The organism is Nocardia vinacea NBRC 16497, from assembly GCF_000308835.1.
GTDB classification, from domain to species: Bacteria; Actinomycetota; Actinomycetes; order Mycobacteriales; family Mycobacteriaceae; genus Nocardia; species Nocardia vinacea.
On record NZ_BAGN01000109.1, the window covers coordinates 1 to 57671 of the forward strand.

General features: G+C 62.3%; 55 protein-coding genes and 3 pseudogenes (1 of these 58 running past the window's edge). 30 read left to right on the plus strand and 28 right to left on the minus strand.

Annotated features, from left to right (window positions below; all coding sequences use genetic code 11):
• From ON44_RS14520 to ON44_RS14540, 6 genes and pseudogenes are all read right to left on the minus strand, one after another.
• Positions 1-780 (minus strand): alpha/beta hydrolase (locus ON44_RS14520; protein ID WP_051182011.1); only part of this gene is annotated, 780 nt, incomplete at its 3' end.
• 401 nt (positions 781-1181) lie between these two features.
• Positions 1182-1472, minus strand: a complete 291-nt coding sequence (locus ON44_RS53985; protein ID WP_063721566.1) for an SDR family oxidoreductase — start codon at positions 1470-1472, stop codon at positions 1182-1184.
• A gap of 7 nt (positions 1473-1479) precedes the next feature.
• Positions 1480-1796, minus strand: a pseudogene (locus ON44_RS53990) (SDR family NAD(P)-dependent oxidoreductase).
• Positions 1797-2495: 699 nt separating this feature from the next.
• Positions 2496-2717 (minus strand): Rossmann-fold NAD(P)-binding domain-containing protein, encoded by a 222-nt coding sequence (locus tag ON44_RS14530; protein WP_051182012.1) that lies wholly within the window; start codon positions 2715-2717, stop codon positions 2496-2498.
• 27 nt (positions 2718-2744) lie between these two features.
• A complete protein-coding gene (locus ON44_RS14535) occupies positions 2745-3245 on the minus strand; it encodes a MarR family winged helix-turn-helix transcriptional regulator (protein ID WP_040690233.1) in 501 nt (166 codons plus the stop codon).
• 211 nt (positions 3246-3456) lie between these two features.
• Positions 3457-4275 carry an SDR family NAD(P)-dependent oxidoreductase gene (locus ON44_RS14540; protein WP_040690234.1) on the minus strand — a complete coding sequence of 273 codons (819 nt, stop codon included), beginning with the start codon at positions 4273-4275 and terminating at the stop codon, positions 3457-3459.
• Between the two features lie 286 nt (positions 4276-4561).
• Between ON44_RS14540 and ON44_RS53995 the strand changes: the two are divergent.
• The 4 genes and pseudogenes from ON44_RS53995 to ON44_RS51945 form a co-directional block, all read left to right on the plus strand.
• Positions 4562-4723, plus strand: a pseudogene (locus ON44_RS53995) (TetR/AcrR family transcriptional regulator); the annotation flags it as partial.
• Positions 4724-4838: 115 nt separating this feature from the next.
• Complete coding sequence (locus ON44_RS52525) at positions 4839-5129, plus strand: hypothetical protein (RefSeq protein ID WP_051182013.1); 291 nt, start codon at positions 4839-4841, stop codon at positions 5127-5129.
• 39 nt (positions 5130-5168) lie between these two features.
• Positions 5169-5402: an MMPL family transporter gene (locus ON44_RS50195; RefSeq protein ID WP_157187150.1), complete on the plus strand. Its 234-nt coding sequence runs from the start codon at positions 5169-5171 to the stop codon at positions 5400-5402.
• 88 nt (positions 5403-5490) lie between these two features.
• Complete coding sequence (locus ON44_RS51945; protein ID WP_281005158.1) at positions 5491-6045, plus strand: MMPL family transporter; 555 nt, start codon at positions 5491-5493, stop codon at positions 6043-6045.
• Between the two features lie 13 nt (positions 6046-6058).
• Here the strand turns inward: ON44_RS51945 and ON44_RS14555 are convergent, their stop codons facing one another.
• From ON44_RS14555 to ON44_RS14590, 8 genes are all read right to left on the minus strand, one after another.
• Positions 6059-6643, minus strand: a complete 585-nt coding sequence (locus tag ON44_RS14555; RefSeq protein WP_040690238.1) for a TetR/AcrR family transcriptional regulator — start codon at positions 6641-6643, stop codon at positions 6059-6061.
• A 320-nt stretch (positions 6644-6963) separates the two neighbouring features.
• Positions 6964-7548 carry a (2Fe-2S)-binding protein gene (locus tag ON44_RS14560; RefSeq protein ID WP_083897870.1) on the minus strand — a complete coding sequence of 195 codons (585 nt, stop codon included), beginning with the start codon at positions 7546-7548 and terminating at the stop codon, positions 6964-6966.
• The gene (locus ON44_RS14565) at positions 7548-8387 is read right to left on the minus strand and encodes an FAD binding domain-containing protein (protein ID WP_040690240.1); all 840 of its coding nucleotides are present in this window, start codon (positions 8385-8387) and stop codon (positions 7548-7550) included. The genes ON44_RS14560 and ON44_RS14565 overlap by 1 nt, the downstream gene beginning before the upstream one ends.
• Before the next feature lie 10 nt (positions 8388-8397).
• Positions 8398-9126, minus strand: coding sequence for an enoyl-CoA hydratase (locus ON44_RS14570; protein ID WP_040690244.1), 729 nt, complete (start codon positions 9124-9126; stop codon positions 8398-8400).
• On the minus strand, positions 9123-11468 hold the full coding sequence (locus ON44_RS14575; protein WP_040690246.1) for a xanthine dehydrogenase family protein molybdopterin-binding subunit: 2346 nt from the start codon (positions 11466-11468) through the stop codon (positions 9123-9125). Before ON44_RS14575 ends, ON44_RS14570 begins: the two co-directional genes overlap by 4 nt.
• Positions 11465-12232: an SDR family NAD(P)-dependent oxidoreductase gene (locus ON44_RS14580; RefSeq protein WP_040690249.1), complete on the minus strand. Its 768-nt coding sequence runs from the start codon at positions 12230-12232 to the stop codon at positions 11465-11467. The genes ON44_RS14575 and ON44_RS14580 overlap by 4 nt, the downstream gene beginning before the upstream one ends.
• Before the next feature lie 2 nt (positions 12233-12234).
• Positions 12235-13041 carry an MBL fold metallo-hydrolase gene (locus tag ON44_RS14585; protein WP_040690250.1) on the minus strand — a complete coding sequence of 269 codons (807 nt, stop codon included), beginning with the start codon at positions 13039-13041 and terminating at the stop codon, positions 12235-12237.
• On the minus strand, positions 13038-13766 hold the full coding sequence (locus tag ON44_RS14590; protein WP_051182015.1) for an SRPBCC family protein: 729 nt from the start codon (positions 13764-13766) through the stop codon (positions 13038-13040). The genes ON44_RS14585 and ON44_RS14590 overlap by 4 nt, the downstream gene beginning before the upstream one ends.
• 164 nt (positions 13767-13930) lie before the next feature.
• On the opposite strand from ON44_RS14590, the gene ON44_RS14595 reads away from it, so the two are divergent.
• Positions 13931-14389 carry an acyl-CoA thioesterase gene (locus tag ON44_RS14595; RefSeq protein ID WP_085998538.1) on the plus strand — a complete coding sequence of 153 codons (459 nt, stop codon included), beginning with the start codon at positions 13931-13933 and terminating at the stop codon, positions 14387-14389.
• Between the two features lie 45 nt (positions 14390-14434).
• On the opposite strand, the gene ON44_RS14600 is transcribed toward ON44_RS14595, so the two are convergent.
• Together ON44_RS14600 and ON44_RS54000 are read right to left on the minus strand one after the other, a co-directional pair.
• The gene (locus ON44_RS14600; RefSeq protein ID WP_040690252.1) at positions 14435-15982 is read right to left on the minus strand and encodes a solute symporter family protein; all 1548 of its coding nucleotides are present in this window, start codon (positions 15980-15982) and stop codon (positions 14435-14437) included.
• Positions 15979-16350: a DUF485 domain-containing protein gene (locus ON44_RS54000; protein WP_051182016.1), complete on the minus strand. Its 372-nt coding sequence runs from the start codon at positions 16348-16350 to the stop codon at positions 15979-15981. Before ON44_RS54000 ends, ON44_RS14600 begins: the two co-directional genes overlap by 4 nt.
• A gap of 200 nt (positions 16351-16550) precedes the next feature.
• Between ON44_RS54000 and ON44_RS14610 the strand changes: the two genes are divergently transcribed.
• From ON44_RS14610 to ON44_RS49435, 9 genes and pseudogenes are all read left to right on the plus strand, one after another.
• Positions 16551-18128 (plus strand): class I adenylate-forming enzyme family protein, encoded by a 1578-nt coding sequence (locus ON44_RS14610; RefSeq protein WP_040690254.1) that lies wholly within the window; start codon positions 16551-16553, stop codon positions 18126-18128.
• Positions 18129-18170: 42 nt separating this feature from the next.
• Positions 18171-19283 carry an alcohol dehydrogenase catalytic domain-containing protein gene (locus ON44_RS14615; protein WP_040690255.1) on the plus strand — a complete coding sequence of 371 codons (1113 nt, stop codon included), beginning with the start codon at positions 18171-18173 and terminating at the stop codon, positions 19281-19283.
• Positions 19240-20769: an NAD-dependent succinate-semialdehyde dehydrogenase gene (locus ON44_RS14620; RefSeq protein ID WP_245567152.1), complete on the plus strand. Its 1530-nt coding sequence runs from the start codon at positions 19240-19242 to the stop codon at positions 20767-20769. The genes ON44_RS14615 and ON44_RS14620 overlap by 44 nt, the downstream gene beginning before the upstream one ends.
• 25 nt (positions 20770-20794) lie before the next feature.
• Positions 20795-21946 carry an XdhC family protein gene (locus ON44_RS14625; protein WP_051182017.1) on the plus strand — a complete coding sequence of 384 codons (1152 nt, stop codon included), beginning with the start codon at positions 20795-20797 and terminating at the stop codon, positions 21944-21946.
• A 680-nt stretch (positions 21947-22626) separates the two neighbouring features.
• Positions 22627-22770, plus strand: a complete 144-nt coding sequence (locus tag ON44_RS54005; protein WP_157187152.1) for a hypothetical protein — start codon at positions 22627-22629, stop codon at positions 22768-22770.
• Positions 22767-23054 carry an ABC transporter substrate-binding protein gene (locus ON44_RS54010; protein ID WP_040690257.1) on the plus strand — a complete coding sequence of 96 codons (288 nt, stop codon included), beginning with the start codon at positions 22767-22769 and terminating at the stop codon, positions 23052-23054. Before ON44_RS54005 ends, ON44_RS54010 begins: the two co-directional genes overlap by 4 nt.
• Positions 23014-23913: an ABC transporter substrate-binding protein gene (locus ON44_RS14635; RefSeq protein WP_373283162.1), complete on the plus strand. Its 900-nt coding sequence runs from the start codon at positions 23014-23016 to the stop codon at positions 23911-23913. Before ON44_RS54010 ends, ON44_RS14635 begins: the two co-directional genes overlap by 41 nt.
• Positions 23914-24148: 235 nt before the next feature.
• Positions 24149-25693 (plus strand): tannase/feruloyl esterase family alpha/beta hydrolase, encoded by a 1545-nt coding sequence (locus ON44_RS14640; protein WP_051182018.1) that lies wholly within the window; start codon positions 24149-24151, stop codon positions 25691-25693.
• A 534-nt stretch (positions 25694-26227) separates the two neighbouring features.
• Positions 26228-26437: pseudogene (locus tag ON44_RS49435) on the plus strand (thiolase family protein); the annotation flags it as partial.
• On the opposite strand, the gene ON44_RS51660 reads toward ON44_RS49435, so the two are convergent.
• Positions 26424-26741: a flavin reductase family protein gene (locus ON44_RS51660; RefSeq protein ID WP_174415065.1), complete on the minus strand. Its 318-nt coding sequence runs from the start codon at positions 26739-26741 to the stop codon at positions 26424-26426. The pseudogene ON44_RS49435 and the gene ON44_RS51660 overlap by 14 nt on opposite strands.
• 42 nt (positions 26742-26783) lie before the next feature.
• Here ON44_RS51660 and ON44_RS14650 point away from each other — a divergent pair, with 42 nt between their 5' ends.
• Together ON44_RS14650 and ON44_RS14660 are read left to right on the plus strand one after the other, a co-directional pair.
• Entirely contained in the window at positions 26784-27599 is an 816-nt protein-coding gene (locus tag ON44_RS14650; RefSeq protein WP_245567153.1) for a substrate-binding domain-containing protein, read from the plus strand.
• A 230-nt stretch (positions 27600-27829) separates the two neighbouring features.
• Positions 27830-28941 (plus strand): IS3 family transposase gene (locus ON44_RS14660; RefSeq protein WP_085998539.1). Its coding sequence is split into 2 segments (ribosomal slippage): positions 27830-28097 and positions 28097-28941, totalling 1113 coding nucleotides; the frame shifts between segments, so codons are not numbered across the junction.
• Positions 28942-29352: 411 nt separating this feature from the next.
• Here the strand turns inward: ON44_RS14660 and ON44_RS14665 are convergent.
• Together ON44_RS14665 and ON44_RS14670 are read right to left on the minus strand one after the other, a co-directional pair.
• Positions 29353-30132, minus strand: coding sequence for an ABC transporter ATP-binding protein (locus tag ON44_RS14665; RefSeq protein WP_051182021.1), 780 nt, complete (start codon positions 30130-30132; stop codon positions 29353-29355).
• The gene (locus ON44_RS14670; RefSeq protein WP_040690323.1) at positions 30129-32867 is read right to left on the minus strand and encodes a branched-chain amino acid ABC transporter permease/ATP-binding protein; all 2739 of its coding nucleotides are present in this window, start codon (positions 32865-32867) and stop codon (positions 30129-30131) included. Before ON44_RS14670 ends, ON44_RS14665 begins: the two co-directional genes overlap by 4 nt.
• 769 nt (positions 32868-33636) lie before the next feature.
• Here ON44_RS14670 and ON44_RS14675 point away from each other — a divergent pair.
• A complete protein-coding gene (locus ON44_RS14675; protein ID WP_040690264.1) occupies positions 33637-34860 on the plus strand; it encodes an ABC transporter substrate-binding protein in 1224 nt (407 codons plus the stop codon).
• A gap of 610 nt (positions 34861-35470) precedes the next feature.
• Positions 35471-37069: a tannase/feruloyl esterase family alpha/beta hydrolase gene (locus ON44_RS14685; RefSeq protein WP_157187153.1), complete on the plus strand. Its 1599-nt coding sequence runs from the start codon at positions 35471-35473 to the stop codon at positions 37067-37069.
• A gap of 178 nt (positions 37070-37247) precedes the next feature.
• On the opposite strand, the gene ON44_RS14690 is transcribed toward ON44_RS14685, so the two are convergent.
• Positions 37248-38657, minus strand: a complete 1410-nt coding sequence (locus ON44_RS14690) for an NAD(P)/FAD-dependent oxidoreductase (RefSeq protein ID WP_245567154.1) — start codon at positions 38655-38657, stop codon at positions 37248-37250.
• 167 nt (positions 38658-38824) lie between these two features.
• Here ON44_RS14690 and ON44_RS14695 point away from each other — a divergent pair, with 167 nt between their 5' ends.
• The 4 genes from ON44_RS14695 (at position 38825) to ON44_RS48255 (ending at position 42226) form a co-directional block, all read left to right on the plus strand.
• The gene (locus ON44_RS14695; protein WP_040690267.1) at positions 38825-39460 is read left to right on the plus strand and encodes a TetR/AcrR family transcriptional regulator; all 636 of its coding nucleotides are present in this window, start codon (positions 38825-38827) and stop codon (positions 39458-39460) included.
• A gap of 899 nt (positions 39461-40359) precedes the next feature.
• Complete coding sequence (locus ON44_RS14700; protein WP_245567155.1) at positions 40360-41100, plus strand: alpha/beta hydrolase; 741 nt, start codon at positions 40360-40362, stop codon at positions 41098-41100.
• Between the two features lie 89 nt (positions 41101-41189).
• Positions 41190-41906 (plus strand): SDR family NAD(P)-dependent oxidoreductase, encoded by a 717-nt coding sequence (locus tag ON44_RS14705; RefSeq protein WP_040690270.1) that lies wholly within the window; start codon positions 41190-41192, stop codon positions 41904-41906.
• Between the two features lie 110 nt (positions 41907-42016).
• Positions 42017-42226, plus strand: coding sequence for a hypothetical protein (locus ON44_RS48255; RefSeq protein ID WP_040690271.1), 210 nt, complete (start codon positions 42017-42019; stop codon positions 42224-42226).
• Here ON44_RS48255 and ON44_RS14715 read toward each other — a convergent pair.
• Positions 42174-42851, minus strand: a complete 678-nt coding sequence (locus ON44_RS14715) for a TetR/AcrR family transcriptional regulator (protein ID WP_051182024.1) — start codon at positions 42849-42851, stop codon at positions 42174-42176. The two genes, ON44_RS48255 and ON44_RS14715, sit on opposite strands and share 53 nt — an antisense overlap.
• Positions 42852-43008: 157 nt before the next feature.
• On the opposite strand from ON44_RS14715, the gene ON44_RS14720 reads away from it, so the two are divergent.
• The 3 genes from ON44_RS14720 to ON44_RS14730 all read left to right on the plus strand — a co-directional run bounded on the left by ON44_RS14720 (position 43009) and on the right by ON44_RS14730 (position 46585).
• Positions 43009-44778, plus strand: coding sequence for an MFS transporter (locus ON44_RS14720; protein WP_157187155.1), 1770 nt, complete (start codon positions 43009-43011; stop codon positions 44776-44778).
• A gap of 308 nt (positions 44779-45086) precedes the next feature.
• Positions 45087-45368 (plus strand): hypothetical protein, encoded by a 282-nt coding sequence (locus tag ON44_RS14725; RefSeq protein WP_040690273.1) that lies wholly within the window; start codon positions 45087-45089, stop codon positions 45366-45368.
• Between the two features lie 119 nt (positions 45369-45487).
• A complete protein-coding gene (locus ON44_RS14730) occupies positions 45488-46585 on the plus strand; it encodes a PucR family transcriptional regulator (protein WP_083897885.1) in 1098 nt (365 codons plus the stop codon).
• Positions 46586-46611: 26 nt separating this feature from the next.
• Here ON44_RS14730 and tatC read toward each other — a convergent pair whose 3' ends face one another.
• Positions 46612-47538 (minus strand): twin-arginine translocase subunit TatC, encoded by a 927-nt coding sequence (gene tatC, locus ON44_RS14735; RefSeq protein WP_040690276.1) that lies wholly within the window; start codon positions 47536-47538, stop codon positions 46612-46614.
• A gap of 169 nt (positions 47539-47707) precedes the next feature.
• Entirely contained in the window at positions 47708-48010 is a 303-nt protein-coding gene (locus ON44_RS49445; protein WP_085998540.1) for an SSI family serine proteinase inhibitor, read from the minus strand.
• Between ON44_RS49445 and ON44_RS49450 the strand changes: the two genes are divergently transcribed.
• A complete protein-coding gene (locus ON44_RS49450) occupies positions 48009-48431 on the plus strand; it encodes a hypothetical protein (protein ID WP_085998541.1) in 423 nt (140 codons plus the stop codon). The genes ON44_RS49445 and ON44_RS49450 overlap by 2 nt on opposite strands.
• 26 nt (positions 48432-48457) lie before the next feature.
• Here the strand turns inward: ON44_RS49450 and tatA are convergent, their stop codons facing one another.
• Together tatA and ON44_RS14755 are read right to left on the minus strand one after the other, a co-directional pair.
• The gene (gene tatA / locus ON44_RS53415; RefSeq protein WP_083897879.1) at positions 48458-48730 is read right to left on the minus strand and encodes a Sec-independent protein translocase subunit TatA; all 273 of its coding nucleotides are present in this window, start codon (positions 48728-48730) and stop codon (positions 48458-48460) included.
• 74 nt (positions 48731-48804) lie between these two features.
• Positions 48805-50571, minus strand: a complete 1767-nt coding sequence (locus tag ON44_RS14755; RefSeq protein ID WP_040690281.1) for a hydroxysqualene dehydroxylase — start codon at positions 50569-50571, stop codon at positions 48805-48807.
• Positions 50572-51161: 590 nt separating this feature from the next.
• Here ON44_RS14755 and ON44_RS46790 point away from each other — a divergent pair.
• From ON44_RS46790 to ON44_RS14775, 4 genes are all read left to right on the plus strand, one after another.
• Entirely contained in the window at positions 51162-52181 is a 1020-nt protein-coding gene (locus ON44_RS46790) for a PucR family transcriptional regulator (protein ID WP_157187156.1), read from the plus strand.
• Between the two features lie 531 nt (positions 52182-52712).
• Complete coding sequence (locus tag ON44_RS14765; RefSeq protein WP_040690282.1) at positions 52713-52955, plus strand: hypothetical protein; 243 nt, start codon at positions 52713-52715, stop codon at positions 52953-52955.
• A 27-nt stretch (positions 52956-52982) separates the two neighbouring features.
• Entirely contained in the window at positions 52983-53399 is a 417-nt protein-coding gene (tatB, locus tag ON44_RS54015; RefSeq protein ID WP_040690286.1) for a Sec-independent protein translocase protein TatB, read from the plus strand.
• 136 nt (positions 53400-53535) lie between these two features.
• Positions 53536-54204 carry a TetR/AcrR family transcriptional regulator gene (locus tag ON44_RS14775; RefSeq protein ID WP_051182030.1) on the plus strand — a complete coding sequence of 223 codons (669 nt, stop codon included), beginning with the start codon at positions 53536-53538 and terminating at the stop codon, positions 54202-54204.
• Positions 54205-54206: 2 nt separating this feature from the next.
• Here ON44_RS14775 and ON44_RS14780 read toward each other — a convergent pair whose 3' ends face one another.
• The 3 genes from ON44_RS14780 to ON44_RS14790 all read right to left on the minus strand — a co-directional run.
• Positions 54207-56321: an AMP-binding protein gene (locus tag ON44_RS14780; protein ID WP_083897881.1), complete on the minus strand. Its 2115-nt coding sequence runs from the start codon at positions 56319-56321 to the stop codon at positions 54207-54209.
• Between the two features lie 105 nt (positions 56322-56426).
• Complete coding sequence (locus ON44_RS14785) at positions 56427-57413, minus strand: NAD(P)H-dependent flavin oxidoreductase (RefSeq protein WP_040690287.1); 987 nt, start codon at positions 57411-57413, stop codon at positions 56427-56429.
• Between the two features lie 34 nt (positions 57414-57447).
• Positions 57448-57671, minus strand: partial view of an acyl-CoA dehydrogenase gene (locus tag ON44_RS14790; RefSeq protein WP_040690289.1) — the final stretch only. 1609 nt of this gene lie beyond the right edge of the window; only the last 224 of its 1833 coding nucleotides appear in the window; the start codon falls outside the window, past its right edge; it ends in the stop codon at positions 57448-57450.

Below are 57671 nucleotides of genomic sequence, written 5' to 3' on the forward strand. Positions count from 1 at the left end.
CACGTCCGGACCGCCCTGTCGCTCGCCGAGTAGCGCCTGCCAACCGGTCTGGTTGTGGCGTCGGTCCCAGATACCGACCCCTTCCATCTGCAATGCCGAGGCGGTGTCATTCCGGTCGTCGAGCATCGGGGCAATGAGGAGCTGCCCCTGTAGCGCGGGGCCACCGCGATCCCGCGCCAACAAAGCGACTCCCGCAGCCAGACCACCCCCGGCGCTCACGCCGCCGATCACGATGCGGTCGGGGTCGATGCCGAGTTCGTCGGCGTGGTCCACGGTCCACGTCAGTCCGGCATAGGAATCCTCGACAGGCGCCGGATCGGGATATTCGGGGGCGAGCCGGTATTCGACCGATACCACCGCTATTCCCAGCGGTGCAGCCAGGTCGAGCACGGGAAGGAAGCCGGCGCGGGCATTGCCCGAGACCATGCCGCCGCCGTGGATGTTGTAGATCGCTGGGAAGGGTGCTTCACCTGCGGTCGGTAAACAGACCAGCAGCGTGATGTCCGGGTGACCGGCCGGTCCCGGCACCTGACGCTCGAAAAATGTGTAGGCGCCACCGTGACGAAGTTCCTCGTCGGTCGCGGTAGCGAGCTTCTCGGTCATCTCCCGGAAAGCCGGGATTTTCTCGGGTGTGAGTATCTCCGGCAAGATCGCTTTCAGTGCCGCGAGGCCAGCCTCGCACTCCGGGTCGATCGGTGGCCGCGGCCCCACAACGGGCGCCTGCGGTGCACGTGGCAATTCACGATCGGTAGCGATCCCGATTTCATCGGACATGGTCATGACAAACCTCGAATATGTTTTGCGGCCCGCTTCGGTGTGGCCGACATCGCAATCTTGCCGACTAGCGGAATCAAATTGCGCCCGACATCCGGCGGCGATTAACCGCCATCCGTCGGGTCGCTTGGAGCATCCTCGAAAAGGTGGTCACGGTACAGTCGCGCCATTATCGATCACCATTACCGTTCCGATGATCTGTTTGCTTCCTCGGATGCGGTGAACAGAACGATCTTGGGTATGTCAACCGGCTTCCCGGCCCCCACTGATTGGGCACGAGCCATAGCCTGATCATCCGGTGTCTCGGTCGCTCCATACCCAGAATATTCATACTGCCGAAACGTTTCGCCGATTCGGCAATCAATCCTGAAGCGAGCCCGGTAAATAGCACGACTCTGCCCTGCGTTCTATTTCTTCCTCACTTGGTCTATCCGCTCCGGCTCGACGATGTCGAGCGGTACTATAGGCGAATCGGCCTCATTGTGGAAATTTTCCGATACATGGCGGCAGGCGGCCTGAGTCACCCTGACCGTCGTACCGTTGTCGATCGCGGTTGTTGTGCCTGTGATCTGCCGGGCTTCGTCCGATGCGAGAAACTGGACGAGGTTGGCTACGTCGACCGGCTGGCCGATCCCGGCGGCCCGATTTGCCTCCAAAGCAGGCCCTGCTGGCATATTCGCCAATTCGCGCCGAACCATCGGCGTGTTATGCACGCCGGGCGACCGCGTTGACTCGAATCCCATAACCACGGTCCCGGCAATGCACCGCGACCGAACGAGTCAGGCCCACGATTCCCGCCTTGGCCGCAGAATATGCGGGCAGACCGGCCTCCCCCGAAGGCCCGCGATCGATGCGATGTTGATGATCGATCCATCCTTTGAGTCGGCGATCAGCGGCATGCCATATTTGCAGCCCAGAAAGGTGCCATCCAATAGCACTCGCTGATGCAGCCGAAATCCTCGATGGTGCACTCCTCGATAGATCCGCTGCGGAAGGCCGGCATTGTTCACGGGTGTATGCAAGCCGCCGAATAGCTTTCCGTTTCAGCTATGACGGCTCGGCACCCGGGCTCGTTACTGACATCGTGCTCCAGAAAAACAGCGCCTGAAATCGATTCGGCCGTCGCTCGCCCGAGGTCAGCGTTGATATCTGTCATAACGACCGCCGCACTCTCCTACGCGAACCGCTCGGCCATTGCCGCGCCCAGGCCAGAGGCCGCCCCCTTAATCAATGCAATCTTGCTTCCAGCCGCGCTGGATTATTCCTTTCCGAGTTTCCGCATCACCGATTCTGAGCAGACTGCGATCATCGGAATACGCAACTGATCGCGATCGGATGACTAATCCCATAGCCGACCTATCGGCTAGGTGGAACCCGACGCTACGGATTGGCAATGGGCTTATCCAGCCGACGAACGGCGGGCAGATGCCGCGATTCGGCGGCCCTCGCCTATTTGGCGGATCTGCGCAACCTTTCCGCTTCAGCCATACCGTCATCGCCCCCGCCGAACCTGAGCGGATATGGCAGGTCCCTACCGGCAATCACGCTCTGGCCTCCTGGGCTCGGGGCATCACCGACGTCCGCACGATAAAGAAAAGCCAGGGCACCCAAAATAGCTGCCGCATTGAACATCTAGTCGGCGTCACCCGCCGCTCGCGGGCCCACGAGCTGTTACGGTCTCGGCGATAGACGGCGTGAACATGCTCGGTCCGACCGGTTGCTCACGAGTTGATGACGAGCTCGACCTGGTCGCGTTTGGTGTGCAGGTCCCAGTACAGCGTCGCGATATCGTCCGGGTCGCGGTGCGGATAACCTTCGGGCGCTCGGGCGGCGGGCAGCAAATTGATGGCCACGTTCGCGACATGGACCCCTTGGTCCGCGAGAACGCGGTGCAGGTTGATAGCCCAGTTGCGCAAGCCGGCCTGGGCGATGACGGCCAGCATGGGGTACGGGTTGATCGCTCCGCCCCGTCAGCGTGTTTTCCAGTCGGTCGGGCACTGTGCATCCATGGCACCCAGGATGCGCTGGGCCACGGCACCCAGCTGGCGCTGCTGTGCCCGGGTCAATGGGTCGAACACGCGTCTGCGGACCTCGTCGACATGCCCGGGCGCCGCGAGGGTGACCTTTTCCCAGCCCGCCTCCGTGAGACTCGCCAGGGTGAAGCGACCGTCGGACGGATCCGCCTCGCGGCGCACCCAATCCCGCTTCTCCAATTTGCTCACCACGTTGGACAGCCGGGACAGGGTGCTGCCGGTGAACTGAGCTACGTCGCTCATCCGCAGGGTGCGGTCCGGCGCTATGGACAAGGCCGACAGTACGAGGTAGTCGAAGTAGCCGATGCCCGCTTCTCGCTGCATCTGCGCTTCCAACGCCGCCGGCAGTAAGGTGAGCACATACGCGAACGCGTACCAGGTCTGCTGCTCGTCAGCATCGAGCCAACGGGGTTCCCGCGTGTCCTCCGATTCACCCATATGTGTCATAGTAACTTCAAGAATAAAGTAATGCAAATAATCCATAACTTTAAACATGAAGTTATCTCATATGCATTCACTAAAATCTTGAACCTGCCTTCAAAAGTGCGAGGAATCTATGAACGTCTTCTTGTGGATCATCGCGCGCGTGCTCGCCCACCCGAGGCTGTGCGCCCGACACGAAAATGCTGGGCGCACAGCCACATTCACCTCAAACCCCGGTGAGCTTCCGGGAAATATCGATGATCTGACGGGTAACCGCCTCGTCCACGACAATGGGCGTGCGGCGCTCGAAATCTCCGGGCTTGTCCCAGTACACCGCGGCGGGCTCATAGTCGACTCGGCTTGCTTGCACTGCGTTATGAGCCGATTCCTCGACAGAGTTGAACAACAGCGGACCGACAACCTTCGCCGATGCACGCATGTACCACGGCGACATCCGCAGGATGTCGGTCTTCGCTGCGCCCGCGTTCACTACGCCCGCGCGTATGCCCGGTTCAGTGCGAGCGAGATGAGCAGCATAGTGATGGTTCGACACATGAATAGACTTGCGCGCCCGACTGAAACTGAACGGCTCGAATGTGGGGAACATCTCGAGGTCGACGCTCGTCGACGGAGAGACCCGCGCGGTCATCATGACAACATGCGGATGCTCGGCATGGCGTAGCGCTGGCAGCAGCAGCTGCGTGAGGTGGTAGCGACTCAAGTAGTTGACCGTGAAGAACGGATGCAGCCCGTCCGCCGTCCGCATCTCCTGGGAGGTGAGTACCCCGGTCGTGTGCAGGACCACGTCGAAGCGATCGCTATCGGCGAGGACGCGCGCTGCGGCTTCCCGGACACCGTCGTGAGTCGACAGGTCGACCGAGTAGAACGAGGCACGCTCGGCGGCGGAGCCGAACGACGCGATCGCCTCCTCACCCTTGCGTTGGTCACGCCCGAGCAAAACGACGTGGTAGCCGAGCGCGAGGAACATCCGCGCCGCATGCAGCCCGATTCCGCTGTTGCCACCGCTGATGAGAATGGATTGCACGACAGTCCCTTTCGTTGACGAATGAGCCGCCCGACGGGATGACCACAACTGAGGTCAGAGGCGGATGGAAGCCGAAGTGATCCAACGAGGACAGCATCCAGTCACTTCAAGCTTGCACTCAACACTAGCACGACACTTCAATATAAAAGTGATAGATTCTCCAAATAACTTCAATCTTGAATCACGATACTCGACCGTATCGGCTTTGCCACGGCCGAGAGTGATGTCCACCACTCTTGCTGTCCGACCGGTCAGTTCTGACCGATCGGACAGCATCATGGCTGCCATGGCCCGTTCACGCGTCGATTTGCGCAGCCAGCTTCTGCAGAGCGCCCTTCTACTCTTCGCCACTCACGGTTTCGGCGGGACAACACTGCAGGACATCGCCACCGAGGTGGGCTGTTCGAAGGCCTCGCTGCTCTGTCACTTCGGCAGCAAGGAAGCCATCTTCACCGAGCTGCTCACGCCGACATCGACGGCCGCAACAGGAACTCATCGCGCACCTGACCGACGCCCCCGACGGCTCGGTTGCCGACGCCGCTGTAGCGGGCTTCGTCGACCTGGTGCTGCGGTTCCGGCGCGAGATGGTGCTACGCCTGATGGAAGCCGCGGAGATCGCTGGCAACCCCGCGCTCAGGTCTTTGCCCCACGAGGGCGAGCGACTGCTAGATGCTGTAGCCGGACGGTCGAGCCTGCCCCGCGACCGCCTGCGCGCCTGGATGTTGCTCGGCGCAGTGGTGGTGGGCGCCACGACCGTACCGGACATGCCACATTCCCAGTTACGCGGCGAACTGTTCGGCGGCGGGCGACTGCTCGATAGCGGTTGTGCCGCAAACGAACCCGACGAACCGTGAGCGAGCTCGTTCGGCTGTAGATTGCAGCGAAAAGGAGCTTTGGAATGTACGCTCTCTGATATCGGCTCGGCCGCTTCAGTTGTCGCGGTCGATGTCTTGGTCGCGCTTACCCTGCTACCAGCCATTCTCGGTTTTGCCGGACGCCGCATTTTACCCCCATCCGCGCGAAGGTCGCGGCCGTCGACGGTTCGGAGGTCCGCCTCACCGGCTCCACTGCGGTCGGCGTCGATATCTCGGCGAAACTCTCCGCCGCGCTACCGATCTACCTGCTGATTGCGGTCGGATTCACGATCCTGCCGCTCATACTGGTGTCCGGTCCGTCCTCGGGCCCATCAAAGCCGCAGTCGGCTTCCTACTCACCCTGGGCGCGAGCTTCGGAATCACCGTATTCGTATTCCAGCAGGGCCATCTGGCCAACCTGATTGGGATCCACATGCCAGCTCCGTTGGTCAGTTTCCTGCCGATCATGCTGATCGGTATTCTGTTCGGCCTCGCCATGGATTACGCGGTGTTCCTGGTCTCCCGCGTGCGAGAGGACTTTGACCACGACAAGAACCCACAGCAGGCCATCATCAGTGGTCTCGGGCACAACGCCCGCGTCATCACTGCCGCGGCATTGATCATGATGTCGGTCTTCGCCGGATTCATGCTCGCGCCGGATCCGGTCATCAAATCGGTCGGCTTCGCTTTGGCTGTCGGGGTATTCATCGACGCGTTCATCGTCCGCATGAGCCTGGCACCCGCTGTAATGTCGCTGCCCGGCCGCGCCGCGTGGTGGCTACCCCCCCGTTGGACAAGATCCTGTCCGACCTCGACCTCTACCTCGATGTCCAAGGCGCGAAGCGTTCGCGCATGGTCGGTGAGCGCAGTTGATCAGGGGTTGTCGACCCGCACAGTCTCGGTGCGATTCGCCTGAAGTCGCCCGCGCATCAGGCTTTCGCAGATCCGAGGACCGGTGCGCCCACGATACTGAGTGCATAATCGCCATATTGCCGGGCGACCTCCGGCGCGGAGACATCGCCATCGTCGCGAAACCAGCGAGCGACCGACACACACATTTCCCGGATCGCAAAGGACGCCACTTTCGGGGATTCGACAGTGAACAGCCCGGCCTGCTTGCCGTCGACGATCAGTTGCCTGAACGAGTGCTCGTGTTCGCGCCGGATTTGTTGGGCCGCAGAGAGGTTCGGTTCCTCGAGGTGCACAGTGTCCTGGTTCACCACCAGAGCCTCGCGCCGGTGTGTCGCATGGCGCAAGGCGTACACGAGGGTGGCTCGGTGCAACCTCTCGACTGGATCGTCTACCTCGGCCATCACTCCGTCGAAATCCTCCACTACCCGGTCGAGGGTTTCCATCACAATGTCGAGCAGCAGCGATTGCTTCGATTCGATATGTGCGTACAGGCTCGGGGTTCGCAACCCCAAGGATTCGGCCACATCCTTCAAAGATGTGCCGTGATAGCCACGTTCAGCAAACAACGTCAGCGCCGCTTGACGCACATCAGCCTTCGTCACCGCCGGGATTGCCGCCGAGCGTCTGTCGACGTGACCTGTCATCACGGGCCCTTTCGTATATTGGTCGCCATGGCAAATTAACTATAGTTAGTTCAGTTCGAAAGCGTCCAACCACCGTACGCAGATCTAGATCGATGGGCACAATCCTGGCAAAATGCGCATGCAGCCGCGTACCGGGGAGACCTACTCGAGCCAGAGCTGTGGAGCCTCAGCACTGCCGCATAGTGGTACTTCTTCGATGCACTGCATTCCACCATTCGTTCCGCGCGACATCCGACATCGCGCCATACGATCTGCGGGCGACCGCACTGACGGAGGCATCAACTGGGGAATGACGGCTCCGGGCCTGCGGCAACTTCTGCCTGTGTTCCCGATATACGCCCCATCGAAGAGTCATGCTGTTCGACGGCCGCGCGTTCATCCGCAGGCGATCGGCTCATGCGGTTCATTTCCGCAGCCGCTTCCTCAACCGCATCGACTATGCCGATGTAGCCGGTACAGCGACAAATGTTGCCTGACATTTCCTCTCGGATCCGCTCTCGACTGGGTTCGACCTCACGATGCAGGAGGTCGAGCGCCGACATGAGCATTCCCGGGGTGCAGAATCCGCATTGCAGGCCGTGCCGGTCGCAAAACGCCCGCTGCAACGGGTGCCACGAACCATCGTCGGCGGCCATTCCTTCGACCGTCGTTACAGACGATCCATCGGCTTGCACGGCGAACATCAGGCATGCCCGCACAGGTCCTCCATCGACCAAAATGGTGCAAGCGCCGCAGACGCCGTGCTCACAGCCGAGATGAGTGCCGGTCAGCCCGAGGTCTTCGCGGAGAGCATCTGCGAGAGTCTTGCGGGGCTCGACGTCGATAGCAGCTCGTTCTCCATTGACGGTGAATTCAATACGCATCAGTGGGCTCCTGCCTTGTTTCCGATTGCCTGGGTCAGCGCTCGGCGAGTGAACTCCTCGGTCATCGCGATTCGGTAGTCCGCTGATGCGTGGAGATCCGAGGCTGCCGTGATCTCGTTCGCGGCGGCGCGTGCTGCTTCGGTGATCTTCTCGTCTGTCATCGGTCCGTCCGCCAGAATCGATTCGGCCCCGAGAGGCCGGATAGGTACCGCACTGACGCCGCCTATGGCAACTCGCACAGCTCCGTTCACCTCCACTACAGCGACCGTGACGAGACCGAAGTCACCGTGCCGGCGGGCGAATTCCGCGAATCCGTACCGTTCCGGAATCGGAAAATCGATGGCAGTGAGGATCTCGCTCTCACTCAGAGACGTCTCGAGGGGACCGACGAAGAGGTCGCCGACATCCACAGTGCGAAATCCACTGGGTCCGTGGACATGCACGACTGCGCCCAAAGCGGTTGCCACGACCGGCAGTTCAGCGGAGGGGTCGGCGTGAGCGATGCTGCCGCCCGCAGTGCCCCGCGTTCGGATGGCACTGTGGCCGATCCACTGCGCCGCCTCCGACAGCAGCGGAAGGTGCGTCTGATCGATCAGCTCGGAGTGCCGAACCAGTGCCCCCACACGGACGGTGTCGCCGTTTGCCTTCTCGATGGTGTCGAGTCCGGGCACTCGGTTGATGTCGACCAGAATTGACGGTCGTCCGAGGCGCATCGCCAAGACGGGGACGAGACTCTGTCCGCCTGCCAGAACCTTGCCGTCGCCGTCCGCTGATTCCAGGATCTCGATTGCCTCGGCAACAGAGGACGGGCGGCTGTAGTCGAATGGTGCAGCCTTCATAGGTGCATTCTCACTTTCCTACGAACTTCGGCAGCCGGTTCTCGGCGCGGGCGACCCGACTCTCGGCGAAGTCGTCGCTCGTCCAGCAGTCATCGAACTCGTCGTCAAGCCGGTCGTCCCAGGTGTCGAATTCGGTCAGCGTTTGCAATGCGCGTTTGGAGTAGCGCAACGAGAGCGGCGCGTAGGAAGCGATCTCGTGTGCGAGCGCCCTCGCGTCCTCGGTGGTGCCGACTCTGTCCGCGAGCCCACGGGTGAGCGCCATCGTTGCGTCGAGCGTGTCGCACGCGAGCAGCAGCGCGCGAGCGGTCGCTCCCCCAGCCAACGCGGCAAGCCGACGGATCGTCCAAGGATCGACGGCGAGCCCGTTGCGGGCAGTCGGTATCGCGAATCGCGCGGTGGGAGCGGCGATGCGCAGATCGCATGCGATTGCCAGCTGCGTGCCGGCCCCGATCGCGGGACCGTTGACCGCCGCGATCACCGGGACGGGCGCTTCGCTGATGACGTGCAGCGCGGTGTAGAGGGCGGCGCGGAAGCCATCGCTATAGACGCCGCCGAGGTCCGCACCAGCACTGAAGGTGCTGCCCGCACCGCTGATGACGAGTGCCCGACGACCCGACGACACGCATTCTTCGACCGCCGTCGTGAGCTGGGTCAGGTGGGCGACGTCGAGGGCGTTGCGCTTTTCGTGACGGTCGAGGGTGACCTCGGCAATGTCGCCGTGTTCGGTGACGGTGATCATCGCATGGCCTCCCACAGGGAAGCCGGTGTGATCGGGAGATGAAGTATTTCCACGCCGACCGCGTTGTGGACTGCACCAGCGAGTACCGCGTTGGGTCCTAGCGTGCCGCCCTCTCCGACTCCGCGGACACCGAGCGGGTTGTCGGCCGGGACGGAGATGTGCTCGATGATCATCTCTGGGACCTCGTGGCTGGTCGGCATCAAATAGTCCATCAATGTTCCGGTCGACAGGTTGCCAGCGTCGTCGTAGACGAGATGTTCGTACATGGCGCCACCGATGCCCTGCGCGATGGAACCGACTATCTGCCCCTCCACGACCATCGGGTTGATCACCCGCCCAGCGTCCTCGGTACACACCCATTTGAGGATCTTCAGGTCTCCGGTGTCGCGATCTATCTCGATGGTGGCCGCCTGCGCGCCCGCTGCGAAGGCCCCTCGGATCGGATCGAAGAATCGCGTGGCCTGCAGGCCTGGTTCTATTCCTTGCGGGAGCTTGTTCGACTCCAGATAGGCGATCCGGGCCAGCTCTGCGAGCGTTGCTACGGGTTTGGTGTCATCAGGTCCCCAGATCTCGCCGTCCCTGCACTCGAGGTCCGACTCGTCGATCTCGTGCAGGGCGGCGGCGAGTTTGAGGACCTTGGCTTTGACTGCTTCGCCGGTTCTGTGCGCGGCGCCTCCGCCGATGACAGCCTGCCGAGAGCTGAAAGCCCCGAACCCCCAGAGGGATTCGTTCGTGTCGCCGATGCGCACGTTGACATCGTCGTAGCGAACGCCCACTGCGTCGGCAACGACCTGCGCGATGGTGGTCTCCGAGCCCTGTCCTTGCGTAGTGACTCCGCTGAGCACGGTCACCTTGCCGTCGGGATCGATGCGCACGGTGCACGCCTCGTGGCCGGTGCGGAACGGCATCCGCGGGCCGGCGGCGGCGGCACGTCCTAGCCCCGTGAGTTCGTTGTAGCAAGCGAAACCGATGCCGATCGGGTTCTCACCTGTCTGTCGCCGCCGATGTTGCTCGGTGAGAAAGGCGTCATAATCTATCGCCTCGACGCATTTGTCCAGACATGCGCCGTACCAGCCGGAGTCGTCGACCAGCCGACTGGGCATCCGGTATGGGATCTCCTCAGGAGTAATCAGGTTCTTGCGTCTGATCTCGAGGTCGGTCATTCCCAGCTCGCCGGCGGCCGCGGTCAGCAACGATTCCATCGCGAAGACCGTTGCCGGTCGAGCCACTCCGCGGTAAGGGCCCGCGCAGGAGGTATTGGTGGTGACACCGCGGGTCACGCAGCGGTAGTTGTCGAGTCGATACGGTCCGGACAGCAGGCCGCCTGCCATGAGAGGCTCGATGCCCGCGGTCCACGGATATACCGAGTAGGCGCCGACGTTGCAGGTGACATCCGCGTCAACGGCGAGCAGGGTTCCGTCCTTCGCGAAACCCGCTCTGACGAGATACCGATGATCGCGAGCGTGTGCGGCTGCTGCCAGGTGCTCGGCTCGGTCCTCGATCCACTTGACCGGATAGCCCCTCATTTCTCGTGCCATCACACACAACGCGACATCTTCCGGGTACAGGACAGCCTTGGTTCCGAACCCGCCACCGACGTCGGGTGCAATGACGCGCACATTGGACTCGGCCAGGCCGAGTAGCTCTGCGAGCATGTTGCGGACCAGGTGCGGAATCTGGGTGCCCGACCACAGAGTGAGCTTGTCCTCGACCGGATCCCACAGCGCCACCCCGGCACGGCATTCCATCGGATTCCCGGCATGTCGATTGGTGGTGAGTTCGCGTTCGACGACGACATGCGATAGTTCGAAAGCGGCATCGACGTCCCCCGAATCGAATTTCCGCTCCAGCAGGATGTTGTCAGGTGCTTCCTCGTGGACCGGCACTTCGGGTGGCGCCCAGGCGAGGACGGTTGCGGGTAGCTGCTCGTAGTCGATCTCGATCCGTTCGATCGCATCCTCTGCGGCATAACGGTTTTCGGCAACAACTGCTGCCACTGCTTCACCGGCGAAGCGGGCCTTCTGCCACGCAAGGATCGGTTGAGCGGTCTCTACATACGACGGAAGCGCTGACTGCGCGCGCAGAGCGACCGATTTGAACGCGGGCATTCCGCCTGCGAATACACCATAAACTCCCGGCATAGCCTCAGCCGCGGCGACGTCGACGTCGGTAATAGTGGCATGCCCGTATGGACTACGGAGGAAGGCGACGTGCCGCATCCGCGGCAGATCGAGATCGGAGACGTATCGACCATGGCCGGTGATCAATCGTCCGTCTTCCTTGCGGTGGACGGACCTACCGACCGCACCGGTTCCGCGTTGTGCGGCACGCTCGTTCGTCATGGCATCGAGTACCCGCCGTTGACTGACACGATCTGGCCGGTTGTCCACGACGACTTCGGCGACGACAGCAACAAGATAGTAGGCGTGACGTCATCGGGAATGCCGAATCGGCGCAGCGGATATGCCGAGAGGATGCGCTTCATCTTCGCATCGTCGGCGTTACCGGTATGGGCGTCGAGGCTGCCGGTCTGCACCAATGCGATAGATACGGCGTTCGCGCGGATCTTATGGCGGGCAAGTTCTTTCGCCAGGGACTTCGTCAGTCCCACCGTCGTGGCTCGGGTGGTCGCGGTGACGAGTAGACGGGATTCACCCACGCGGCCGGAGTCGCCCATCAGGTTGACGATCGAGCCTTCGACGTTGCATTCGACCATTTGACGGGCCACGGCCTGCGTGACACGAAGAGTCCCGGCGACGGTGATGGCGATCTGAGGAGCCCAATCCTCCTCGGTCGTCTCCAGGAAGGGCTTGCTCTGGGTGACGGCGGAGTTGTTGATGAGGATATCGATCGGTCCGATTTCGGCCTTGACTGCGTCGACTGCAGCTTTCACGGCGGAACCGTCCGCGAGGTCGGCGCCGACAGCCATGGCACGCACGCCGAGGGTTGCAGCTTCCTTTGCTGCTTCCTCGGCACCGTGGGCGGAGGAGTGGTAGTGGAATGCCACGTTCGCGCCCTCCGCCGCGAACGCGAGGCCGATCGCACGGCCCAGCCCCTTGCCCGCTCCAGTAACGAGAACGGTCTTGTCTGCAAGATCGAGTTTCATGGTCAGCTCTCCTTGTTGTAGTTCCAGCTCGGCGCACCGTCCCTGATCCGCAGTCGTCCGGCCCGCATGCCGGGGAAATGTGCGGCGAGGATGTCGGTATCGGTATCGGTGAACTCTGCGACGAAGTCGGCGCGGACAGCGGCTGCCGCAACGGAGTCGAAATCGAAGGCGAAATGCCAATGCGGTTCAACGAGTTCGACCGGAGTATGGGCGAGGTCACCGATCAGTGCGGCGCGCTGTCCTTCGCTGGAAATGATGAAAGTGGTTGATCCCGGAGTGTGTCCGGGGGTGTGCCGAGCGTCCAGCCCTGGGGCAAGGGTCAGATCAGAGGTGAAGAGTTCGAGCCTGCTCTCGAGCGGCGCAAGCTTGCGTACAGCACCTGGTTCCGCGGCAGGACTTTCGACGAAGTGCTCCCAGTCGGACTTGTGCACACGGTATGTCGCGTTCTCGAAGACGACGGCACCCTTCTTCGTTGCCCATCCGACGTGGTCGAAATGCAGATGTGTGAAAACCACGTCGGTGATGTCGTCCGGGTCCAGCCCGTGCGTCTTAAGGGATTCGAGAAATTGTCCGCCGCGGTATTTTCCGTTGTCGATCGTCCCCACACCGGCGTCGACGAGGATGTTGCGATCGCGGGAGCGGATCAGATAGCCACCGACGGCGAGTTCGAGACTTCCGTCCTCGGCGAGTAGTTCCGGGTGCTCGTCCCATGGGTCGCCTGGAGCCTCGGGCCTAGATAGGATCTCACGCGGATCCTCGCGGCCGGCGCCGTCGACAAGAGGGACGAGAAGTAGCGAACCTACCTTCACCGGGCGTCCTCGGTGCTGCCGATGCAGGGCGGAAGGACGAGGTTGATGGTGAGCGGGACGCCCATGCCCCCGGTGGGGTAACCGCCGCCGAATGCAACCGGTCCGGGTCCACGGCGCCTACGGGTGAGGAGAAGGATCAGCGCGATCACGGCCGTCAGCGCTCCGGCGGCGGGTATAGCGTACTTCGCGACAATGTCGCCCATGCTGCCCATGACATCGAGAGGTTCGACCTCGTCGATCGACTTGGGGCGCGAAGATGCAGCGGCGGTGCCATCCGTTGTGCTCCTGGCAATTTCGGCTTCGAGGTTCTTGACGAACTGCCCGAGGAGCCTGTTGGAAACGTCGGCGATGACGCCACGGCCGAAGCCGGCGGCGCGACCGGACAGTGCGAGATCGGTGAGCACGTGGACCTCGGTGCCGGAGCCTTGTTCGGTCAATGTGGCGGTGATGAGTGCCTTGGCACCACCTTGGCCGCCGACGTCCTTGCCCTCGCCTTGAATGACCGCCCGGTAGTGCGCGGGGTCCTTTTCGAGGAATCGGCCCGCGCCTTTGTACTGGGCCGAGACCGGCCCGACCTTGATCTTCACGCCGCCCTCGAACTCGTCGCCATTCACGCTCGAAACCGCGGCGCCGGGCAGGCACGGGATCACTCGTTCCAGATCGAGTAGGACCTCCCACGTGTCTGCCACGGGACGGTCCACCGAGAAGGTGTTGGTCAGTTCCATCGGAGCATCCTAACTAATAATCGTTAGTATAGACTCTACGGATTGCATCTAGCGGTGTCAATTTGCGTTGAGCAGCCCGGACGATCGTTGCGCCGGAGGCACAGCGGAGGCGGGCCTTTTATGCAATAGCGCTACCGCACAACGGATTCGACAGGAGAACAAGCGTGAACGCAGAGGCAGTTGGTGTGCGCCAGAATCTGACCGTCGCGGATTTCAAAGTTCGCCGCGCGGTCACGACACGGTGGTCCGACAACGACATGTACGGCCACCTGAACAACGCCGTGTACTACCAGCTCTTCGATGCGGCGATCAATGGTTGGATCATCGAACAAGCCCGTATCGACCCCATCGCCACACCGGCGTTGGGCGTCGTCGTCGAGTCCAGTTGCCGGTACTTCGAGCAGCTTCAGTTCCCCCAAGCGCTCGAGGTAGGTATCCGTGTGGCCAGGTTGGGCCGTACCAGTGTCACCTACGACCTCGGGATATTTCCCGCCGAGATGCCCGAGAGGACGGCCGTCGCCGCACAAGGCCGGTGGGTACATGTCTACGTTGACCGTGGTACGCGCCGCCCGGTAATGATCCCCGCCGACTTGCGCCGACTTTTCGAGTCGGCCAACGGATAGGAGTTCCGTGGCGACGGAGATCGTCGGCCACGGAAACCCCTCCTTCTAGGATGTTTCCGCGCCGAGCCCGACCTGTGAGCGCACCCGCAGTTCGGTGAAGACATCGGCCTGCCGAGGATCTGGTTTTCCGATCATGGTCCCGATCCAGCAGGCCACGAAACCTACGGGAATCGATATCAGCACCGGAAAGGTCAGCGGGAACGGAGCATTCGCGGCGCCTCCGGGCCACACCTGGGGGCCGAGGATGATCAGGATAACGGAGGTGACCAGGCCTGCTCCGATTCCGATCACGGCGCCGAGGGTGTTGAAGCGTTTCCAACTCAGGCTGAGCGCGAGTGCAGGAAAGTTCGCACTCGCCGCGATGGACAATGCCAATCCAACGAGTAGCGCGACGTTGATCCCCGGCCCGAGTAGAAGAGTCAACATGATCGCAACTGCTCCGACAACCGCAGCAGCAACCCTGGCAACGACGGCGCCTTCGCGTTCGCTCGCGGGCCGTCGCTTGACGACGTTGAACCACAGGTCGTGCGACAGTGCACCCGAAGCGGACAGAACCAGCCCAGCAACCACGGCAAGTATCGTCGCGAACGCGACGGCGCTGACCAGCGCGATGAATACGTCGCCGCCGAAGCTTCCTTCACCACCGCCGAGGTGTTGCGCGAGCAGCGGAGCCGTCAGGTTGCCTCCGGCAGTGGCCTTTTCCGATCCAGCGGGCAGAATCGCGCGAGCTCCGTATCCGATGATCGAGGTCATGATGAAGAAGATGCCGATGATGCCGACAGCCCATCCCACCGAGCGTCGTGCGGCTCGTGCGTCGGGGACTGTGAAGAATCTGATCAGGATATGCGGAAGGGCGGCCGTGCCGATGCCGTAAGCGACCGCCGCAGAGAGGGTGTTGAGCGGGTTCGCGTTGGATCCACCTGGGGCAAGGTACGCGTCGCCGTCAGGGTGGTTGTCGGCGGCCGCCTCGAACAAGCTCAGGGGGTTGAAGTTGAACTTCCACAGGACGCCTAGGCACATGACGGCGCCGACGATCAATAGCAACACGGCCTTGATGATCTGGACCCAGGTGGTCGCGAGCATGCCTCCGAAAACGACGTAGATCAGCATTGCGGCACCCGTAAGGATCACGGCGGGTATGAAATTCATCCCGGTCAAGGCTCGGATCAGCACTCCAGCACCGACGAGTTGGGCAATGAGGTAGAAGACCACCACTACCAGCGTGGCCAGCGAGGTAACTGCGCGCACAGGTCGCTTACTGAAGCGAAACGAGAGTACGTCCGCGATGGTGTACTGGCCTGCATTGCGCATTTTTTCCGCGAACAGCAACAGAATCAACAGAAACGCGAAGATCGCGGCCGTTGCCAGTACCCAGCCATCGAAACCGGTGAGAAAGATCAGTCCGGTGAAGCCGAGGAACGTGGCCGCGGACATGAGGTCGCCGGAGATCGCGAACCCGTTCTGGACTCCGGTAACGCTGCGGCCCGCGGCATAGAAGTCCGACTGGGTGCTTGTGCGGCGAGCGGCCCAGAACGTTACGACGACGGTGATGGCCAGTACGCCGGCGAAGAACAGCAGTCGTGTCACGTTCATGCGATGCCTCCCGGTGTCACGCGATTCGAGATCGAACCCAGGGCTTGCTCTTCGAGAGGAAGAAAGACGCGTGTCGACGCGCGGAGGTAGGCGCCGGTCACGATCCACACAAGTGCGAACTGTGACAGACCGAGGACATAGGCCACAGTGAGGCCGGGGGCAACGAAGTACCCCATGAATTCATGGGCGTAGGCAGTCAACACGACGAACGAGCCGAACCACAGACTTGCGGCCGTTAGCGTCAGTCGAACGAAGCGTGACCTGCGAGCGCTCAATTCTGCGAAGTATGGCGAGGCCGCAACCTGTTGGACGCCGGGGTCGACCGGTAGGTATCGGGTACGCCCATCCGCGGAGTGATCCACTTGCATGACTCTTCCTCTCGAGCTGACCGACACAGCAACAGCCGCGCCATCACCTAACTAACATGCGTTAGTATGAAGTGTGATCCCCCTCACGTCAACGCGCCAGGACGCCCCGTCCGACATCGCCTCGCGTGACGGCACACCCCTTCCGTCCGCTACAAGGATCCGCTAATCTAACTAACAATAATTAGTCGAACGGAGACATCGTGCTGCACACCAATGTCATCGTGCCCATCCCCCAATTGTTGGCCAAGCATGCCGACGAACGGCCGGACCAGATCGCCTTTCGCGACCCGAGGCAGGCCGTGACGTACTCCCAGCTCGATTCTCGAACCGCCCGCCTTGCCGGTCACCTCATAGATCTCGGCCTGCGAGCGGGCGACCGATTGCTGATGTATCTGGACAATTGCGTCGAAGTGGCGGAGGGGTATCTGGTCGCCCCGCGCGCCGACGTCATCACCGTATGCACGAATCCGAGCGGGACACGATATGAGCTCGAGCAGGTCCTCAGGGATTCCGGTGCCGTCGCGGTTCTCACCGATGGCGCACATCTGCCGACCGTTCTCGGGCTCATCGATAGCGAGGCTCCCGACTTCACAAACGTGAATGTCGTTATCGTCACCGGCCCACCCGGCGACGTTGCCCACTCGGACGCAACAACGGTGGTGTTCTACGACGATCTGATCGCCACCGAACCAGCGCACAACGCACCGGACTCCACGCCCCTCGACGCCTGGTGCTGGATGCTTTACACCTCGGGAACCACCGGTCGACCGAAAGGGGTCCGCCTTTCCCAGCGCAGCTGCTTGTGGGTCGTCGGGGCGTGCTGGGTGCCGATCGCCGGACTGACCCACACCGACATGATCCTGTCAGCTCTCCCTCTCTTCCACTCCTATGCCCTCGTACTATGCGTACTGGGAGTCGCCGCCACCGGCGCGTCCGCGCGACTCCTGCCGAGATTTTCCCCCTCCGAGGTACTTTCGGCGCTCGCCGAAGACAACGTGACGTTCGTACCGGGCGTACCCACGATGTTCCGGTACCTCATGAACTCCGCGACCGACACCCGACTCGTGGCGCCCGCACTGCGCCTGTGCGTCTCCGCCGGTGCCCTGATGCCGACCGCCCTCAACGAAACATTCGAGGAGTTCGCCGGCGTTCCGCTACTCGACGGATACGGAATCACCGAAACATCCACCATGGTCACGATGAACTCGCCGACCGGCGGCAGAGTCCGCGGCTCCTGCGGCCTTCCGCTGCCCGGTTTGACCGTCCGTCTGATCGACCCGGCTACGGGAACCGACGCCGCGCCCGGCGATGAAGGTGAACTGTGGGTCCAGGGACCCAATGTGATGCTCGGGTATCACAACCTACCGGAGGCGACCGCCGATGTTCTGACGCACGGTTGGTACCACACCGGTGATCTGGCCCGTCGCGACGAGAACGGGTTCATCCGCATCAGCGGGCGGGTCAAAGAACTGATCATTCGCGGCGGCGAGAACATCTACCCCGCGGAGATCGAGGACATCCTCATCCAATGCGAGAGCGTGGCCGACGCGGCCGTGGTCGCCGAGCCGCATGACGCGCTCGGTGAGGTTCCCATCGCGTTCGTCGTCGCGGCAGACGACACAGGCATCGATGAAGACGACCTCCGGATCCACTGTGCTAACACGCTTTCCTACTTCAAGGTGCCCTCGGAGTTCATCGCGGTGGCCGAGATCCCGCGCACTCCCTCGGGAAAGATCCAGCGCCACCGGTTGCGTCGGCCGAAATCGTCCGCCACCTGACAGGCATCCTTACTCGACGCCGACGAAGGGAACCCCCTTGTTATGAAGATTCGCGGAGCAGTCCTCGAGTCGAGCGGCCTTCCGCGGCCGTACGCGACATCCGTCCCAATTTCCATTGCCGACCTGGAACTAGATCCGCCTGGGCCCAGCGAAGTTCTCGTACGCATCGAGGCGGCAGGAATCTGCCATTCCGACCTGTCTGTCATCGACGGCAATCGTTCGCGACCGCTGCCGATGCTGCTCGGTCACGAGGCAGCAGGCCGGATCGAACAGATCGGCGCCGACGTTTCCGGTTTGACGATCGGTCAGCGCGTTGTGATGGTTTTCCTCCCCCGTTGCAACGAATGCGCCGAATGCCGAACCGATGGCAAACTCCCCTGCGCTCCCGGCAGCGCAGCGAACAATGCAGGAACCCTCCTCGGCGGCGACATCCGTCTGCACCGCGACCACGTCGACATAAAACACCATCTCGGGGTCTCCGGTTTCGCCACTCATGCTGTGGTCGACCAGCATTCAGTCGTTCCGGTCGGGAACGACGTCCCACCGGACATCGCCGCCGTACTCGGATGCGCTGTGCTGACGGGGGGCGGCGCCGTCATCAATGCCGGCCGGCCGGAACGAGGCCAGACCCTTATGGTCGTCGGGCTGGGTGGTGTCGGCATGGCAGCGCTGATCACCGCTCTTTCACTCGGTGAGGGCGAAGTGATCGGAGTCGACTCGAACCCCGACAAGCTCATCCAGGCAACAAAGTTGGGTGCGTCGTCGACCTACACGCCGCAAGAGATAGTTGAACTAGGGATTCAGGCACCTATCGTCATCGAAGCCGCCGGCCACCCGCGCGCCTTCGAGACGGCCGTCGAGGCCACTGCTCCCGGAGGTACAACTGTCACAGTCGGGCTCCCCGCCCCGGACGCCCGGTCCTCCATCTCACCCTTGAGGGTGGTGGCCGAAGCACGAACCATCATCGGGAGCTACCTCGGCTCCGCAGTGCCGGCACGCGACATTCCGGTGTACGCGCAGCTGTGGCGCGAAGGAAGACTGCCGGTCGAGAAACTCATTTCATCCCGAATCTCCTTGTGGGACATCAACTCTGCGATGGACCAACTCGCCGATGGCAATGCTGTCCGGCAGGTCATCGTCTTCGACGAGAACTGAGAATATAGTGACGATCACCCGAACAAGCCAGCAGACGCTGCTCGACTCTGTGCCCACCGCGCTCTACATCGACGGGCAGTGGCGCGCATCGACCGACGCTGGGACCTTTGTAGTTCACGACCCCGCCACCGGTTCGGAACTCGCTGCTGTCGCCGACGCGACCGCGGCCGACGGATCAGCTGCGCTCGATGCGGCCGTCGACGCCCAAAAGTCCTGGGCCCGAACAGCTCCGCGCGAACGGGCCGAACTTCTGCGGGCAGCCTTCGACGCCTTGATCGCCCGATCGGAGGACTTTGCTCTGCTGATGACCCTCGAGATGGGGAAGCCCCTGGCAGAGGCACGCGGGGAAGTCGCGTACGGCGCCGAATTCCTCCGGTGGTTCTCCGAAGAGGCCGTCCGCGTGTCCGGCCGCTACTCGACGGCCCCCGACGGAAGGATGCGACTGCTGGTCCACAAGCGTCCGGTCGGCCCCTGCTTGCTCATCACACCATGGAACTTCCCGCTGGCAATGGCCACCCGCAAGGTCGCCCCGGCTATTGCTGCCGGCTGCACAATGGTGATCAAACCCGCCGCATTGACGCCCCTGACCACCCTGCTGTTCGCGCAGATACTCGAAGAGGTCGGCCTGCCCCCGGGCGTGTTGAACGTCATCCCCACCTCGCGTGCCGGAGCCGTTACCGGCCCGCTCATCGCAGATCCGCGGCTCCGAAAACTATCCTTCACCGGATCCACCGAAATCGGTCGGCAACTGCTCGCGGACTCGGCACAGCAGGTTCTTCGCACATCCATGGAACTCGGCGGCAACGCACCCTTCCTCGTGTTCGCCGATGCCGACATCGATGCAGCAGTCGAAGGTGCCGTGGTCGCAAAACTTCGCAACATGGGTGAAGCCTGCACCGCTGCGAACCGGTTCATCGTTCACGAGTTTGTCGCGGACGAGTTTGCGGCAAAGCTCGCACGTAAAATGCAGCGCCTTACTGTGGGACCGGGCATCGATCCGGACTCTGAGCTAGGCCCGCTGATCGACCAGAAATCCCGGGACAAGGTCCATGATCTGGTCCAGGACGCCGTAACCACGGGTGCGTCAATTGTGACCGGCGGTCAGCCAATGCCCGGCGACGGATACTTCTACCTTCCAACTGTTCTCAGCGGGGTGGGAGCGGCCGCGCGCATCCTGCGCGAAGAGGTCTTCGGGCCCGTGGCGCCGATCACGACCTTCCGGGACGAAGAGGAAGCCGTCCGGCTCGCCAACGACACGGAATACGGACTCGTTGCGTACGTCTATACCCGCGACACCGCCCGCGCACTCCGCATGAGCGAAGAACTCGAGTCCGGAATGCTGGGAATCAACGCGGGTGTCGTGTCCAACCCTGCCGCACCGTTCGGTGGGATCAAGCAATCGGGACTAGGCAGAGAAGGCGGTTCAGAGGGGATTGAGGAGTACCTCGATACCCGGTACGTCGGCCTCGCAGATCCCTACGCATGACCCGTGTCGCAGGAAGAGGTGTCACGTGCTAGAGATTCTGGATCAACTCATGAGCTGGAACCGTGAGGAAATCCCCTACGCGGTCGCGACCGTGATTCAAACGTTCGGCAGCGCCCCGCGAGCTCCGGGTGCGGCGATGGCCGTCTCCCAGACTGGCGCCATCGTAGGCAGCATCTCCGGAGGTTGCGTCGAGTCAGCAGTCGTCGAAGTCGCCCACGATGTAATCGCAAGTGGAAGGGCGTCTTACCAGCGATTCGGCGTGTCCGACGACGACGCCTTCGCCGTAGGACTGACCTGCGGCGGCACCATCGAAGTCTTCGTCGTCCCGCACTCCTCCGAGTTCGCCCAGATGCTGGCAAGGGTGTGTCAGGCCGTCCGCGCTCAGGTGCCCATCGCCTTCGGCACCACACTGGAAGGACCGAAGCCTACTTTCCTTCTCTTCGACGGCGATCTGCACGGATCCACCGAATCTCCCGAGGTTGATCGCGCCATCGAAACCCGTATGGCTGGTCTACTCGCCGTCGGCTCGAGTGCCGTCGCTGAATGCAGTGCTGGGCACCGCTGCCAGTCGTCCGTCAGGCTCTTCGTGAACAGCTTCTCCCCACCGCCACGGATGATCGTCTTCGGGGCAATCGACTTCGCTCGTGCAGTCGTGCAAGTCGGCAAGCTCATGGGATATTTCGTCACGCTGTGCGACGCGCGGCCGGTATTCGCCACCCGGGCGCGTTTTCCCGAGGCAGACGAAATAGTCGTCGACTGGCCCCACCGTTATCTGCAATCACAGCTTCTCGATTCGAGAACGGCGCTCTGCATCCTGACGCACGATGAAAAGTTCGACGTCCCACTTCTCGAGCGAGCGCTTCGTCTCGACGTGGGATATGTGGGCGCGATGGGGTCCCGCCGCACTTGTCTGAACCGCGAACGAGAACTCCGACTGCTTGGCCTCAATGACACGGAACTCCGCCGGTTACACGCACCGATCGGACTTGACATCGGGGGCAAAACGCCAGCGGAGACGGCGATCTCCATCGCGGCAGAGATCATCGCCACGCGCGAAGGCCGACCCGGTAGGTCGCTACGTGAGAGCCGTTCGGCGATCCATTCTCAAATTCACGAACCAGCGATAGTGGCAGCGACGGCGCAGCTTGCGACAGGCAGACAGACAGGAACACTGTGAGGACCGAGGGCGTATCGACACTGTTTATTGCGCGAGTCGATCGTGGCGTCCTTGGTTGCGAGTGCCTGTGGATCGAACAGGATAAGTTCGGCGAAGCGTCTGCAAGGAATGCCGTACAGCGCAGGCTGATTCAACCCGGCGACGATGAAGGGCCGCACCAGTTCACCCGCCCTGACGTGGATGGTGGTGTGTCGGCTGGTCTTGCTGCATAGCTCGTCCTACCTGTCCGGATTGACCAGCAGATCGGCCGACGAGCCGATTCGCCGGGGTTGCCTGTGCAACGACGAAACGCGGCAATTCATTCTTCGACATCACTGCGAATCACCAAAATGATGTCACATTCATAGTTGGTCTACAGTGCGCAGCTCGTCAAGACTAGGATCAATTTCCTCGGCCGATACGAACATTCAACCTCGCCATGACCGGACTGGATCAGCGCCAACAGAGGCCCATGAACAGCCAAGCGTCGACGGATGGGGCCGCCCCTGGTCGCGGCGCTCCAACACGCCTCGACGACAAGCACATGCCGATCAGACCTTGACGTAGCCTGGATCACGCTGCACCATTATGCGACAATTAAGTGTCGATACCTCGGACACGTGAAGAGTGGACTTCTATTGGGGACATTTCTCTGCCGACGCACACCCCTCGACCATCTGGTCAGTTGCAGGAGACGAACGATGAAGTTCCCCAATCACCGGCTTTCCACGGTCATCGCCACGTGCGCGCTCACGCTGTCGGCTGCCGCGCGCGGCAACTCCGCCTCCAGCGACGGAGGATCACCCGGCGAAATCGCCATCGGCAACATCGGCACGTACTCGTGAGATTCGCCTCCACCTCGGGTCACATCCCGCGGGTTGTCGACGCGTGGGCCGATTCGGTCAATTCGACCGGCGGTCTGAATGGACGCAAGGTTCGCATCATCGCCAAGGACGTCGGCACGACGACAGGCGCCGGCCTTACCGCGGCGCAAGAACTCATCAACAAGGAACACGTCGCGGCAATCCTCGACTTCGACCCGGCGACCCACCTGGATCCGCCTCGCCGCCGACAAGTCCGTACCCGTCATCGCCGCATTTGCCAGCCTCGGCAGCCTGTTGAGCCCTGACGTGTTCTCCGTCATCACCTCGCCGATCGCGCTCTCGTACGGTGCCGCAGCGGAGGCCAAGAAAATGGGCGACAAGCTCGGCATCGCCTACGCGGCGGAGGCAGCGGCGGGCGGACAAGTCGTCGCGATGATGCACACATTCTGTGACGGCCTCGGACTGAAACTCGCCAGCACGGTCAAACTCTCCTCCTCGGCCGCGGACTACACCGTCTTCTGCCAGCAATTGCAGGAATCCGGCGCCAACTCCTATTTTCTCGCATTCGCGTCCGTGACATCACAAAAGATCACGAACCAATGTTTCCAACAGGGCACACGAATTCCCCAACTATTGAGCGATCCGGCGGCAGTGCCTGCCTGGAAGCCCGATGCCGGGTATGATTGCGGTCCGGTAATCGATGGTGTCGCACCCTTTTTCTATACCTCGATAGCAGGACAGAAGGCGTACCGCGATGCACTGAGCAAGTACGCTCCCGCCCTTGCTGAGGCCGGTGAGTCCAGCTCGACGGGGACCTTCGCCTGGGCGTCCGCACAGCTGATCGCTGTTGCCGCCTCCACTATCAGCACCGAAACACGCAGAATCGATGCAGAATGCCCTGTTCGGCATCAAAGGCGAAACCCTCGGCGGTCTCGTTCCGCCTTTGACCTCCACCAAGGGGAAACCTCTGCTGTCAACTGCTATTTCGCCTGGAAGGTGTCCGGTGGAAATTACGTTGCCCCCAACGGATCGACGCCCACCTGTGCCCCCACCGACGCGATCGCCCCTATCGAGCGTGCCGCTATCAAGGCAGTCGGCGGTTCCCAACGGCGGCAGCCCATCGTCTACGCCGAGCACTCGTCGCGTGCGATCGCCACGCGATAGTCCGGCTGGTTGTCTACCGCCATATGTCGGACAAAGACCAACGGTTGGCGGATGCAATGAATTCTTATGCAGCCTACGCTGCATTAGTTGACAGATCAAGGTCAGCCTAATAGATCTCCATAGCCTTCAATTATTCAATAAGTTTCAAACCTAACTTCCAGAATGTCAGACGAAAGGTTCATCAATGCAAGCGACCGAGCGAATTGAACGTGTCTCATCACATCAGTGGGTCACGATGCCGCCTAATGAGCCCGATCCGCAGGTTCTGCAGCGGTGCACAAAGCACGCCATCAGCGCCGCCGTCGCCGATCTGGAAGGTGTATCGATCGAGTCGGTGACCATCAACCGGACCGGCCAATACCATGTTCCCCCAAGCCCATTCGGATTTCCGCAATACGTGGAAGAAAACCTCCCCGACTACTGCGAAGTGCTCGTCCACCAAGCCAACCCCGGCGATCACATCGCAGAGGTCCTGGTGTGGGTACCCCTGGTATGGAACGGCCGATTCCTCGGAACCGGGGGCGGCGGTAACCGGACCACTTTCGGATTCGTTGAAGGTGACCAACTACGGAATGCGGCAATATCAAGTGGTCTTCGCAATGGTTTCGCGTCCGCGAGTACCGACGGCGGCTACGGGCACGACCCGCGCTTGGCCGACTGGCAGTTCATCGAGGAAACCAGAGAACACGATCGCGAACTGATCGAGAATTGGGTGCACCGCAGCACCCACGAGATGACAATCATCGGCAAAGCAGTTACCGCCGCAATCCACGGAACGGAACCGCGCTTCTCCTACTTTCAAGGCAGCTCCGGCGGCGGGCGGCAAGCACTCGCCCAAGTCCAACGGTATCCGAACGACTACGACGGCGTCTGGGCGACAGATCCCGCAATCAACTACAACCGCTTCATCCCCGCCGAACTTTGGCCCGCCCTGGTGATGAAGGAACTCGACAACGCCCTGCCGCCAGCGAAACTCGAGGCATTCCGCACCGCGGCCGTCGAAGACTTCAACCATCGCAACGGCACCTCGGAACCCTTCACCACCAGCATCGAACCACCCGTCTTCGACGCGAAACGAATCGTCGGACAGGCGACCGACGCTGGGGACATCACCGAAGCCGACGCCACGGTCATGAACATGATCTGGGAAGGACCAAAAACCCCCTCCGGCGAGCAACTCTGGTTCGGACTGCGCCCGGGCGCCGAAACCTGGGGCGAGGTCACCCCCGGTGTCGGACTGTGCGTCACAACCGAAGATGAGGACGGCCGCCGGAAGCCAGATCCGTTTTTCGTCGTTACGTCGTGGTTCGCCACCTGGCTGCTGCGTGATCCGCAGTGGGACTGGACAACTCTGACCTTCGAGGAGTACGCCCTCCTGTTCAAAAAGGGGGTCGAGGAATTCGCGGAGGTGGCCGTCGACGACCCGGACCTGACCGGGCTCCGCGACAGCGGAAACAAACTACTCCTCACCCACGGTACCGACGACCAGGTGATCTTCTCCCAAGGCACAGTTCACTACTTCGATCGCGTACTCGACCGCATGGGCGGCTTCGCCGGCACGCGTAACTTCGCACGGTTCTTCTTCTGCCTCGGAGACGGGCACAGCGCCCGAATCGAGAAGAACTTCGGCCTCGATCTGGCGACCGGGATGGTCACACTGATGAACTGGGTGGAAAACGGCATCGCACCAGACCACCTCGACCTCGTGCACCTCGCGCAAGACAAAGTCACTGTCGACGGCACACGCCGCGTCAGCGCCTACGGAACACCGCGCGATTGATGCCGTCCCGGCGAGCGCGGCAATAGCGCTCGCCGGTCTCGTGCCGACCCACCGATCCATCGCCCGCGTCGCACCGCGGTCAGGTTCGCACCTCGCGCCGACGGACCATGTCAGCAATGGTGTCGGTGCCACCAGCCACGAGCTGATCGCCCGTCACGGCGAGACGTCCCTCCGCTCCAGTCGAGCGGCAGCTGAACTAACCGTTCCCGCCAGCGCGCTGTCATCGAGTCGAAGCAGGACGGGGTCGTTACGGCGATATCACGCGTCGTGACCAACTGCATCGACGTGGTCGCAACAAACCGCGCAGCGCGGCATTCGCGCGATCGCGTAAACTGTTCTCCGCCAACGCCTCCCGCATCAAGACCACGGGCGATGCGCCCACATGACAAGGCCGCCCCTTGTACGCACCATCGATGACCTCACCAGCACCTGACTGGCAGACGTGCTCGGCGCGAAAGCGCGTGGCTTCGACGCCGAACCGGTAGGCACCGGGCAGTTCAGCAGCACCTACCATAGTTCCCTGGACTCGGACGTGCCGCCGCGCTGCGCAATCTACTGGACCGCACCACGATCAGCCCCGCCGTTGTCGACGATGTGATCGTCGGCTGTGTCAACAACATCGGCCCGCAGGCGGGCCATATCGGCCGCACCGCCTGGCTGACCGAGGGTTACCCGGAGGAAGTTCCAGGGGTGACGATCGACCGTCAGTGCGGATCCTCCCAGCAGGCCATCAATTTCGGCGCGGCGAGGTCAGACCGTGACCTGCTCCCGCTCTTCGGACCTGATCGATATCGACCGCCTCACCGCCCTGCGGTAATCCGATGCGCTCGCCGATGGACAGCATCAGTGTCGGCGGTTTTCGTGAGGCGACGTTGAAGAAGCTGAAGGGGGCCAGGTTGCGCAGCCCGTCTCGGTCCACTGTTGCGACCCAGGCGATAGGACGAGGTTGCACGGCGGCCGACAACAGTGTGTACACCTGGGCGTCGTCGAGATCGGCGATCGCATAGGCGCGACCATCGTCAGCCCGCGTCGCTGCTGAAACATCCACTGTGCCAAAACCTTTCGTCGCGATCGGCAACATCGCAATAGCTTGCGCAACCGATTGCACGTGCTGGTGCCGCGCCTGACCGACACCGTGCTCGCAACGGTGTACGACGCGCTCGAGGAGACCGCCAACCGGGCTGGCTACGCCACGTTCGTCTCCAACACCCACGACGACCCGGAGGAGCAGCGGCGCCTCGTATCGCTGCTGCTCGGTCGCGCCGTGGACGGGCTCATCATCGGCGATGCCCGTCTCGACAACGACAATATCGCCCGCATGCGTGAACACGGAGCGGACATCGTGCTGCTGAGTCGTCGAAGCCCGGACGCGGAGTCGGTCACGATCGACGATGTTGCAGGTGGCCGAATCGCCGGGGAACATCTTGTCGCGCTGGGACATCAGCGGATCGGGCTGGTCTGCGGTCCCCTGTATGCCAGCACCGCCGCCGATCGACTCGACGGATTCCGGGCCGCGCTGGCCGCCGGCGGGGTGGTGCTGCCATCGGAACGAATCTACGAAGAAGGCTTCGATGTCGCGGCTGGTCGCCGCGGAGCGCAGTGGCTACTGGACCGTCCCGACGCCCCCACCGCGATCTTCGCGACGAACGACGACTGCGCGATGGGTGTGCTGCGCGAGCGCGGGCTCACCCCGGGACGTGAGGTATCGGTCTTGGGCTACAACGACATTCCGATCAGCCGCGAGTTGACTGTGCCGCTGTCGACCGTCGGCTGCCCGATTCGGGAGATGGGTATGCGCGCTGCCGAGACGATGCTCGCCATGGTGCACCGGCTGCCGGTGTCGTCGGTGATGGTGCAGCCCACCTCCGTGGCCCGCGCTACTACAGGGTGGCCACTATCCATCTGAATTCGCCGACTTCGACTCGACTCGATGGGGATGTATTTTGCCATCGAGACCGCGCAACTTCGTGTATTGGCTGAACAACCAGCCGATTTCGCTGAATGTCGGAGCCATTGTTCATGCCACCTCTCGTTCGAGTTCTGTATTAGAAGCAATCATGACGTGACCCCGCTGGTTCGGTCCGGCTGATGTGAGAGTCTTGTTGCCCACGCTGTGGGCGGGAAGGCTCGATACCGATGACCACCAGGAAGAGGCACACCCCGGAGCAGGTGGTGCGCAAGCTGACCGAGGCCGATCGGCTGCTTGGTGAGGGCAAGGACGTCGCCGATGTGTGCCGGACGTTGCAGATCACCGAAGCCACCTACTATCGGTGGCGCAACCAGTTCGGCGGGTTGAAGGCCGATGACGCCAAGAAACTAAAGGACCTCGAACGCGAAAACGCCACCCTCAAAAGGCTTCTCGCGGAAGCGGAGCTGGAGAAGGCCGCCTTGAAGGAGATCGCGAAGGGAAACTTCTAGACCCGGAACGCCGACGGGCGGCCGTGGCACACCTGATGCGTGTTCTCGAGGTGAGCGAGCGGTTCGCATGCCGGGTCACCGGGCAGCATCGAAGTACCCAGCGGCGCAGCGTCTCTGCGCAGTCATCGGTGGATCCGGATGCGGCGCTTCGCGCCTGGTTGCGGGACTGGGCGCGCCGGCATCCCCGGCAGGGATTCCGACGCGCTTACCATGACGCGCGCGGCGAAGGCTGGACGGTCAATCACAAGAAGGTCCAACGGCTCTGGCGTGAGGAGGGCCTGCGGGTTCCGGTGCGGCGCCGCCGCAAACGCATCGGGACCTCGACGGTCACCGCGGTGACCGCGGACGCACCGAATCGGGTGTGGGCGGTGGACTTTCAGTTCGATGCCACCGACGACGGCCGCCCGGTCAAGATCGTCTCGATCGTCGACGAGCACACCCGAGAATGCCTCGGCGGCCTGGTGGAACGATCGATCACCGCCGATCGGCTCATCGACGAGCTCGACCGCCTGGCCACCGCCCGCGGCTACCCAGACGTGCTGCGCTGCGACAACGGCCCCGAACTGGCGTGCGCGGCGATGCGGGATTGGGCAGGAGAACGCATCGGGCTGGCGTTCATCCCGCCCGGTCAGCCCTGGCGCAACGGCTACATCGAATCGTTCAACGGCCGGTTACGCGATGAATGCTTGAACATCAACAGCTTCTGGTCGCTCACCCAGGCTCGAGTTGTGATCAGCGATTGGAAGGATGAATACAACCACCGCCGAAGACATTCCGCACTGGGCTACCGCGCCCCGGCGGACTACGCTGCTGCCTGCATCCACCGATAACCGACTCTCACCACCGGTGGACCGATCCCTGGGGTCCCGTCAATCAGGTTTCCGCAGCTCAGCCGGTTCTATGGTGTCGGTATTCGCTGTCCGGTGGCGGTATGGAACGGCGAAGGCGGCGATGATGGCGAGCGCACAAATTCCGGCGGAGATGGCCCGACTAGACGGTCCCGACGCCGCGCTGCGCGCCGAACTAACCGCCGCGATCATTACCGGCATCAGCTTCCTCCGAGAAAAAGTTGGCACCGGTGCGCTTTCTTGCGCCGACCGCGAAACGTTGCGAACCTATGTCAACCGCATGTCAGCACCTCTGCTCGCCTCTGAATCAATACCGACGGACATCTCCCCGACGGTTAGCCAACCCACGTGGTCCTCGCCAGATATTCCTTGGGAACGCACCGCCTATAGGCCTCAATCCCCCGGCCCCATAGTGAAATCACCACCGAGATAACCCCGCAGCACCTCTTCCTCGTCGAGTTCCCCAGGCGGGCCGTCGTAGGTCACCACACCTTTGTTCAGCAGCACCACCGCATCCGCCATCTCCATTGCCCTGGTCACATACTGTTCGACAAGGAGCATGGCGATACCCCGCTCGGCGAGTTCGTGAAGGGCCGCGAAGATCTCATCGACGATTCGGGGCGCAAGGCCCATCGACACCTCGTCGAGCAAAATTACCTTTGGCTCACCGACATAGGCGCGGGCCAGCGCCAGCATCTGCTGTTGCCCACCCGACAAGCGCCCGGCAATATCGTTCATCCGTGAGGACAGCGCGGGGAAGACAGCAAATGCGCGCTCGAACGCCTCGGCAAGGTTCGAGCGCCCCTCGCCGAGTTGAAGACGAAGATTCTCGCGGACAGTGAGGCTTCGGAAAACGCCGCGGCCTTCTGGTATGAGGCAAACCCCCTGGGCGGCTCGCCGATACGGTGCGTCGTCGGTTACGTCGACACCTTCGAGTCTGACGGCGCCCACCGTAGGGCGCAGCACTCCTGCGGCGGTTCGCAGTGTCGTTGTTTTTCCCGCTCCATTCGATCCGAGCAAAGCAACTACCTGCCCAGGCGGGATACTGAACGAGACATTGCGAAGGATTGTGGTCGAACCGTAGCCGGCGCTCACATTGCTCAGCTCCAGTACCGCGTTCGACGATACGTCGCCATGAAGCGTATCTCGTTGCGCCAGTGGTCGATTGGTCATGCCGGCTGCCCTCCCAGCTCGAGACTACGAACCTCGGGCAAGTCGTCCTCGCCCAGGTAAGCCTTTCGTACGATCGGCGACAACTGGGTCTCGCGCACGGTCCCCTCGAAGATGGGTTTACCGAAGTCGATGACATAGACGTAATCGCACAAGCTATTCACCAATGCCATGTCGTGCTCGATGAGCAGAATGCCGACCCGCTGCTCGCGGACTATGCGTTTGAGGATGGCACCGAAACGCTCGGTTTCGATTCTGTCCAGACCCGAGGAAGGCTCATCGAGCAACAGCACCTCATAGGAGCCCGCGACACATCGTGCCAACTCGACCAGCCGTCGCTGGCCAGTCGACAGCGTACCGACGCGATCGTCGGCGACGTCAGCCAATCCGCACAGCTCGAGCGCATGATCGCCACGGCTGCGGACCAATGCCTGCTGCCCAGGTCGGCTCACCAAATGGTTGGCCGGGTTCCACCCCGCGAACGCTCCTTCGCAACCCATCTCCAGATTCTGACGAGTGGTCAGGGAGTCGAATAGTTCCATGTGCTGGAACGTTCGCCCGATGCCGCGGCGCGCCCGGGCCGGTGGCCCCAACCGGCGAATACGGCGGTTATCGAGCAGAATTTCGCCGCCATCAGGATCCAGCAACCCGGAGCAGGCGTTGAACACAGTGGACTTGCCAGCACCGTTCGGGCCGATCAAACCCGTGATCTTTCCGGGTGGAGCGATGAGGTCGACTTGGTCCACAGCCACTACCCCGCCATATCGCACGATCAACTTCTCCACGGCGAGCCCAGATCCTCGTCCATTCACGGACGCTGGGTCCGCATTTGATCGGTGCGGTATGCCCACGGGTGACGCGCTACTCGGAGTCTTCGCAGCGGGCCCCAGTCGGTCGATGAGCTGTCGAATGGTCAGCGGGAGCTGACGGACGTTCTCGGGCGCAATGCTGAGCAGCACCGCGCCGACACCGAAGAGTGCCGTGAACGCGTAACCGACAGTCGGTCCGGTGGAGATATAAGCCGGCACAACCACTTGACCTGCGGCAGCGAGCACCGAATACCACAACGGCGGCCCAACAGTCAGCAGAATCAATGCGAACAGCAGCAGTGACAACATCGGCTGGTATCCGTCTCCGCCGACAATGCCGATTGCCGCACCGTCAAGGACTCCAGCCACCGCAGCCAGCGACGCGGATAAGCAGAACACCAGTACCCGGCTGACGTTGATCGAAGCGCCCGTGGCAGCCAGTCCCGTCGAACTGTCGGCCATCGCCCGCAGAAGCCGGCCCAAACGGCTTCGCGTCAGAACAACGACTATGGCGGCGATGACGACCGTGACTGCCAGGACAAAGTAGTAGTAGCCGCGATCGCTGTCGATATCGATCCAGCTCAGATGCGGCCGTGGAATGGACAGACCGAAACCCAGAGTTCCGAACATATAAGGCTGTGTATAGAACATCTGCTGGAGCAGAATTCCGAATCCGAGAGTGGCCAGTGCCAGGTAGAGCCCTGGAAAGCGAATCGCGGGAATCGCGAGTACCGCTCCGATGGGTGCGGCGATCGATGCGGCAGCGAGCAGCGCGACAAACCAGGGCCAGTCGCGATCGACCGCAATATGCGAAAAGGCGGCGACGCCGATGGCCATGAAACTGACGTGAGCCAGCGACACCTGCCCCGACATCCGCACCAATAGACCCAGTGACAGGAACAGCACAACATAGGCAAGGAACCTCGTCCATTCCACCATGTGGAACCCGGCGAATTGCGGCACGGCGACCAACGCCGCCAACAATGCGACCGTCCCTCCCGTCCTGACTGTCCACGGCGCGCGCCACGACGAGCGAGCAGCCATGTGCGGATGACCGCTGATACTCGGTCTGCGCAGCCGAGGAGCAACCAGCAAGAGCCCGAACAGGATCAGGAACGGCAGGCTGCTGGACAGACCGCCCGCCAGCCCAGTCGAGGCGACAAAATACTTCTGCAACAGCGCCTGGCCGACGCCGATGCCCAACCCTCCCAGGTAGGTCACGGGCAGGTTGGTGAACGCACCAACGGCCGCCGCGCCGAAGGCTGTCACAACCAGGAACGTCATCGTGGTGGCATCCAATGGCAGCAGCGGAGCCAGCAGCACACCGGAGGCGGCGGCCATCGTCGAGCCGATCGCCCAAGCCAGCCGCCGGATGCGTACGGGTGGTATACCCATCACGTCGAGCAGTTCGGCATTGTCGACGACCGCTCGCATGGCCAGCCCGGTCCTGCTGTACCGCAAAAAGGCCGTGAGTGCTACGACGCATGACACGCCGATACCGAAGATGATCAACTGGTATCCCGCTATTGCGGTATCACCCAAATGCACCCCGGCCGTCGGCAGGAATTGACGAACCTGACGACTGGGTCCCGGCGGAAACAGCAGCTCCAGTCCGCCTTGAACGAATAGCAGCACCCCAACGGTGGCCAGAACCTTCATCGAGAGGCTCACCATCGCCAAGTGTCGAGCAATCCACTCCAGCAGCAGCCCGACCAATGGGCCGCCGAGCACAATGCAGATCCCGGCGGCGACCGGCCATGGCAGATCGTGCTGATCGTGCAGAAAATAGAAAAGGAATGCCGAAGCACTGGCCAGTGCGCCGTGTCCGAAATTGAAGATTCCCGACGTCTTATAGGTGAGAACGAGTCCGACTCCGGCAAGCGCGAAGATCGAGCCGGTTGTCAGCCCCGCAACGATGAAGGGCAGCACCAGCCTCACCCGTCCTGACGTGGTTGTTGGAGGGTCGGGTGACCTTGCATATCTGTCCTGCCTGTCCCTGTTGGACCGGCGGATCGGCGGAAGAGCCGATTCGCTTGGGATTGCATGTGCGATCGCAGAATGCGGCATCACACTGCGCCGCGACGTCCACGAGACCTATCGAATCATTCTTCGACATAGCAGCGAAACGTCAGATTATTGACGCACCAATGGTGGGCCAAAGTGTGCAGTACGTCAAGACTTGGCCCAGTTTTCGGTCAACACCCGGAGATTCGGTTCCGACATCACGGGGCCGCCGACAGCGAAGCACGTCGAGCAGTGGGACGTCCCGGCACGATGCACTCAGTCGTACACGTCGAGATGCTCTTCGCAGGGACGATGGGCGCCACGAGGACGTGACACCCCCCGCCTTCACCAGCGCACCTGCGGATCACAACCCCTCCGACATACGCGATCGCCGATGCCAGCCATCGACACCCACTCGGCGACTGCCACAAGGCGCCGCTACCAACTCGCCTGACGAACCGGAACCACATCTGCATCAAGCCGCAGACGGGCCCCCGCCATGACGACGCGTCCGCCTCGATTGGCCGCAGCCAATCCAGATCAGGCCTTGACGTAACTCAGATCACATTGCACTATTATGCGACATTTGCGTGTCGATACGTCAACCATCTGAAGAGTAAGCATCCCTTCTGGGTACCTTTCTAGACCCGTCGCGCGCCGGTCGATCATCCAAATCATTTGCAGGAGGCGAACTATGAAGTTCCCTAATCACCGGTTTTCCACGATCGTCGCAACGTGCGCACTCGCGTTGTCGGCCGCCGCTTGCGGCAGCTCGTCCTCGAGCGGCGGAGGATCACCTGGTGAGATCGTCATCGGCAATATCGGCGCATACTCGGGCGCATTCGCATCCACCTCGGGTTTTGTTCCACAAGTCATCGACGCGTGGGCCGAGTCGGTCAATGCGGCCGGCGGACTGAATGGGCATAAGGTTCGCGTCATCACCAAGGACGTCGGCATGACGACCGGAGCCGGCGTAACCGCAGTACAAGAACTCATCAACAAGGAACACGTCACAGCCATCCTCGACTTCGATCCCAGCGACACGACCTGGGTCCGTCTCGCCGCCGCCAAGTCAGTTCCGGTCATCGCCGCATTCTCGAGTCTCGGCAGCCTGCTGAGCCCTAACGTCTTCTCCATCGTCACGTCGCCGATTGCACTCGCTTACGGCGCCGCAGCCGAAGCCAGGAAATTGGGCGACAAGATCGGCATTGCGTACGCAGCGGAGTCCGCGGAGGGCGGACAAATCGTTGCGATGATGCAAACATTCGGCGACGGGCTCGGGCTGACACTGGCAACCGCAGTCAAACTCTCTTCCTCGGCTGCGGACTATACTGTGTTCTGTCAGCAGTTGCGCGACTCCGGTGCCAATTCCTATTTTCTCGGATTCGCTACCGCGACAGCACAGAAGATCACCGACCAATGCTTCCAACAGGGCGTACGCATACCCCAATTATTGAGCGGTCCGGTAGCGGTGCCCGCATGGAAGACCGACGCCGCGTACGACGGTAGTCCCGTAATCGACGGCGTCGCACCCTTTTTCGACACATCGGTGCCAGGCCAGAAAGCCTACCGCGATGCGCTGGGCAAGTACGCTCCAAGCCTTGTCGAGTCCAGCTCGACAGGGACCTTCGTCTGGGCGGCCGCGCAGCTTATCGCCACCGTCGTCCCAACAATCAGCACCGAAATTACGCCGGAATCCCTGCAGAACGCCTTGTACAGCGTCAAAGACGAGACACTCGGCGGGCTAGTACCGCCGGTGACCTTCACCAAAGGTCAAACCTCGACTGTCAACTGCTATTTCGTCTGGAAGGTGTCCGGGGGGAATTACACAGCACCCAACGGAACATCCTCCACCTGCGCCCCCGCCGCCGCGATCGCCCCCGTCGAAAGTGCAGCGGTCAAAGCCGCCGGTGGTTAACCGATGAGATGCCTGTCGTGAGTGTCGCGCCGACACTCACGACCGCCCGATTCAACTCCAGGGTGCATGGCGGTGCGACCGGCTCAGGCCGGTCGCACCGCCGACGAATCCACTGCCAACTAATCGGCGTCCGCCCACAGAGCAAGTAGTCCAGCCCGACCACGCCCAGTCAGACACGGAGTCCAACCATGGAGCCGATCGATCATCTGCGCTCGTCGACTCTGAGCGGTCGCCGTTCGAAAGTACGATCGGTTGTCAACCGCCATCTGGCGGACAACGGCTCACGGTTTGCGGGGTGTGCTCAACGCCCGAACGGCCATACGCTGCAATTGCTGACACGGTCGCCATCAGACAATAGAGCGCCAATGCCTCCAGAGGTCCAGGAGTTACCGCACCGCCATCGTATTCCGCAGTCACACCGATACAACAGTGCCGACGCACTCGGTCGCAGTCCAATGCATCACCAAGGCAACGGAATTCGTGGCAAGGCATCAGCCCGGGACGCGCAGCAACATCGATAAAGCGCCGAGAGGGCGCCGAACAATGCAGCGATAGAACGGGCATCCGTCCAACGAAAACGTCTCCAAAATATCTAATGAAGGGCCAACTAGTGCAATCGACTGAAAAAGTAGAGCGCGTTGCACGGCATCAGTGGGTCACGATGCCACCGAGCGACCCCGACCCGCAGGTTGTGGAGCAGTGCACGAAGCATGCCATCAGCGCGGCCGTTGCCGATCTGGAAGGTGTATCGATCGAGTCGGTCACCATCAACCGGACCGGTCAATTCCATACTCCTCCAAGCGTATTCGGATTCCCAGTTTATGTGGAGGAAAATCTCCCTGACTACTGCGAAGTGCTCGTTCATCAGGCCAGCCCCGGCGGTCATATCGCTGAGGTCCGGGTGTGGGTTCCCTTGGTGTGGAACGGCCGGTTCCTCGGAACCGGGGGCGGGGGTAATCGGACCACTTTCGGATTCATACCGGGTGACGACGTACGAAACACAACGTTGCCGAACGCTGTACGTAACGGCTTCGCGGCGGCAGGTACAGATGGCGGGGTCGGAGGCGACCCACGCCTATGGGATTGGCAGCTCATCGAGGAAACCGGAGAACTCGATGGTGAGCTGATCGAGAACTGGATTCACCGCAGCACCCACGAGATGACACTGATCGGCAAGGCCGTCACCACAGCGATCCACGGAACCACACCCCGCTTCTCCTATTTTCAAGGCAGCTCCGGCGGTGGCCGGCAAGCACTCACGCAAGTTCAGCGGTATCCGAACGACTACGACGGAGTATGGGCAGCTGACCCGGCGATCAATTGGCCTCGCTTCATCCCCGCAGAGCTGTGGCCGGCTCTGGTAATGAAAGAACTCGACAACGCCCTTGCACCAGCGAAACTCGAAGCATTCCGGACCGCGGCGGTCGAGGATTTCAACCAGCGCAATGGAACATCAGAACCTTTCATTACCAGCGTCGAACCGCCGACCTTCGACGCGAAGCGACTGGTCGGACAGTCAACTTCTGCCGGGGACATCACCGAAACCGACGCCGCGGTCATGAACATGATCTGGGAGGGACCGAAAACGCCCTCCGGCGAGCAGCTCTGGTTCGGACTACGCCCCGGCGCAGAAACCTGGGGCGAGATGATGCCCGGTGTCGGACTGTGCGTCACGGTCGAAGACGACAACGGACAGCGCAAACCCGACCCGTTCTTGGGTGCTCTGGCGTGGTTTGGCACCTGGATGCTTCGTGACCCGCAGTGGGACTGGACAACTCTGACGTTCGAAGAGTTCGCCCGTCTGTTCAAAAAAGGAGTCGAGGAGTTCGCGGATACGGCCATCGACGACCCCGACCTTATTGGTCTGCGTGACGGCGGTGCCAAGCTGCTCCTCACGCACGGTGCGGACGACCAAGTGATCTTCTCCCAAGGAACAGTTCACTACTTCGATCGTGTACTCGACCATATGGGCGGAGTCGCCGGCACAAGTAACTTCGCACGATTCTTCCTCTGCCCCGGCGACGGACACAGCTTCCGACTCGAGCAGAATTTCGGACTCGATCTGGCAACCGGGATGGTGGCACTGATGAACTGGGTGGAAAACGACATCGCACCCGAAAGCCTCGACCTGCTGCACTACGCCGAGGACAAAATCGCCATCGACGGCACACGACAAGTCGACGCATACGCACTACATCCGAGCAAGTGAAATAGGCTCCGCCGAACACTTCTGAAATTGCCCACCACTCAGCTCGGCAGGGTATGTGAACACATGCTCGCCAGTGCAGTCCGAGCTTTTCCTCCTGTGCTACCGGGTCGTCGACCTGGACGCGTGGCGCGGCATTCACGACCCGGGCGCAAAGGAGCGAAAGACTCTGCGGCGGAATCTAATACAAGATGTGACTGGGCACGGGAGTTGCCGATGACCGGCTGGGTCGGTACCCCACTGCCGACGCCTGGACTCGCAGGATGCCATCCAAACGCACCGACTGACGTTCATGCCACTCATCGAAGGTGTCACCGATGTCGCGCGCTACATCGCGACCAGCCGCCACCCGCCCCCCGGTGCCCCGCAGCATCGCGGCCGCGGCCAGTCGAGCCCTGGTACTCAGGTCCATCACAGAATGTGGTGCGCGAACGCGCGACATCACCTCCACCACCGCACGCGCCAGATCCGGATCCGAGGCGGCGGCCCGATACAACTCGACCTCCAAAGCTGTCATCCCTTCGCCACGAGCGAGCCGATTCGTCCACTGATACATATCGAGACAGTCGAGTTCACGCCGACGCTCCCAGCCCCGCAGCGCCACGTCTAAGGCCGCTGAGTCCTCGAGCACGGGAGCGATTATTTCACCGAGCAACCGGCCGTACCGCAGAGCATCACGAATGCCTTGTGCGGTAACCGGATCCTTGAAATGCCCAGCATCGCCGGGCAGAGCCCACCCCGGTCCGCTCGAGCGCCGGAAATACGAAGTGATGCCGACCGCCGACCGAACTCGCCCAGCCATCGTGCACCCGCGCAGCCGCTCGGACAATCCTGGAATATCGGCGATCATCTCCTGGTAAGCGGCATCCGCACGCCCTACGACGTGCCGGGGTTCCTGCGCCGCAGGCTGGATCAGGCACAATAACAAACCCCCGTCACAAGGAAACGCCGTGCCCAGCGAGGTACCACTGCGCCACTGTGCGGCGACGTCGCGCCATTCGTCCCGGCCGTCGTGCCAATACCCGAAGTAGCAGGCGCGACCACTGGGTTTGCTTCGATACGGCTCGCCGACCCCGACCAGCCGCGCGACGGTGCTGCGCCGGCCATCGGCGCCGACCACTATCCGCGCACGTAGTTCATGCTCGTCGCCGGACCTATCGACGTAGTGAACGCCGACTACACGATTGCCGTCGCGAACCAGGTCGACGACACGGCATCGCTCGCGCAGCTCCGCTCCCGCCTCTCTGGCCGTCGCCACCAGCGCGGCGTCCAACCCCGGGCGACGCACACACATCCCGAAGTCCACCCCGCGGTAGGCCGTGAAGGGTGCCCGCACGACATGACCGGCACCGACAGCGTAGGCAGTGGTCAACGGTGGAGCGCCGATCGCGCGCACCCGCTCCAGCGCCCCCAACCTCTCCAATTCGGCGACACCTGAAGGCCATAGCAGATGAGTCGACAACGTGTCGGACGGAAATGCCGAGCTGTCGAGTCCGACCACCCGACGTCCCGCTCGCGCCAGTGCGGCCGCAACGCTGCTACCGGCGCAGCGGGTTCCGACGACCACGGCATCCACGGTTTCGATGGGCACCCTGAGCCTCCCATTGTGGGTCAATGTGTTCGGACACTATGTCCGATGCAATGAGCATCCGGTGGTCGTCACCCGATTGTCAAGGGATTCGCGTCCGAGACCATCGATCGACTGCGGCACTGTCTGCGGCACAATGTCGGCATGACTGAGCAGAAAGCGCGGTTGTCATGGCGTCGCTGACGCGTACACCCGGACGTGACCGAGCCGAGCGTGACGAACGCCGAGACGCGGTAGAGCACCGCGTCCTGGCAGCCGTCGACAGACTGCTCGCCGACGGGACGTCGTACACCGAACTGGCTGTCCAGCGCATTGCCACCGAGGCCGATATCGCACGGTCGACCTTCTATCGCTACTTTCCCGACAAGAGCCGATTACTCATCCGCATGGCCGAATTGGCGACCGACGATCAGTTCCGGACCGCGGAACGATGGTGGGCGGCCAACCATGCCGACGGTGAAGCCGGCGTTATCGAGGCGATGCGCATGATGATCGACGCCACGGAACAGCATCATCGGCTGCTGCGCGCCCTTATCGAGGTCTCGGCCTATGACTCCGATGTCGCGGCCTACTGGCATGCGCGTTTGCGGCGGTTCATCGACCTGGTCCGAAACCGGCTCGACACCGACCGCGACGCCGGATATCTGCCCGACCAAGCCGATACCGCGGCAACTGCTCTCGCACTCACCTGCATGGTCGAGCGATCCATCGACGTTTACTTCGCTACCGCACCGTCCCTGGACCCGCAACAACTTGCGCGAGCGCTCGGTCGCATCATCTGGCTGAGCGTCTCGCCGCAGACTTGACCTCGCGGACTGCGCGCCCCCGCATCGGTTAACTCTGGGCATCAATCCCGAACGCGTCAACATCAACTGGTTTCGACGACCTGGTCGTCGGTCAGATCTTCGGCGGGGCACCGCCGGTAACCGTTACCAGTGAGCTGGCGATCCACACCGTCAACCAAGACAACCGCACAGTGCTCGACTTCCATCGGAAAGCCGTGCTGCGACTGAGCCCGGACCTGAACCGCATCTGGGACGACGACGATCTGTCCCGGACCGATGAACGACGACGACGCGAAGAAATTCGTTCCGGAGACATGGAATTCAGGCGCCTCCCGTGAACGCGTTCCCGGACAGCACTTCTCAACCACCCGGGGAAAACCCCAGGATGAGCGGGCCTGCCTGTGGTCGATACGACTAAGTCCTCCGCCGGATCAACCTGACCGGGTTGGCGGGTCCCGCAGCCGTCTATGTAGATCAGCTACCAGCCGACGGCGTTCAGCCTTCAGACCGCCGCATGGCGGGTGATGACCGCCGCTCGGCTGCTATTGCTGGCCATAACGCGGCGGCAAACTTATTGCGACCAGCCGCGACGAGGCGGCAGGTGTGCGTATTGCGAGGTTTGAATGACTTTGACCGGAAACATCGGTGCCAATACTGATGGCGGGGTCCCACGCCCACCCGAACCACCAGTCGTAGGCCCACAGCCGACACTCGATCCCGAGTGCACGGCCGGTCTCGCCGCACTGCAGGAGATCATGCCCAAAACTATCATTCCGGAAACTATCGCTAATTGCAGAGAAATAACTACGACATTAGCAACGGCAACGGATGAGGATTTGCGTCGCAATGGTACCTACACTTTCTCGGAACGCGAGGTGCCCGGGCCGTCAGGCGCGCCGGCTATCACACTATTGATCTGCATGCCGTCCTCATCACAGGGACCGGTGCCGGCGATCTATAACGTGCATGGCGGCGGAATGATCATGGCCAATCGCCGCACCGGAGTCCAAACCGTACTCGACTTGGCCGCGCCATTGGGCGCTGCCGTCATCTCGGTCGAATACCGGCTCGCGCCCGAGCACCCTGATCCCGCACCCGTCGAAGACTGCTACGCCGGGCTTGCGTGGACCGCCGAACACGCGAGCGCACTCGGAATCGATCCCAGTCAGATCATCATCGTCGGCGGTAGCGCAGGTGGCGGCCTCGCTGCCGGTGTCGCATTGCTGGCACGGGACCGCGGTAATTCGCCTCTGCTCGGCCAGCTGCTGATGTGCCCGATGCTCGACGACCGCAACGACACGGCATCGGCACTGCAAATGGACGGCAGCGGCGTTTGGGACCGGACCGCCAACCGCACCGGCTGGCAGGCGCTCCTCGGTGAGCGCCAGGGTGGACAAGATGTCTCCCCTTACGCCGCCCCAGCGCGCGCCACCGATCTGTCCGGGCTGCCCCCCACCCTGATCGATGTCGGATCCGCGGAAATATTCCGCGACGAAGCGGTCACCTACGCCTCCAGAATCTGGCAAGCCGGTGGATCCGCTGAACTACACGTCTGGCCAGGCGGTTTCCACGGGTACGAGGTGGCCGCTCCCGAAGCAGCCATATCGCGGGCAACAATCCGAGCCCGCAACGACTGGCTGGCTCGGCTGCTGGCGAAATGAGACAGGACAAGCGCTCATAAGGGAATTCACTGTCCCCGGTCTATGAACCTGACAAAAGGAGAGTTCGAAATGGGACGAGTCGACGGAAGGTGGCGCTGGTAACCGGCGCCGCGCGGGGTTTGGGCGCCGCGACCGCTCGACGGTTGGCTGACGAAGGCGCCTCGGTCGCGCTGACCGACGTGCTGGTGAATGAAGGCCGCGCGACTGCTGAGTCGATCCCGGGCGCACTGTTCCTCGAACAAGACGTCAGCGACGAGGCGCGTTGGCAGACCGTACTGGCCGAAATCAAGGACCGGTTCGGCGGCCTGCATGTGCTGGTCAACAACGCAGGCGCCGTGCGAATCGGTGCCATCGAAGATGCGACTCCGGACGACTTCCACTTCCACCAGCGGGTGCTGCTCGACGGAGGGTTCCTCGGGTGTAAGTACGGCCTGCCACTTATCACGGCATCCGGCGGCGGCGCGATTATCAATATCACCGCACTGGCGGGTGTCCGCGGTGTCGGTGCCCTCCCGGCGTACTCGACGATGAAGGCGGGACTCGCAGGCCTAACGCGGTCACTAGCCGTGCATTGTAAGGAGCAGGGCTATCCGGTCCGGGTGAACGCCGTCGCACCGGGCGCGCACGACACCCCGATGCTGCGGCAAGGTATGGCGGACGCCGACGAGGCGATGACACGGATCATCGAGGCTGGAATGAGCGATGCGGTCGACATCGCTAACACGGTTCTGTTCCTCGCCTCAGCGGAAGGCCGAAACGTAAACGGGCAGGAGCTGGTAGTCGACGGTGGAGCGAGTACCAGATAACTGCCGATTCCAGATTGCTCTAACCCGTCAACTCCAGCAACGCTTCTCGCGCTACGCACGGCACCCCGGCCAAGATCATTAGTAGGGGTGCCCTGCACCGACCGGGCGACATGGAAGCTCGGCTGGTCGACGCGATCGCTCGCCGACTCGGTGCCGCCTCACATGGCATGGCCATCCGGGTGCAGGCAGCCATGATCACGGGTGCGATTCAGATCATGGCCGAGGAATATGTCAGGCATGGAGACGAGTACGGCGACGACACTCGCGTCATCCTGGAGCAGGCCCTGCTTCTGGTTGCAGAGGGTTTTGCCGAGCAGTGAGATCGCCGTCGAGCGCCGAAAATCCATCAGCGGCAGCCTTGGGTTCGACCTCGAGGATCGGAGCAGCCATCGAAGCTACATACGCGCCGAGGGTGGCGCGATCGGCACTCGACAGCGACCGCGTTTCGACCTTGTTCCGCAGGAACGCGATGCCCGTAATCAACGCGGCGAGCAACTCGGCGCGCAGCGCCGCATCGGGACCGTCCAGGCGAGCTGCCAGCAATGACCCAAAAGTGATGTCGATGCGATCCCGAATGATCGCCCGGACGGTATCGTCGTTGGCCGCGCCGAGAAACCGGGCGATCCCCCCGACCTCGTCGGCGGCGGGGGCAACGCTCACATCCAGCGTGTGGTCGAGCAAAGTTACGGCCAAGTCGGCCAACGGCGTGCCATTGATGATCGCATTGGGTGCTGACGTGCCGGCAGCCTCTGCGAATAATTTCTCTTTGGACCCGAAGTAACGGTAGACCAACGCCTGGTTCACACCGGCGGTCGAGGCGACGTCACGGGTACTCGTGCCTTCGACACCACGCTGCGCCATCAATGCCCGCGCAGCCTCGAGTAACGCCATGCGGGTGGCTGCCGCATCGCGTCGCCGCGATTGCCGTTTTCCGGTGTCCACCATCAGCCATCACTCCTTGATCGTCAAATGACCAGTTCAGTGTAGAAGGGCCACTGAACTGCAGTGACAGCGATCACTCCTCCACATGTAGTCAATCGTTGACTTATGCGATAGCCCAATCTAGCGTGTAAGTCATCAACTGACTACATAGGAGGTAGCGGTGCCCCAAATCCTTGTCACGCCACCGCAGCCCAGCGCCGCGGCGGTGTCCGCCGCTCAACCCGAGCGACGACCGGACTCCCACCCGACGGCCGTCCTACTGGTGCTCGCACTGTCGACATTCGCAATCGTGGCCATGCAGAGCATGGTGATGCCAATCCTCAGCCGGCTGGCGAACTCGCTGCACGTGTCCCTTGCCGATGCCTCGTGGATCATTACGGTCAGCATGCTGTCGGCCGCGGTGTTCACGCCGGTTCTGGGCTCGCTCGGAGATGCGCTGGGCCGCAAGCGAGTCCTGATAGTCACGCTGGCTCTGACAACCATCGGCTCAGTACTTATCGCCACGTCCCACCTGATGGCGTTGGTATTACTCGGCCGGGCACTGCAAGGCATGGGCTTCGCGGCGATGCCGCTGGCAATCGGCATCGTGCGATCCATCTTCCCAACGGAACGCGTACCGTCCAGCATCGCCTTGCTGAGTGCACTGACCGGGATCGGAGCTGGAGCCGGACTACTGGTTTCCGGACTCCTCGTTAAGGCTGGTATGAGTGCGCAGGGCATGTTCTGGATCTCGGCCGCAGCTACCGCCCTCGGTCTCTTCGGTGTAGTCGCCCTGATTCGAATTCGCGAGCAAGCCAAGCCGTTTCGCGTCGACATCGGCGGCCTGCTGACTCTTGGCGGTGGCCTGGTATGCCTCGTGCTCGCTATCAACCGCGGCTCCAGTTGGGGCTGGACCTCCCCCACCGTGGTGAGTTTGTTCGCCGGTGCGGCGCTGTTGCTGATCGGGTGCTATTTCATCGAACAGCGAGTGAGCGAACCGCTTATCGACATGCGCATGATGCGTACTCCCGTTGTGCTCGGGACGAATACCACCGCCCTGCTCGTGGGCGCCGGAATGTTCGGCGCATTCGTACTGGTAATCCAGTTCGTGCAGACACCGAGCCGGTTCGGTTACGGCTTCGATTCCGATGCGCTCGGCGCCGGCCTGACCCTGCTTCCCCTGACTGCCGGCACCCTCATCGCCGCCGCCGCCGTGTCGAAGCTCATCAGCGTCGTCGGCGCCAAGTTTCCGATGGTCCTCGGCACGATCGTGGCGACTCTGACATTCGGTTTCCTTCTGCTGTTCCACACCGAACACTGGCAGTTCTATGTCGCTACCTGCCTGCTCGGACTCGGGCTGGGCCTCGCGATGGGCGCCATGCCCACATTGCTCAACAGCGGCGTCTCCCCCGAGCAGACCAGTGTCGCCAATAGCGTGAATCAGACGCTGCGCTCGGTCGGCGGCTCGATCGGCACTGCCATCGCCACGGCAATCATTACCACCCACACTATTCCGGGCACACCGCTGCCGACTTTGGACGCCTACAACCTGGCTTTCCTGGTATCAGGTGCGGTCGCCGTCGTCGCAGTGATCGCCGCAGCCATGGTCCCCTATCGCCATCGCCCCATCCAGCCCGAATCCGAACCCCCCGGCTCGACCAACACTCGAAGTGTCGAGGGCACGGTCATCGGCGCCGCGCAATCACCTAATCCAGCGGTAACCGTCACGGCGTTTCGCGCCAACGGCGAACTCTTGTCCAGCACCGTGACAGATCCGGACGGAACCTACCGGTTCGCCGCCCTCCCCGCCGAACCGCTCACACTCGTAGTCACCGAGATTCCGTTTGTCGTCGAATCCATATCTATCGGCGTCGATCTCACCGAACGGTACGACATCGTCTTGCCCACGAATCCAGAATCCCATCCGGACGATTCGGCCCGCGCCTCATGATCTTCTCGAACCCGGTGCGGCCCCGGTAGTCCGGAACGAAAGCGCACCACGCCGAAATACCGCGTAGGTCAACCGATCCACCAATCGTACGACGATCCCAGTCCCGTCACCCACGCCCACGGAAGCCCAGGTCGGGCGTACTGAAACATCATGTCGGCGCGGCGGCGACAGGATCGAGTACGATCGGCGCAACCTTATGCATGATACATACGTTATGTGTCGTACACATGTGATTGCGGCCGCCTCGGCGACATGTTCGGCAGCGCCGGATTCTGTTCGCCAATCTGCTTCTGCTGGTTGAAAGTTCAGTGGTCCGCGCGGACATAGCCGCCATCGGTACCACGGTAAAGATCGACCTGGACATCGAGGTGGTGCAAAGGGGAACAACTTCCGGCGATGTCGGCCGTGCGCTACAGCAAGGTCATCGAGACACTTCCATCGCGATCGCCATGACGATGCCCTCGGTCGTCTTGTTTGCGGTCGCCGAGCCGCGCGTGGCGGTAATCGAAGCGACGACGTCGGGCAACCGCATGGTCGCGATATCACAGTGCGGGAGGCACTGGCAGTACACGGAAGACAGCGTCTTGTGATCCGGCACAGTTGCCGAATCGGAGGTTTCTCGCCGATCCCACAGAACGCCGCGAATTCGCCTGCGCGGGCTGCGGCACTGGATACCGTGATCCATCCCGCAGCGCGGAAGGAGTCATCGATGACCGAATCCCCCATTGCCCGCATATGCCACACGTTCGCCGCGAACATGCTCTACGGCCAAGACATTTCAGCCACGAATGAGCGACTGCAGGCAGCCGCCGCGCGGTGGGCGCGCGAATCCGTCCCCATCGACACGATCCACCGTGCCATCCGCGATGGAGTGCAGATCGCCCTCGATCACCGCGCCGCCGAATCCGACGACCGCAGCACACAGCAATCGTCGACAACGACTCCGCAGGGCCGCGAAAACCTGCTCGACGAGGCCGAGCTCATCATGAGAGTGATCGACCGCATGAGCTCGGTCATCTCACAGGCCTACGTCCGCGAGTTGCGCACAATCGTGGGCGAATACCACGAGGATGTACACAATCTCACCGCGGCACTGCTCGACGGCAGACCGACGTCCACCATGGCACGAGAATGCGGAATCGAAATCGCCCAGTCGTATTCTATTCTCGCACTATCGATTCCGAGACACCATGATGAGCGCGATGCCGCATTGGACGGCAGGGAGATGAAACATCGAAGGCTCCGCCGAATCCGCTCCGAACTGATCACCCGATGTGGGGAAACCGCACTCGTGCTGTGGAATTCGATGGGCGGTACCGCGCTCGTCCCCGATACCCAACCTGCTGCCGGTGGCCTGGACGAGTTGGTGCGGCACCTGTCCCGGGCCGCCGAGATACCCATTACCGCCACCGTCACCGCCGCTGCCCCACCGGACCTGCCGAGCGCCGCGTCCCAAGCTCACGAATTGCTCGATATGGTTGTGCGCATGGGCTGTACGCCCGGACTGTATCGCTTCGACGACCTCGTTCTCGAGTACCAGCTCACCCGTCCCGGGCCCGGGCGCGAGTACCTCGGCTCACTGCTCGACTCACTGGATGAGCATCCGGAACTGCTGGAAACCCTCGAACGGCACATCGCGAACGACCTCAATCGCCAGCGCACCGCTCACAGCCTGCACGTCCACGCCAACACCGTCGACTACCGCCTCAGACGGATCGGTCGGCTCACCGGTTTCGACCCGACGCAGGTATCCGGCCTGTGGTATTTGCGCTCGGCCCTACTTGCCCGGTCCTATCGGATCACCTGACTCTGCCGCCATTGGAGCAACGGCCGTTATCGGCCAATGGCGTGCCTATTTTCGCCGATCCGCTCGGACTGCAGGATGGGCTCAGGTGCGGCAATCGAACCGGCCTCGTCATCAGGTAATGCGGCGAGCGTAATCGCTGCGCGCAGAGCCCGACGCTTATCGCTGATCCGCACGATCTGAACCGCGCATTCGAACAGGATCGTGAGCGCTGCGGCCAGGGCCATCATCGAGAACGGGTCCTGTGGGGTCACGATGGCCGCGAATACGAAGAGCCCGAAGATCAACCCGCGCCGCCAAGCCCTGAGCTTCGCATAGGGCAGCACCCCGATGAGATTCAAACCCACGATCAGCGCAGGGGTTTCGAAGCTCACACCGAAGATGACCAACAGCCGAACCAGGAATCCGAAGTACTGTGCACCACTCAGCGCAGTGATCTGAACGTTGTCGCCGACGGAGAGCAGGAAGCCGAGTGCATGGGCGACAACTACATACGCCAATACCGCACCGGTGGAGAAAAGTATGCTCCCGCAGCTCACGAACCCGATGGCGTACCTGCGCTCCTTGACGAGGAGCCCGGGCGTGATGAACGCCCACAGCTGATACAGCCAGACCGGTACGGCGAGCACGATGCCCGCGGTAAGGGCGACCTGAAGCCGGAGCATGAACTGCTCGAATGGCGCGGTGGCCAGCAGCCGGCAAGAGCCATCGGCGGCAAGTGCGGCACGCGCGTCCGGCGGCAACGCACAGTACGGACCCCGAAGGATACCGCCGAGGCTCTCGATTCCCAGGAACGAGTGTGAGTACCAGAGGAAGCCGATCACAGTGGTTATCGCGATAGCGCCGAGCGACTTCAGTAGCCGATTCCGCAATTCTTCCAAGTGCTCGATCAGCGACATGGCGCCGTCGGGATTCCGCCGCTGCGCCTTACGCCGAATATCGAATGGGATTCGCATATGACCACCCCGGTGTCGAAAGTCGCGCTCGGCGACCGTGTGTCAGGAGCTCGCCTCGGTCGCCGAGCATCAGTGCCATGAGTAATGGAGAACTTGCGAACGCCCTCGCGCTACTATCCGCCTCGGCATTCGGAGAATCGGCGTACTAGCGCGAGGGCGATGACGGGCATCAGAACCTGTATACGGCCTTCGCCGACTTCTCGAGCGCGCACCAGTTCGGGAATTCATGCGCGTACAACACGTCCGCGCCGTTCCAGACGCCCGACACCAGCAGCGTCACTTTCTGGTCTCCACCCGAGCACGAGGCGGAATCATCAGCCGTCAGTTTCGCGAAATCGCCACCAGCAGTGGCCAATTCGGAACATGCCTCCTGGGCTTTCGGGTGGGTGTTGCCCTCCGTCGGCTGGCACGCCAATGTCGCCGATCGAACCTCGGGCTTTTCGCCCTCCGAGATCGCGGCCAGCATAACCATGGAGTCCCCTGTCAACGCGGGCGGAGCCGTGGTGGGTTGCGGGGCGGACGTGGTCGGGTCGCCAGAGGTGGGCGGTACCACCGAGGTGGACGGAACCTCGGTCGGAGACGGCTCGACCGATGTCGAGGGCGTCGTCGACGGAGTGGAAGTCTCCGACGATGGCGGGACGCTGGACGACGGCGGTGCCTCAGTCGAGGTAGACGGGGCCGAGGTGCTCGGCTCCGTCGATGTGGGCGGCGCTTCCTGGGGAGGCGTGACCTGTACCGATGTGGTCGGCGAGCTGCTCGTCGTCGGAGCCGGCTCGGTGTCCGACGGGGCGGCATTGGCCGACACACCGACCAGCCATGAAGAACCCACCAGCACGGCGACACCCGCGACTCGTGCTAATTTGGACATAGCGAAACCTTCCTGTGTTACCTGAAATTTGAAATCGGCCGTCCGTCTGCGCTATGCGCTCGCGACACGGCGAGGCTCTGGACTCATCCGTCCCGCCCCGTCGCTCTCCGGCCGCACGACCGCCACCGCGGCCACCGAATTCTCCGATTCGGTTGGCGCCTTTGATATTCCGTCGCCATCCGAGTGCAACTCGCGCATCTCGCTCTTGAAGATGCGCAATGAACGTCCCATGCTCCGTGCGGCATCCGGCAATCGCCGGGCGCCGAACAGAATTACGAAAGCTCCCACGATTATCAGCCAGTGGGTGGGGCTCAAAGTTCCCATGCGAGGACTCCGTTTCTGCGAGAGGTACGGGCGGCCCGGGTTGCCGGAAACCGGGCCACCTGCCGGAAGTGGGGTCAGTTGTCGAACAGATTCTTCTGACCGTTACGCCAACGCGTTTCGTCCAGCGCCCGCAGCCCGTCGAATTCGCTAATGGTCACGTGCGGCCAGAGCTTGGCCTTGCTCGCCGTGGACCCGGACGCGTCGAGGATGGCGTTCGCGGCATTGCGACCGCCCTCGCAGGCGCCCTCCATAGTGGCGAGGTCGATATTGCTCTGGCAGAAGTCCCCCGCGAGGAACAGATTCGGGATCTTCGTCACCGAGGTGGGACGGTTGCCCCAGGACTTCGCGGTGTTGATCATCAACGGATCGTCGTTGGTGTTCGCGCTGCCGTCCCATTTGATGCCCGGGTCGAGGTGCCAATACACCAGATCGCTCTCCTTGACGGTATCGAGCGTCTTGGTGACCTGATGCCAGCTCTCCCGTGCGACTTCTTCCGGGCTGCAGTCCTTCGCCGCCTTCTTGATCAGTTCGCCCGGGGTGTGCCAGTCCGAGATGTCCACGGACAGAATTTCTTTGGCTTTCCCATCACCGAAGTCACGGGAGATGTTGTAGGGCTTCCAGTGCTGTCCCTGCTGGATACCGGTGAGCCGCCAAGGGGATTCGATCCAGCCGATGTGGCCGGGCGCGAGTTGCTTGTCGGTGTTCACAAAGAACTGGATGCCGGTCATCCAGTCCACGAACAGGTCCTTGATCTTGGCCAGACCGGGATCGGCGTTGTAGATGTCCGGCGTGCAGATGTTGCTCACCTGCTCGGGCGCAACCGCGGTGACGAACCAGTCCGCCTCGATCGTCGAGGTCGCCCCATTCTGATCCTGCACCGTCGCGGACTTGATCTTGCCGCCCTCCATATTGAGCGACTGGATCGTGAATCCGAGCTGGAAGTCGACATTCTGCGACTTCAGGTAGTTCATCCACGGATCGATCCACCGCTCGTTCGTCGGTCCGTTCAACAGATTGTCGGTTTCGCGGCCGTCATTGTTGCGGTTGAGGATGTTGAGCAGGAAGTTCTCAGCCTGCGTGCACATGGTGCGGCTGCTGGCGATCTCCTCCTTGGCGGCGACCAGCGTGCGCGTCAGGGTCGAGATGAGCAGCATGTATTGGGGGTTGGAATTCGGGGTGACCTTCGCGAAGTCCAAGAACGATGTCTGCTCCCACTGCCCGATGCGGCGAGCATCACAGCTTGTGAAGTAAACGAACAAGCGATTGGCGAAGGTGAGCAGGTCCGAGTAGGGAAGCTTCGGAATCCATTGCGCCGCCCCGGCCAAGGTCTTGATGATCCACTTGAGATCGATTGCCGCGCCGATCTGGTCGGGTTGGATACCGAACGGCAGGGTGATATCCGCGCCCGACTGCGCCGCCGTGAGCGTCGGCGCGCTCGTCAGGTTGTCGTACACCCCATTCGCATTGCCCGGGAACGGGATACGTTTCATCGTGTCTGGCACTGCCTGGTAGTAGCCGGGGAAGAAGCGGAATCCGTGCTCACCGGGTAGCGGCCTGCGACCATCGGCAACGGGCAGCGCGGAATCCATGCTCCGCGCTTTGCCGCCCCAGGCACGCTTCTCGAAAACCGTTACCTTGAAGCCGCGTTCGGCCAATTCATGGGCCGTGGTCAGACCGGCGACACCGCCGCCGACCACCACGACTCGATTCTGCGCCGGCGCCGAGCGCGCCGGACCGATTCCTACCAGACCGCTACTTGTCGCGGTCGCGGCAGCTAGTGCAATGGATCCCGCAGCAGCACCCTTCAAAACGGTGCGGCGGGACAGGTCGGACTCCACCATGGGATCACGTCCTCATCGACAGCAGGCCAGCGGTCGAGTGGATGTCACTCTAAGCACTTCCATGCGGCAAGGTCAACTGTGTACCCGATATTGATGCTTTGTCGCATCAGCGCTATCGTTGTCCCTCACCCGATGTCGTCATCCGAGGACGGTCACAGCTGGCTACTGATCGACGAACAACCCGTGGTCACCCGCGCGGCTTGAATCGTAATCCTTTGCACCACAAGTGATTTCGAAACAGCTTCCGCCACGAACTCGGTACGTCACACCGAGCACTTCGAACGATCACTCGAAACGACACCGGCGCACGACGCGATCCGCAGATCGAATGGAGCACATCGATGTCCGTCACCGCCGACGTCACCGCCGAAGCCGATGTCCCGCCCCTCCGCCGCCCCACAACGACCGGTTCGAGCAGTGGCCGAATCGCGCCGCGCCCACAAAACACACCCCGCGTCGGGCAGGCGGGGGCTCACCGGAACAACGACGAAGGCAACGAATTCCGAATGCTTACCCAGCGATGCGGAGAAGTCATCTCGATCGCACTCGGCGCGCAGAGTGACACAACCGAGTTGTCACAATTACGCCAGATGGCACAATCCCTGACCCGCCGAGGTTGTTCCCTTGCCGCGATCAACCGCGCCGTCCGAACCGCTTTCGATGATGCCTTCGGTCGAATTGCTCAGAAATCCACCCGTACCACCCCGACCGATATCGCGGCCACGCTGTGCCGGCTGCGCGAGATACACGAGACGATCACCTGCGCGGTCTCCTCAGCGGTCGTCGATGTGATCTGCGGTAGCTTGGCCGGCGAAAATCTCGATCGCATCGGCGAGCCGAGAAATGCCGCGCCGAAAATCACCGTTGCGCCCACCGAGGACAGAGCGCCGAGCATGGAGATCACTTCTCCGACCGCTTCCCACGTGGTGTTGGCCCTCGCTATCCCACAGCACATCGACGAGCAGGATCCGGAACACGATCGAAAACTGGCCGGGCAGCGCAAACTTCATCGCGTACAGGCCCTGCTACGCGAGCGATTGGAACCCACCGCCAGAATAGCGTTGAGTCCACGCGGTGGAACAATCGTGCTACCCGCCCATACTGTCACGGAAAGCAGCCTCGACGAACTCGTCAGTCGGCTGTCGTGGGCCGCACAGGTGCCCGTTACAGCGATAACGCTCAGGGGATCGGGCGCATGGGTTCGAAGACTTTCCGACCTGGCCCATGACTTGCTGAACGTCGCACAGGGCCTCGGGTTCGCGGGCGGCTTATACCGTTTTCCCGACCTCGCTCTCGAATATCAGCTGACCCGCCCCACCCCGGCCCGCGAAAAACTCGCCCACGCGCTCGATCCGCTCGACGACCACCCGGAGCTGCTGCACACATTGACTCTGTATATCCACACGAATATGACTCGCCGGATCACCGCACGGTTGTTGAACCTTCACCGCAACACCATCGATTACCGATTGAATCGTATCGAGGAACTCACCGGATACGACCCCTCCATCCCTTCCGGGATTTGGTATCTGCGTTGTGCACTGGTCGTGCGCACCTATCGGAAGTCCGCGGGCGACGCACCGGCGATCGGCCTCGAGATCACGGCGTAAAACCCGCTGAACTCGCACGACGACCCATAGCCGCACAATACGAATGAGGGGCGCGGCCAGGATATTCTCCTGGCCGCGCCCCTCGTTTTCCTCGAAAGCGAAAAGCAGCACGCCCGGGAGAATAATTGACGTGATACGATATCGGATAGCTCGCTCGGCGACCCGACCGTTGGCCTGCGTTTCATATGGTTTGGAATCGCCGAGCGAGCCGTGACACCGAATGCGTCACGGCTCAAACGATATCCGTACCGGCTCCTTCGGTAACCAATTATCGGTAACGATGGATATCTGACGATCCTTTTAATCCTTCATTACGTCGATATCACAACAAGGTCACGCGACCATGAAACCGGGGCAAGTCCCGCCTTCGCCGGCGACCATGTTCACTTGCACTACCCCGGATCGACGATGGCTGTGACGTATCAAAACGAAGGATCGATATCTGAACTGCTCCCGCGCCCACCCTTATCGTCTGTAGTGGCGCAGTTGCTTCACGACTGACGCTTCGATACAAGTGCAAAGGAGCATGGCATGACGGGATCGGGACGCCCCGCGCACGATCGGTGCGGATACCAGGAAACTCCGACTCGCCGCATTGTCATCTATTTCGAAGGTGTCGGCCGCGGTAGCGATCTCGCTCTGGAGTACGCGGCGACATTCGTGGAAGCCTGCGAATTCGCGGCAGCGGCGCTGCGAAGCGGGTTAGCGGTCACCGTCGACCGAAAGTTGCGGCCCGACCTGCGCCCACTGCCATGCCGCGGACTTTGGGGGTGACCTTTGTTAGGTATCGGCTGGGCGGAGATGATCGTACTTCTCGCGGCGGCATTGGTAATCCTGGGACCAGAACGGCTGCCCGGAGCAATCCGCTGGACGACGGGCGCAATGCGGCGAATACGAGAATATGCCGACGAGGCCACCGGGCAAGTGCGTCAGGAATTCGGAACGGAGTTCGATGAGCTACGCGAACCCCTCCGGAGACTCGACGAACTGCGCGCGATGACACCTCGATCGGCGCTCACGAAGTTTCTGCTCGACGGCGATGATTCGGTACTGACCGGAAAATTCGAGGGCGTGTCGGAGCCGACAACGCCGCATCTCACACCCGAAGACATTGCGCCGCATCTCCCGAATCCCGGTCCCGCCACAAATTGTGGATCCTTCGATGCGATCAGACCGCACGGCGAGACGGTGCCGCCGATCGATCCGGACGCCACGTGATCGAGATCTTGCGCATAGTCAGCGCACCGAGGCCGAGATGTGCAGCGGCACAACCACCTTCGTGCCGTCCCTGTGCCTCGCGGCAATGATCGACACAACCTTCGCATCAATGAAATGATATCTGTAAATTTGATACATGGTCCGTGATCACAAGGATGTCCATGACAAGCTCGGCGAACGAATACTCGACGCGGCCCTCGCGCGTATTCTGCACGTCGGCATCCGGCGGGCCAGCCTCGACGACATCGCCCGTCGCGCGCAGGTCAACCGGGTCACCATCTATCGCAGGTTCACCAGCAAGGAGAACCTGATCGACGCGGTGCTGTCGCGAGAGATCGCACGGATCCTGGCCCAGGTCGCCGAAATCGTCTCCACCACAACAGGAATCGATACACAGATAGAGCTGACAGTCATGTTCGTGCTCCAGCAGACCCGGACCCACCCGTTGGTGCCCTTCCTACTCGAATCGACCTCCGATGAAATCGTGGGCTTCTACACGATTCGTGGACGGGAGATGGTTTCGTTCGGTATCCACTCGATCACCCAGCTACTCGACCGCGCCCAGGAGGTCGGCGCCATCGACCGCTACGATCCCGTGCCGGTCGCGGAGTTACTCGCACGGTTCGCGCATTCGGTCTTGCTGACTCCCGACGGCGGTGTCGATTTCGGGATCGAAGAGCAGATGCGCGATTTCGTCCGTACGGCCGTGGTACCACTCGTGAAATACGGCGTACCCATCCACTCGATGGAGCACGAGCACGCCGACCGCCATGCCACACCACCATCACCCCACCGCACACTCTAGTGTCACGGAGCCTGCGGGCTAGTCGGGTCGGGGGCGACAAGGAACCGTTTGATGATCTTTCCGGTTTCACCTCGTGGCAGCGATGGCAGGAACGAAACATCACGCGGCACTGCGACACGGCCGAGCCGGTTTCGGATGTAGTCGCGCACCATTTGCGAATCCAGACCCGCCCCTTCACGTTTGACGACAAACGCGACTACCCGCTGACCGAATTCAGGGTCGGCGACACCGACCACGGCAGCCTCACGCACCTGTGGCAGATGCTCCAACGCCTCCTCCACCGGCCGCGGGAACAGCTTCTCCCCGCCGGAGATGATCATCTCGTCACCCCGACCGTCGATGAACAACCGACCTGCGGCATCGATATAGCCGACATCCCCGGTGTCGAGCATGCCGTTGGCCTCCGTCGGCGGGGCGGCGTTGACATAGCCGTCGAACAGCATGTGGTTTCCGACGAATATGCGGCCGGTCGTACCGATCGCCACCGGGCGCAGGTCCGGTCCGAGCACGGCTACTCGCGTACCTGCCGGCGGTCGGCCCACCGTGGCCGGTGCGGCCCGCAGATCCTCCGGCGTCGCGATCGTCGCCCACGACACCTCTGTGGACCCGTAGACGTTGTAGAGAATGTCGCCGAAGGCATCGATGAATCGCAGCACCGCGGCACCTGGCAAGGGCGCGCCACCGCAGGCCACGACGCGCAGCGTCGAGGTGTCGTAACGGGCGCGCACCGCGGCAGGCAGGTCGAGAATCCGCTGCAACATGGTCGGGACGACGACCAGGGCGTCGATGCGATGTTCGGCGATCAGTCGCAGACACTGCTCGGCGTCGAACCGCTCCTCGAGCACCACAGTGGCACGCAGTGCGGTACTCAGCTGCAGCATGCCCAGCCCCCAGGTGTGAAACAGCGGAGAAGCGATCAATATCTTCTCCTCCATCCGCAGCGGAATCCGCGCCAGCACCGCGGCAACCGGGTCCAGGCTCTCGAGATGTGGTCGGCGGGCGCCCTTGGGCATTCCACTGGTGCCGGATGTGAGCACTATGAGCCGCCCCGGGTGGGTAGCGCGCGCGGCTCTTCCCGGCGAGAGCACGACCAGATCCTCGATGGTCGTCCGCTCCGGCGAGGGCGGCCGAGCGTCGGTGGTGAAGCGGCAGATTCCCGGATGTAGGTAGCGGACCAGCGATTCGAGCTCACCGTCTACGAATAGCGCCGAAAGCCGTTCGCGCTGGGCGATATCCTCGAGCTGGCGACCGGACAGTCCCGCATTGAGCAATATCAGGTCGAGTCCGACCTTTCCGGCTGCCACCATCGTTTCCAGCATCCCGGCGTGATTGCGGGCCAGCAGACCGGCGCTGTGCTGACCGCGGAGCCCGAGCGCGGTCAACGCCCGAGCGAACGCATCGCTGCGGCTGTGCACCTCGGCAAAGGTTCGCTGTCCCGAGTTGTCGATGACGGCAACACGTTCCGGCGTACAGGCCGCGGCCGCGGCGTAGCCGCCCGCCAGACTGAGCCCCCACTTCGCGAGACCGGCCATCTGTTTCAGGCCGTGGTCGGGCCGACGCGGCCGGATCACCCCCGTCGACACCAGCTGCCGAACCACGCCGAGCTGCCGGATAACCGGGGTGGCGGCGCTGTCGCTCAATACCGCGTTGGGTGTGGCGGCGCAGCGCTCGACGATACGTTGCAGTCCCGCTCGCAGCCATGCGACCACCGCCGAGTTGGGTGCGGCCGCCACGACCGGATGGACACGACCAGGCGAGAGGAATGTGACGGTCACCCGCGTCCGGTCCTGCTTGGTGCGCAATCGAACCGAGGCCAAACTCCCCGATGCGGGACAATACAATTCGAAACCGTCGTACCAGCGCCCCACGATCAACTGCACCCGAACAACGCTGACGCCGGTATGCACGGTTCCTACCCGGAACAGCAAGGTCGGGGTCGAGTCGCTCTGCAAGAATTCGCAGCCGCCGATCCCGGCAAACAGCCGTAGATAGGTTCGCGGGTCGATGAGCGCCGCCCACATCGCGTGGCGGCCGATCGACACATCCTGGGTCGATTCGATGATGTCGGTAACCACGTACCCGCCCTCCGATCGGCCGGCACCACTGCCGCGCGACATCACCGAACGCTAGGGCGGCACCGGCCGGGTCACGACGAAATCCGATGCGGCTGGACAGGACACAGCGTCGACCCAGCACCCGCTAGTGGATCGTCACTGTCGCGTTCATCGAAACGGATGCGGCCTGAGCAAACGCGTCAACCCGCAAGTGATCATGTCCTCGGCCCCCTGCACGATGCTCGCGATCAGATCCGCGCAGGACGGAATGTCGTCGATGAGGCCCTGGACCTGTCCCGCGGTCCAGATACCGGCATCGAGATCACCGTCCTCGAGTACGCGCCGTCCCCGAACTCCCGCGACCAGATCGCGCACATCGTCGAACACTCCCCCGGCACGCTCGATCTCGACGACCTTGCGGCTGATTTCGTTGTTCGCGACCCGCGCGGTGTTGTGCATGGTACGAAAGAGCAGGCGCGTGTCGCGCTCGGAGTTCGCCACGATCTGTTCTTTGATCTTGGGGTGGATCGGGGCCTCTTCGGTGCACATGAACCGGGTGCCCATATTGATGCCGTCGGCCCCGAGCGCCAGGGCCGCGAGCAGACCGCGGGCGTCGGCGAAACCACCCGAGGCGATCATCGGGATATCGATCACATTCGCCGCCGCCGGGATGAGGATCAGGCCCGGCACATCGTCTTCGCCCGGATGGCCCGCACATTCGAAGCCGTCGATCGATATCGCGTCGACACCGATCTTCTGCGCTTTCACCGCGTGCCGGACGCTGGTGCATTTGTGCAGCACCTTGACGCCTGCGGCCTTGAACAACGGTAAGAACGGTTCCGGATTGCTGCCCGCGGTCTCCACGATCGACACACCGGAGTCGATGATCGCGCGGGCGTATTCCAAGTAGGGCGGCGGATTGATCGCCGGCAGGATTGTCAGGTTCACCCCGAACGGCTTATCGGTGAGTGCGCGAGTGCGCGCGATCTCCTCGCGTAGTGCCTCCGGTGTCGGCTGGGTGAGCGCGGTAATGAAGCCGAGGCCGCCGCCGTTGGCGACCGCGGCAACCAGTTCGGCTCGGCCGACCCACATCATGCCGCCCTGAACAATCGGATGCTCGATTCCGAACATTTCGGTGAATCGAGTGTGCAACATGGGAATTCTCCTTTGGCTCGCGCCATCGCGTCGGTCAGAAGGCGGCTTCGTCGAGGTGCATGATGTCGGTGTCGATGTTCTCGATAACGGTGCGCACCGCGGTCATCGACGGCAGGGTGTTCCTGGTGAACCACTGCGCGACGGCGATCTTTCCGGTGTAGAAGGGCCGATCGATGGCTATCGGCCCCTGGTCGAGCGCGCGCAGCGCGATCTGCGCCTGTTCGAGCAGACGCCATGCGATGAGCAGGTCGCCGGTCG

Excerpts from the sequence above, each read along its gene's own strand:
- ON44_RS53985 (WP_063721566.1), bottom strand. The coding sequence starts at position 1,472 with ATGGTTCGGCGCGAATTGGCGAATATGCCAGCAGGGCCTGCTTTGGAG.
- ON44_RS14530 (WP_051182012.1), bottom strand. The coding sequence starts at position 2,717 with ATGCTGGCCGTCATCGCCCAGGCCGGCTTGCGCAACTGGGCTATCAAC.
- ON44_RS14535 (WP_040690233.1), bottom strand. The coding sequence starts at position 3,245 with ATGGGTGAATCGGAGGACACGCGGGAACCCCGTTGGCTCGATGCTGAC.
- ON44_RS14560 (WP_083897870.1), bottom strand. The coding sequence starts at position 7,548 with ATGCGTATTGAATTCACCGTCAATGGAGAACGAGCTGCTATCGACGTC.
- ON44_RS14565 (WP_040690240.1), bottom strand. The coding sequence starts at position 8,387 with ATGAAGGCTGCACCATTCGACTACAGCCGCCCGTCCTCTGTTGCCGAG.
- ON44_RS14570 (WP_040690244.1), bottom strand. The coding sequence starts at position 9,126 with ATGATCACCGTCACCGAACACGGCGACATTGCCGAGGTCACCCTCGAC.
- ON44_RS14575 (WP_040690246.1), bottom strand. The coding sequence starts at position 11,468 with ATGACGAACGAGCGTGCCGCACAACGCGGAACCGGTGCGGTCGGTAGG.
- ON44_RS14580 (WP_040690249.1), bottom strand. The coding sequence starts at position 12,232 with ATGAAACTCGATCTTGCAGACAAGACCGTTCTCGTTACTGGAGCGGGC.
- ON44_RS14590 (WP_051182015.1), bottom strand. The coding sequence starts at position 13,766 with ATGGAACTGACCAACACCTTCTCGGTGGACCGTCCCGTGGCAGACACG.
- ON44_RS14600 (WP_040690252.1), bottom strand. The coding sequence starts at position 15,982 with ATGAACGTGACACGACTGCTGTTCTTCGCCGGCGTACTGGCCATCACC.
- ON44_RS54000 (WP_051182016.1), bottom strand. The coding sequence starts at position 16,350 with ATGCAAGTGGATCACTCCGCGGATGGGCGTACCCGATACCTACCGGTC.
- ON44_RS14615 (WP_040690255.1), top strand. The coding sequence starts at position 18,171 with ATGAAGATTCGCGGAGCAGTCCTCGAGTCGAGCGGCCTTCCGCGGCCG.
- ON44_RS14620 (WP_245567152.1), top strand. The coding sequence starts at position 19,240 with ATGGCAATGCTGTCCGGCAGGTCATCGTCTTCGACGAGAACTGAGAAT.
- ON44_RS54005 (WP_157187152.1), top strand. The coding sequence starts at position 22,627 with ATGAAGTTCCCCAATCACCGGCTTTCCACGGTCATCGCCACGTGCGCG.
- ON44_RS14640 (WP_051182018.1), top strand. The coding sequence starts at position 24,149 with ATGCCGCCTAATGAGCCCGATCCGCAGGTTCTGCAGCGGTGCACAAAG.
- ON44_RS14665 (WP_051182021.1), bottom strand. The coding sequence starts at position 30,132 with ATGACCAATCGACCACTGGCGCAACGAGATACGCTTCATGGCGACGTA.
- ON44_RS14675 (WP_040690264.1), top strand. The coding sequence starts at position 33,637 with ATGAAGTTCCCTAATCACCGGTTTTCCACGATCGTCGCAACGTGCGCA.
- ON44_RS14695 (WP_040690267.1), top strand. The coding sequence starts at position 38,825 with ATGGCGTCGCTGACGCGTACACCCGGACGTGACCGAGCCGAGCGTGAC.
- ON44_RS14700 (WP_245567155.1), top strand. The coding sequence starts at position 40,360 with ATGCCGTCCTCATCACAGGGACCGGTGCCGGCGATCTATAACGTGCAT.
- ON44_RS48255 (WP_040690271.1), top strand. The coding sequence starts at position 42,017 with ATGGAAGCTCGGCTGGTCGACGCGATCGCTCGCCGACTCGGTGCCGCC.
- ON44_RS14715 (WP_051182024.1), bottom strand. The coding sequence starts at position 42,851 with ATGGTGGACACCGGAAAACGGCAATCGCGGCGACGCGATGCGGCAGCC.
- ON44_RS14730 (WP_083897885.1), top strand. The coding sequence starts at position 45,488 with ATGACCGAATCCCCCATTGCCCGCATATGCCACACGTTCGCCGCGAAC.
- tatC (WP_040690276.1), bottom strand. The coding sequence starts at position 47,538 with ATGCGAATCCCATTCGATATTCGGCGTAAGGCGCAGCGGCGGAATCCC.
- ON44_RS49450 (WP_085998541.1), top strand. The coding sequence starts at position 48,009 with ATGGAGTCCCCTGTCAACGCGGGCGGAGCCGTGGTGGGTTGCGGGGCG.
- ON44_RS49445 (WP_085998540.1), bottom strand. The coding sequence starts at position 48,010 with ATGGTTATGCTGGCCGCGATCTCGGAGGGCGAAAAGCCCGAGGTTCGA.
- tatA (WP_083897879.1), bottom strand. The coding sequence starts at position 48,730 with ATGGGAACTTTGAGCCCCACCCACTGGCTGATAATCGTGGGAGCTTTC.
- ON44_RS14755 (WP_040690281.1), bottom strand. The coding sequence starts at position 50,571 with ATGGTGGAGTCCGACCTGTCCCGCCGCACCGTTTTGAAGGGTGCTGCT.
- ON44_RS46790 (WP_157187156.1), top strand. The coding sequence starts at position 51,162 with ATGGCACAATCCCTGACCCGCCGAGGTTGTTCCCTTGCCGCGATCAAC.
- ON44_RS14765 (WP_040690282.1), top strand. The coding sequence starts at position 52,713 with ATGACGGGATCGGGACGCCCCGCGCACGATCGGTGCGGATACCAGGAA.
- tatB (WP_040690286.1), top strand. The coding sequence starts at position 52,983 with ATGATCGTACTTCTCGCGGCGGCATTGGTAATCCTGGGACCAGAACGG.
- ON44_RS14775 (WP_051182030.1), top strand. The coding sequence starts at position 53,536 with ATGGTCCGTGATCACAAGGATGTCCATGACAAGCTCGGCGAACGAATA.
- ON44_RS14780 (WP_083897881.1), bottom strand. The coding sequence starts at position 56,321 with ATGTCGCGCGGCAGTGGTGCCGGCCGATCGGAGGGCGGGTACGTGGTT.
- ON44_RS14785 (WP_040690287.1), bottom strand. The coding sequence starts at position 57,413 with ATGTTGCACACTCGATTCACCGAAATGTTCGGAATCGAGCATCCGATT.